48 protein-coding genes and 3 tRNA genes (2 of these 51 only partly in view) are annotated in these 57671 nt (G+C 72.7%); 24 read left to right on the forward strand and 27 right to left on the reverse strand.

The genetic code is table 11. The features are described 5' to 3' along the window. Positions 1-12, reverse strand: the 5' portion of a protein-coding gene (locus ACIO92_RS05890; protein WP_401238098.1) for a TetR/AcrR family transcriptional regulator. Its footprint begins 573 nt before the window's first position; 12 of the gene's 585 nt are visible here — the first part of the coding sequence; the start codon lies at positions 10-12; its stop codon lies beyond the left edge, outside the window. Positions 13-432: 420 nt separating this feature from the next. Here ACIO92_RS05890 and ACIO92_RS05895 point away from each other — a divergent pair, with 420 nt between their 5' ends. Both ACIO92_RS05895 and ACIO92_RS05900 read left to right on the forward strand, forming a co-directional pair. Beyond that, positions 433-1986, forward strand: a complete 1554-nt coding sequence (locus ACIO92_RS05895) for a ferric reductase-like transmembrane domain-containing protein (protein ID WP_402279799.1) — start codon at positions 433-435, stop codon at positions 1984-1986. A 371-nt stretch (positions 1987-2357) separates the two neighbouring features. Beyond that, positions 2358-3143 (forward strand): TSUP family transporter, encoded by a 786-nt coding sequence (locus ACIO92_RS05900; RefSeq protein ID WP_366440485.1) that lies wholly within the window; start codon positions 2358-2360, stop codon positions 3141-3143. A gap of 25 nt (positions 3144-3168) precedes the next feature. On the opposite strand, the gene ACIO92_RS05905 is transcribed toward ACIO92_RS05900, so the two are convergent. The 3 genes from ACIO92_RS05905 to ACIO92_RS05915 all read right to left on the reverse strand — a co-directional run bounded on the left by ACIO92_RS05905 (position 3169) and on the right by ACIO92_RS05915 (position 6072). After that, positions 3169-3786, reverse strand: coding sequence for a class F sortase (locus ACIO92_RS05905; protein ID WP_366440484.1), 618 nt, complete (start codon positions 3784-3786; stop codon positions 3169-3171). Positions 3787-3926: 140 nt separating this feature from the next. Then, a complete protein-coding gene (locus tag ACIO92_RS05910) occupies positions 3927-4481 on the reverse strand; it encodes a hypothetical protein (protein WP_402279797.1) in 555 nt (184 codons plus the stop codon). Positions 4482-5304: 823 nt separating this feature from the next. Next, positions 5305-6072, reverse strand: a complete 768-nt coding sequence (locus ACIO92_RS05915) for an aminotransferase class IV (protein WP_366440482.1) — start codon at positions 6070-6072, stop codon at positions 5305-5307. A 345-nt stretch (positions 6073-6417) separates the two neighbouring features. Here ACIO92_RS05915 and ACIO92_RS05920 point away from each other — a divergent pair, with 345 nt between their 5' ends. Genes ACIO92_RS05920 through ACIO92_RS05940 form a run of 5 tightly spaced genes read left to right on the forward strand, consistent with a single transcriptional unit; the run spans position 6418 to position 11562 of the window. Then, a complete protein-coding gene (locus ACIO92_RS05920) occupies positions 6418-7056 on the forward strand; it encodes an NADPH-dependent FMN reductase (protein WP_401238113.1) in 639 nt (212 codons plus the stop codon). Between the two features lie 12 nt (positions 7057-7068). Continuing rightward, positions 7069-8802 carry an ABC transporter ATP-binding protein gene (locus ACIO92_RS05925; protein WP_402055319.1) on the forward strand — a complete coding sequence of 578 codons (1734 nt, stop codon included), beginning with the start codon at positions 7069-7071 and terminating at the stop codon, positions 8800-8802. Then, positions 8799-10805 (forward strand): ABC transporter ATP-binding protein, encoded by a 2007-nt coding sequence (locus ACIO92_RS05930; RefSeq protein ID WP_402279794.1) that lies wholly within the window; start codon positions 8799-8801, stop codon positions 10803-10805. The genes ACIO92_RS05925 and ACIO92_RS05930 overlap by 4 nt, the downstream gene beginning before the upstream one ends. 41 nt (positions 10806-10846) lie before the next feature. Further along, on the forward strand, positions 10847-11173 hold the full coding sequence (cutA, locus tag ACIO92_RS05935; RefSeq protein ID WP_401238122.1) for a divalent-cation tolerance protein CutA: 327 nt from the start codon (positions 10847-10849) through the stop codon (positions 11171-11173). Next, a complete protein-coding gene (locus ACIO92_RS05940) occupies positions 11170-11562 on the forward strand; it encodes a gamma-glutamylcyclotransferase (protein WP_366440477.1) in 393 nt (130 codons plus the stop codon). The genes cutA and ACIO92_RS05940 overlap by 4 nt, the downstream gene beginning before the upstream one ends. Here ACIO92_RS05940 and ACIO92_RS05945 read toward each other — a convergent pair. Both ACIO92_RS05945 and ACIO92_RS05950 read right to left on the reverse strand, forming a co-directional pair. Then, positions 11542-12231 carry an ElyC/SanA/YdcF family protein gene (locus ACIO92_RS05945; RefSeq protein ID WP_366440476.1) on the reverse strand — a complete coding sequence of 230 codons (690 nt, stop codon included), beginning with the start codon at positions 12229-12231 and terminating at the stop codon, positions 11542-11544. The two genes, ACIO92_RS05940 and ACIO92_RS05945, sit on opposite strands and share 21 nt — an antisense overlap. A gap of 46 nt (positions 12232-12277) precedes the next feature. Beyond that, complete coding sequence (locus tag ACIO92_RS05950) at positions 12278-13000, reverse strand: aquaporin (protein ID WP_402279792.1); 723 nt, start codon at positions 12998-13000, stop codon at positions 12278-12280. 80 nt (positions 13001-13080) lie between these two features. On the opposite strand from ACIO92_RS05950, the gene ACIO92_RS05955 reads away from it, so the two are divergent. The 5 genes from ACIO92_RS05955 (at position 13081) to ACIO92_RS05975 (ending at position 19864) form a co-directional block, all read left to right on the forward strand. Beyond that, positions 13081-13767: a hypothetical protein gene (locus ACIO92_RS05955; RefSeq protein WP_401238126.1), complete on the forward strand. Its 687-nt coding sequence runs from the start codon at positions 13081-13083 to the stop codon at positions 13765-13767. 211 nt (positions 13768-13978) lie between these two features. Then, positions 13979-15397, forward strand: a complete 1419-nt coding sequence (locus ACIO92_RS05960; RefSeq protein WP_402279789.1) for a deoxyguanosinetriphosphate triphosphohydrolase — start codon at positions 13979-13981, stop codon at positions 15395-15397. Positions 15398-15561: 164 nt separating this feature from the next. Beyond that, on the forward strand, positions 15562-16824 hold the full coding sequence (locus tag ACIO92_RS05965) for an FAD-dependent oxidoreductase (RefSeq protein WP_366440472.1): 1263 nt from the start codon (positions 15562-15564) through the stop codon (positions 16822-16824). 13 nt (positions 16825-16837) lie between these two features. Then, a complete protein-coding gene (gene dnaG, locus ACIO92_RS05970) occupies positions 16838-18730 on the forward strand; it encodes a DNA primase (protein ID WP_366440471.1) in 1893 nt (630 codons plus the stop codon). 132 nt (positions 18731-18862) lie between these two features. Further along, entirely contained in the window at positions 18863-19864 is a 1002-nt protein-coding gene (locus ACIO92_RS05975) for an RNA polymerase sigma factor (RefSeq protein WP_401238198.1), read from the forward strand. Positions 19865-19958: 94 nt separating this feature from the next. Here the strand turns inward: ACIO92_RS05975 and ACIO92_RS05980 are convergent, their stop codons facing one another. From ACIO92_RS05980 to ACIO92_RS05995, 4 genes are all read right to left on the reverse strand, one after another. Then, complete coding sequence (locus tag ACIO92_RS05980) at positions 19959-21884, reverse strand: ABC transporter ATP-binding protein (protein WP_366440470.1); 1926 nt, start codon at positions 21882-21884, stop codon at positions 19959-19961. Beyond that, the gene (locus ACIO92_RS05985) at positions 21884-23617 is read right to left on the reverse strand and encodes an ABC transporter ATP-binding protein (RefSeq protein ID WP_402279787.1); all 1734 of its coding nucleotides are present in this window, start codon (positions 23615-23617) and stop codon (positions 21884-21886) included. The genes ACIO92_RS05980 and ACIO92_RS05985 overlap by 1 nt, the downstream gene beginning before the upstream one ends. Before the next feature lie 95 nt (positions 23618-23712). After that, the gene (locus ACIO92_RS05990) at positions 23713-25152 is read right to left on the reverse strand and encodes an FGGY family carbohydrate kinase (protein WP_366440468.1); all 1440 of its coding nucleotides are present in this window, start codon (positions 25150-25152) and stop codon (positions 23713-23715) included. A 29-nt stretch (positions 25153-25181) separates the two neighbouring features. After that, complete coding sequence (locus ACIO92_RS05995; RefSeq protein ID WP_366440467.1) at positions 25182-25493, reverse strand: YtxH domain-containing protein; 312 nt, start codon at positions 25491-25493, stop codon at positions 25182-25184. Positions 25494-25649: 156 nt separating this feature from the next. Here ACIO92_RS05995 and ACIO92_RS06000 point away from each other — a divergent pair. The 3 genes from ACIO92_RS06000 to ACIO92_RS06010 all read left to right on the forward strand — a co-directional run bounded on the left by ACIO92_RS06000 (position 25650) and on the right by ACIO92_RS06010 (position 26039). Next, positions 25650-25722 (forward strand) — tRNA-Asn (locus ACIO92_RS06000). 5 nt (positions 25723-25727) lie between these two features. Next, positions 25728-25800 (forward strand) — tRNA-Asn (locus tag ACIO92_RS06005). 165 nt (positions 25801-25965) lie between these two features. Further along, a tRNA-Ile gene (locus tag ACIO92_RS06010) sits at positions 25966-26039 on the forward strand. Between the two features lie 121 nt (positions 26040-26160). On the opposite strand, the gene ACIO92_RS06015 is transcribed toward ACIO92_RS06010, so the two are convergent. The 3 genes from ACIO92_RS06015 to ACIO92_RS06025 are packed head-to-tail and all read right to left on the reverse strand — an operon-like array spanning position 26161 to position 28519. Then, positions 26161-27462 carry an MAB_1171c family putative transporter gene (locus tag ACIO92_RS06015; protein ID WP_402279785.1) on the reverse strand — a complete coding sequence of 434 codons (1302 nt, stop codon included), beginning with the start codon at positions 27460-27462 and terminating at the stop codon, positions 26161-26163. After that, a complete protein-coding gene (locus tag ACIO92_RS06020; RefSeq protein WP_401240130.1) occupies positions 27456-27980 on the reverse strand; it encodes a hypothetical protein in 525 nt (174 codons plus the stop codon). Before ACIO92_RS06020 ends, ACIO92_RS06015 begins: the two co-directional genes overlap by 7 nt. A gap of 41 nt (positions 27981-28021) precedes the next feature. Beyond that, a complete protein-coding gene (locus ACIO92_RS06025; protein ID WP_401240128.1) occupies positions 28022-28519 on the reverse strand; it encodes a hypothetical protein in 498 nt (165 codons plus the stop codon). A 623-nt stretch (positions 28520-29142) separates the two neighbouring features. On the opposite strand from ACIO92_RS06025, the gene ACIO92_RS06030 reads away from it, so the two are divergent. Continuing rightward, entirely contained in the window at positions 29143-30126 is a 984-nt protein-coding gene (locus ACIO92_RS06030; RefSeq protein WP_402279782.1) for a transcriptional regulator, read from the forward strand. Here ACIO92_RS06030 and ACIO92_RS06035 read toward each other — a convergent pair. Further along, positions 30123-30848: a 4'-phosphopantetheinyl transferase gene (locus ACIO92_RS06035; RefSeq protein ID WP_401240143.1), complete on the reverse strand. Its 726-nt coding sequence runs from the start codon at positions 30846-30848 to the stop codon at positions 30123-30125. The two genes, ACIO92_RS06030 and ACIO92_RS06035, sit on opposite strands and share 4 nt — an antisense overlap. Before the next feature lie 8 nt (positions 30849-30856). Next, the gene (locus tag ACIO92_RS06040) at positions 30857-32170 is read right to left on the reverse strand and encodes a cation:proton antiporter (RefSeq protein ID WP_401240123.1); all 1314 of its coding nucleotides are present in this window, start codon (positions 32168-32170) and stop codon (positions 30857-30859) included. Positions 32171-32569: 399 nt separating this feature from the next. Between ACIO92_RS06040 and ACIO92_RS06045 the strand changes: the two genes are divergently transcribed. Further along, positions 32570-33781, forward strand: a complete 1212-nt coding sequence (locus tag ACIO92_RS06045) for a Cmx/CmrA family chloramphenicol efflux MFS transporter (RefSeq protein ID WP_401240121.1) — start codon at positions 32570-32572, stop codon at positions 33779-33781. A gap of 83 nt (positions 33782-33864) precedes the next feature. Here ACIO92_RS06045 and ACIO92_RS06050 read toward each other — a convergent pair whose 3' ends face one another. The 8 genes from ACIO92_RS06050 to ACIO92_RS06085 all read right to left on the reverse strand — a co-directional run bounded on the left by ACIO92_RS06050 (position 33865) and on the right by ACIO92_RS06085 (position 45235). Further along, entirely contained in the window at positions 33865-35043 is a 1179-nt protein-coding gene (locus tag ACIO92_RS06050) for a 3-deoxy-7-phosphoheptulonate synthase (protein WP_402279779.1), read from the reverse strand. 69 nt (positions 35044-35112) lie between these two features. Continuing rightward, on the reverse strand, positions 35113-35424 hold the full coding sequence (cmlD, locus tag ACIO92_RS06055) for a 4-amino-4-deoxychorismate mutase CmlD (RefSeq protein WP_401240117.1): 312 nt from the start codon (positions 35422-35424) through the stop codon (positions 35113-35115). Then, positions 35421-36344: a prephenate dehydrogenase dimerization domain-containing protein gene (locus ACIO92_RS06060; protein WP_401240114.1), complete on the reverse strand. Its 924-nt coding sequence runs from the start codon at positions 36342-36344 to the stop codon at positions 35421-35423. The genes cmlD and ACIO92_RS06060 overlap by 4 nt, the downstream gene beginning before the upstream one ends. Continuing rightward, positions 36341-38401, reverse strand: coding sequence for an aminodeoxychorismate synthase component I (pabB, locus tag ACIO92_RS06065; RefSeq protein WP_401240112.1), 2061 nt, complete (start codon positions 38399-38401; stop codon positions 36341-36343). The genes ACIO92_RS06060 and pabB overlap by 4 nt, the downstream gene beginning before the upstream one ends. A 197-nt stretch (positions 38402-38598) precedes the next feature. Next, a complete protein-coding gene (locus ACIO92_RS06070) occupies positions 38599-40191 on the reverse strand; it encodes an MBL fold metallo-hydrolase (RefSeq protein ID WP_401240109.1) in 1593 nt (530 codons plus the stop codon). Between the two features lie 22 nt (positions 40192-40213). After that, positions 40214-43054 carry an AMP-binding protein gene (locus ACIO92_RS06075; RefSeq protein WP_402279776.1) on the reverse strand — a complete coding sequence of 947 codons (2841 nt, stop codon included), beginning with the start codon at positions 43052-43054 and terminating at the stop codon, positions 40214-40216. After that, positions 43029-44219, reverse strand: a complete 1191-nt coding sequence (locus tag ACIO92_RS06080; RefSeq protein ID WP_401240103.1) for a hypothetical protein — start codon at positions 44217-44219, stop codon at positions 43029-43031. The genes ACIO92_RS06075 and ACIO92_RS06080 overlap by 26 nt, the downstream gene beginning before the upstream one ends. Beyond that, positions 44216-45235, reverse strand: coding sequence for a diiron oxygenase (locus tag ACIO92_RS06085; protein WP_401240100.1), 1020 nt, complete (start codon positions 45233-45235; stop codon positions 44216-44218). The genes ACIO92_RS06080 and ACIO92_RS06085 overlap by 4 nt, the downstream gene beginning before the upstream one ends. A gap of 308 nt (positions 45236-45543) precedes the next feature. Here ACIO92_RS06085 and ACIO92_RS06090 point away from each other — a divergent pair, with 308 nt between their 5' ends. The 5 genes from ACIO92_RS06090 to ACIO92_RS06110 all read left to right on the forward strand — a co-directional run bounded on the left by ACIO92_RS06090 (position 45544) and on the right by ACIO92_RS06110 (position 50904). Beyond that, entirely contained in the window at positions 45544-45849 is a 306-nt protein-coding gene (locus ACIO92_RS06090) for a hypothetical protein (protein ID WP_401240098.1), read from the forward strand. A 17-nt stretch (positions 45850-45866) separates the two neighbouring features. After that, positions 45867-46565 carry an SDR family NAD(P)-dependent oxidoreductase gene (locus tag ACIO92_RS06095; RefSeq protein WP_401240096.1) on the forward strand — a complete coding sequence of 233 codons (699 nt, stop codon included), beginning with the start codon at positions 45867-45869 and terminating at the stop codon, positions 46563-46565. After that, positions 46566-47972 carry a class I adenylate-forming enzyme family protein gene (locus ACIO92_RS06100; RefSeq protein WP_402279773.1) on the forward strand — a complete coding sequence of 469 codons (1407 nt, stop codon included), beginning with the start codon at positions 46566-46568 and terminating at the stop codon, positions 47970-47972. A 120-nt stretch (positions 47973-48092) separates the two neighbouring features. After that, complete coding sequence (gene cmlS, locus ACIO92_RS06105) at positions 48093-49808, forward strand: chloramphenicol-biosynthetic FADH2-dependent halogenase CmlS (RefSeq protein WP_401240090.1); 1716 nt, start codon at positions 48093-48095, stop codon at positions 49806-49808. A gap of 115 nt (positions 49809-49923) precedes the next feature. Continuing rightward, a complete protein-coding gene (locus tag ACIO92_RS06110; protein ID WP_401240087.1) occupies positions 49924-50904 on the forward strand; it encodes an aldo/keto reductase in 981 nt (326 codons plus the stop codon). A gap of 11 nt (positions 50905-50915) precedes the next feature. Here the strand turns inward: ACIO92_RS06110 and ACIO92_RS06115 are convergent, their stop codons facing one another. Continuing rightward, positions 50916-52970 (reverse strand): phosphocholine-specific phospholipase C, encoded by a 2055-nt coding sequence (locus tag ACIO92_RS06115; protein ID WP_402279770.1) that lies wholly within the window; start codon positions 52968-52970, stop codon positions 50916-50918. Between the two features lie 172 nt (positions 52971-53142). After that, a complete protein-coding gene (locus ACIO92_RS06120; protein WP_366440460.1) occupies positions 53143-53559 on the reverse strand; it encodes an organic hydroperoxide resistance protein in 417 nt (138 codons plus the stop codon). Between the two features lie 203 nt (positions 53560-53762). Between ACIO92_RS06120 and ACIO92_RS06125 the strand changes: the two genes are divergently transcribed. Beyond that, positions 53763-54263 carry a MarR family transcriptional regulator gene (locus tag ACIO92_RS06125; RefSeq protein WP_366440459.1) on the forward strand — a complete coding sequence of 167 codons (501 nt, stop codon included), beginning with the start codon at positions 53763-53765 and terminating at the stop codon, positions 54261-54263. Here ACIO92_RS06125 and ACIO92_RS06130 read toward each other — a convergent pair. Both ACIO92_RS06130 and ACIO92_RS06135 read right to left on the reverse strand, forming a co-directional pair. Further along, positions 54218-55882: a prenyltransferase/squalene oxidase repeat-containing protein gene (locus tag ACIO92_RS06130; RefSeq protein WP_402279767.1), complete on the reverse strand. Its 1665-nt coding sequence runs from the start codon at positions 55880-55882 to the stop codon at positions 54218-54220. The genes ACIO92_RS06125 and ACIO92_RS06130 overlap by 46 nt on opposite strands. Positions 55883-56112: 230 nt before the next feature. Beyond that, entirely contained in the window at positions 56113-56610 is a 498-nt protein-coding gene (locus ACIO92_RS06135) for an NUDIX domain-containing protein (protein WP_402279765.1), read from the reverse strand. Positions 56611-57499: 889 nt separating this feature from the next. Here ACIO92_RS06135 and ACIO92_RS06140 point away from each other — a divergent pair. Then, a protein-coding gene (locus tag ACIO92_RS06140) for a cytochrome P450 (RefSeq protein ID WP_366440456.1) crosses the window boundary here: on the forward strand, positions 57500-57671 show its start. It continues 1226 nt past the right edge of the window; only the first 172 of its 1398 coding nucleotides appear in the window; it begins with the start codon at positions 57500-57502; its stop codon lies off the right edge, out of view.

Raw genomic sequence — 57671 nt, forward strand, 5'->3', positions numbered from 1 at the left:
GGTCCTGGCCACGAGAGGACCGTACGGCTTTCTGGAACGAGCGGTCAAGCTTTTTCCGGAACGATCGGTCAAGGAACCGGCCCGGGTCGGGCCGGGCGCCCGCACCGGTCGGGCCGCCGGGCGCTCGCGGGGCGGCCGGATGTCCGCTCACGACGAACCGACGTCCGGAGAGGGACGGACGGGGGACGGAGAGGGGACGGACGGGGGACGGGGAGGAACCGGGGAATCCGGCGTCCGGCGGCCCCGTTCGGCGGCCCCGTCCGGCGGCCCCGTCCGGCCGCTGGTCCCGGCCGCCGGTCCCGGCCCCGTCCGGCGCGGCTCCGCCGCCGGGGGTTAACCCGTGGTCAGCCTCGGCTCAAGCCTGCCTTAAGGATCAGGAGGACGGGCCCGAGCAGCGGATTCGCGTCCGGAGGCGGACCTAGGGTGCCGGACGTGACCCCCGAGTCCAGCCCCCACCCCCCGTACGTGCCCCTGCCCGCCCCACCGGCCCCGCCCTCGCCCGCCGCTCCGCCCCGGCCCTCGGGCCCGCCCCGCCCTGTCGGCCGTACTCGCCCCACCGCCCCGCTCCATCCCGTCGGCCGCGTTCACCCCACCGCCCCACCCCTCCCCACTGACCGCACCCACCCCGCCCCGGGCGTCCGTGCCCCCGCCCCTCACCCCGACCCCGACGTCCCCCCGCTCCGGCTCGCCCCCGACCGGCTGCGGACCGGCATCCTCGCCGGTGCCGGGGCGGTCGCCCTGCTGTGGGGCGTCCAGGCCCGGCCGTCCGCCCGGCTCGACGTCCTCTTCGCCACCGGGGCCCACCTCACCGGCCTCCTCGCCGGATACGGCGTCCTCGTCCTGCTGCTGCTCATGGCCCGTGTCCCGGCCGTCGAGCACGGCGTCGGCGCCGACCGGCTCGCCCGCTGGCACGCCCTCGGCGGCCGGTACGTCCTCGGGCTCATCGGCGCGCACGCGCTCCTCGCCCTCTGCGGTTACGCCGCCCACACCCGTACCGACCTGATCACCGCCACCGGGCACCTCCTTTCGTACCCGGCGCTCGCCGCCGCCACCGCGGGCACCGCCCTCTTCGTCGCCGTGGGCGTCACCTCCGCGCGGGCCGTCCGCCGCCGGGTCCGGCACGAGACCTGGCGGGCCGTCCACCTCGGCGCTCTGCTCGCCGCCGCCCTCGGCTTCGTCCACCAGCTCGCCGGGCCCGACCTCGCGGGCAGCCTCCTCACCCGCTGGCTCTGGTCGATGGCCCACGGCACCGTCGCCGTCCTCCTCGTCTGGTACCGGCTCGTCGTCCCCGTCCGCGCCGCCCTCCGCCACGACCTGCGGGTCGTCGAGGTCCGCGACGAGGGGCCCGGGGTCGTCTCCGTCCTCGTCCGGGGCAGGGGAGTGGCCCGGCTCCGCGCCGAACCCGGCCAGTTCTTCCGCTGGCGGTTCCTGCGGCGCGGGCTCTGGGCCACCGCGCTGCCCTTCTCCCTCTCCGCGCCGGTCCGCGACGACACCCTGCGGATCACGGTCAAGGCGCTCGGCGACCACACCCGGCGCATCCGGCGGCTGCGCCCCGGCACCCGGGTCCTGGCCTCGGGTCCGTTCGGGGCGCTCACCGCCCACCGCCGCACCCGCCGCAAGGTCCTGCTGCTCGCCGGGGGCGTCGGCATCACCCCGCTGCGGGCCCTCTTCGAGACGCTGCCCGGCGGGCCCGGCGACGTCACCCTCCTCTACCGGGCGTCCGACGCGGCCGGGCTCGTCCTGCGCGCCGAACTGGAGGGCATCGCCCGCGAACGCCGGGCCGCGCTGCACTTCCTCCTCGGCCCCTCGGACGGCTCCTTCGACCCGCTCGCCCCGCGCGCCCTGCGCGAGCTGGTGCCCGACCTCGCCGTCCACGACGTCTACCTGTGCGGGCCGCCCGCGATGGCACGGGCCGCCACCGCCAACCTGATCCGGGCCGGAGTGCCGGCCTCCCGCATCCACAGCGAGGACTTCGACCATGCCTAGCGAGACGAGCGGGCCGGACGCCCGACGGTGTACGACGGACGCCCGGGGAACGGTGGACGTACGGGAGGCGGTGGACGTACCGGGAGCGGTGGACGCACCGGCTGCGCCGCCGTCCGGGGCGCGGGCCCGCCGGGGCAGGCACGGCGCGCCCCGGACCCCGTTCGCGGCCGTCTCCGTCGAGCGGGCCCGGCGACGGCTGGCGACCGCCCTCGTCGGCGCCGGAGCGATCACCGCGACCCTGCTCACCGCCTCCGTCAGTCCGGCCGCCCCGCCCGCCCCGGACCGGGAGCCGGGCGCCGCAAGCTCAGACGTAGCTCAACTATCCGGCGATCGATGGACGGGGCAACGACCGTCTCCCTAGGCTCACGGCCATGCCCGACATATCGCTGACCACCCTCGTCCTGCTGTGCCTCGCCGCGCTGGTGGCGGGCTGGATCGACGCCGTGGTCGGCGGCGGGGGCCTGCTCCTGCTGCCCGCCCTGCTGCTGGGCCTCCCGAACGTCCCCGCCGCGCACATCCTCGGCACCAACAAGGCCGTCTCGATCGTGGGCACCTCGGGGGCCGCCGTCACCTACGTCCGCAAGGCGCCGGTCAAGGTGTGGACGGCGGTCCGCATCGGGCTCGCCGCGCTCACGGGCTCCATGGGCGGGGCCTTCTTCGCCGCCGGGATCAGCAGTGACGTGCTGCGCCCGGTCATCATGGTGGTGCTGCTCGCGGTGGCGGCCTTCGTGGTGCTGCGGCCGTCGTTCGGGGCGAAGCCGGAGGGGGCGGACCGGGCGCCGCTGACCCGGGCGCGGATCGTGACCGCGATCGTCGTCGTGGGCGGTGGCATCGGCTTCTACGACGGACTGTTCGGGCCGGGCACCGGCACCTTCCTGGTCCTCGCGCTGACCGCGGTGCTCCACCTCGACCTGGTGACGGCCTCCGCGACCGCGAAGATCGTCAACGTCTGCACCAACGCGGGCGCGCTCGTCATGTTCGCCCACCAGGGCAGCGTGTACTGGCAGCTGGCCGCCGTCATGGCGGTCTTCAACCTGGTGGGCGGGACCGTCGGGGCGCGGATGGCCCTGAGCAGGGGCGCCGAGTTCGTGCGCGGGGTGCTGCTCGTCGTGGTCCTGTCCCTGGTCGCGAAGCTCGCCTTCGACCAGTGGGCGTGAGCCCGGACGGGACACGGGCCCGGGGTCATCTCACCCCGATGAGGTGGCCGAAGGCGACCACGTTCCCCTGGTAGCCGTTCTTCTTCGAGAAGCCCCCGCCGCAGGTGATCACCCGGATCTCGGCCCGGCCCGCCTCGTCGTACACCTTCCGGTCGGGGAAGTCCTTGTTCTCGTACACCTCGACCGCGTCGACGGTGAACACCGCCGTGCGCCCGTCCTGCCGGTCGACCTCGATCCGGTGGCCCTTGCGCAGCGCGCCGAGCGTGTAGAAGACGGCCGGCCCCTCGGCGTTGTCGACATGGCCCGCGACGATCGCCGTGCCCTTGGAGCCGGGCGTGGTGCCGTCCCGGTACCAGCCGGCCAGGTTCCGGTCCGAGGCGGGCGGCACGTCGAGCGAGCCGTTCGCCGCGAGTCCGAGCGGTGCCATCGGGGTGTCCACGTCGGTCTCGGGGATACGGAGCCGGACCGGCGGCGACGGCGGCAGCGGGTCGGCGGCGGCGTCGGTGTGCACGCTCGGACCGGCGGCGAAGGCCTGGGCCGCCGACGGCACGGGCGGGGTGACCTGCTCGGAGCCGTTCTGGACGAGCCAGAGCCCGACACAGGCGGCGACGGCCAGGCCCCAGCCCTTGCTCCTGTTGCTCACCTGGGTTCCCCCTGTCGGTTCGTGGAGGTGGCCCTGCCCCCGCCGGGCCCGTGCGACGGGCGGCGGGGGCAGGGCGGGCGGTGGTCCTCGGGAGGTGTCCGGAGCGTCACGCCCGGGGCCCGCTCCTCGGCCGCGCTCCGTCAGTGGCCCTGCGCGCCGCTCGCCCGGCGGCGCAGGAGCCAGACCCCGCCCACGGCAGTCGCGGCCAGCACCGCCGCACCTGCCGTGACCTGGGCGGTGTCGGGGCCCACGCTGCCCCCGACACCGGTCTGGACGTGCCCGCTCGGACCCCGGTGCCTGACGGTCAGCTCGCCCCGGGCCGTCCTGCCGTTGTCGCAGGCCACGCTGATGCCGTGGGTGCCGGACCTGGCGTGCTCCGGCACGTGGAACCGTCCGACCACGACTTCCTTGTGCGTGCTCGGGTTCAGCTGGAACTCGCCCGCGCCGAGCGAGTTCGCGTCACCGACGCCGTGACCGTGCTCACCGCAGGCGCGGGTGCTGACGGTGACGCTCGTACCGGGTTCGGCGGAGGACGGGTAGATCTCCAGGAACTCGGGGCGGCCGTTGTCGTGGTGATTGCTGTTGTTGCGGTCGTTCTCGTTGCCGTTGTTGGCGTACGCGACCGGGGCGGCGAACGTCCCGAGCGCGACGACCGTCAGCGCGGTACCGGTGAGCAGGCGGACAGGGGTGCGCATAGGGGAGCCTCCGGGGCGCGCGAGCGGTCATGCGGGGCGGTCCTGCCGGGAGGGACTTCCCGGCAGTGGCCTTCATAGGACCGAGATAAGAGCCGTGGCGCGCCCCCCGCCTGCTGATGGGGCATCAGGATTGGGCCGTCCGGTGCGGTGTGTCGGCTGGATTTCTGGAGTCCCCGCAGGTCGGAGCGGGTTTCGGGGCGTCAGGCGACACGCGGTGCCGAACGGGTGACCGGACTCGGAACCCTTGCGGGGCGGTACGGCTCCGGCGCCCGGCTTCCGGAGGGGCGGCGGCGGTCGTGGCGGGCCGTCGTCATCGGCCGCCCTCCACGGGCGGGGAGGACCGGGAGGTCCTGGTCCTGGCCCCGGCCTCGGTCCCGACTCCTGCCTCGGTCCCGACCCCGACCCCGACCCCGACCCCGGTCCCAGCCCCGGCCCCGGGCGCCGGCGGTTCCGTGCCGAACGCCCGGCACACTGCCGCGAGCAGTGCGTCGTAGCGGGCGGTGGTCCCCTCCCCTCCGGGCCCGGCCGGCAGCCGGGCACCGATGCCGGTGGAGATCCGCCGCACGGTCAGGGCGGCCGGACCTCCGGCACCAGCAGTTCGACGGCGCGGCCGAGGGCCGCGGCGCGCACGGCGTCCTGGCCGATGTGCCGGGCGTCCTGGTAGGGCGTGCTCATGGAGGACGACGTACCCCCGGGGCGACGCCGCCCCCCGTGCTCCGACGTCGTGGGCCCCGGCCCTCCACGGCCTCGATCGCGTCGGGCGGCCTCCGTCTCCACCACATCAGCCCGCTCCCGCCCCGCCCCCGCCCCCGCCACTGCCGCGTCAGCCCGCCACCGCCTCCGGCTCCACCGCGTCGTAGGCCGCGCGCACCCGGGCCATCAGCTCCTCGTCCACCGCGAACCCGACCCCGTCGATCGCGGTCACCGGCGCGATGACCCGGGCGTTGGTCACCAGGGCGGCCCGGTAGCCCGGCAGATCGGCCTGGGTCACCGGGCGCCGGACCGATTCCAGGGCCCCCGAGAGCAGGGTCATGGTGATTCCCTCAAGACAGGGGGCCGACGGCCAGACCAGCGAAGTCCCGTCCCAGAAGGCGATGTTGGTGATCGCCCCCTCGGAGATCTCGCCGCGCGGAGAGGTGAGCAGCGCCTCGTCGTAACCGGCCCGCAGGGCCTCCGCCCGGTGGTAGGCCTGCCCGAAGCCGCCGAGGTGCTTGATGTGCGCGGCCGGACGCCAGTAGTCCACGGCCGTCAGGCGCTGCGGCGCGCCCGGCCCGTCGGCGGCGGGCAGGGCGACGGTCACCGCGACCCGGGCGCCCCCGTACACGTACACCCGCACCGAGGCGTCCCGCCGTCCGGCCGCCGTCAGGGCGCTCGCGATCAGCTCGCGGACCCGCCCGCCGGGCAGCTCCCGGCCGAACAGTTCGCGGGTGGAGCGGTCGAGCCTGGCGAGATGCGCGCCGAGGCCCCTCACCCGCCCGTTCCGGACCTGCATCGCCGTGAAGTGACCGAAACCGTTCATGAGGGTGGCGAGCAGCGCGGGGTCGGCCGCCGGTGCGCCGTCGATCTCGATGTGTTCGGGCGGAGTCGTCATGCCCCCACGGTACGGCCGCCGCTCCCCGCGCGGCCGGGACGCCGAAGGCCGGGACCGGGACCCCCGCGGTCAGGGCGCGATCCCTCCGCCGGGGCTTGCCCCGTACCGCCGGAACCCCTGCCCCCGACGCGCGGCGACGCCCTTTCCGTACCGCCGGGACCCCCCTGCCGTCAGGCCGCCGTCCGCCCCGCCGGGGGCCCTCCCGTACCGCCGGGACCCCCCTGCCGCCGGGGCGCTCCCCGTACCGCCGAATCCCCACCGCGCCTCCACCGGAAGGCCGTTCGGGAGGGGGACGGAAAGTCGGAGCTTGACCTCAACCAAACTTGAGGTACCACCATCCTCGACATGGACATCACGAACGCCGTCACGGCATCCGTCACCCCCGCCCCCGTCACCGCCACCACCCCCGCGCCCCTCGCGCTCGCCCTCGTCGTCGCCAGCGACCGCGAAGGCCGCTTCGCCCCGGTCGTCGCCGACTGGTTCCTCTCCCGCCTCGCCGAACGCGAGGACTTCACCGTCACCGTCGTCGACCTGGTCGACCTCGACCTCCCCACCGCCCTCTCGTACAACCCCTCCCCGGCCGTCCTCGCCGAACTCGCCAAGGTCAGCCCCGTGCTGGCCGCCGCCGACGCCTTCGTCGTCGTCACCCCCGAGTACAACCACTCCTTCCCCGCCTCCCTCAAGAACCTGATCGACCGGCACTACACCGAATGGCAGGCCAAGCCCGTCGCCTTCGTCTCGTACGGCGGCATCTCCGGCGGTCTGCGGGCCGTCGAGCAGCTCCGCCAGGTCTACGCCGAGATGCACTCCGTCACCATCCGCGACACCGTCTCCTTCCCGCACGCCCACGGCCGGTTCGACGAGGACGGACGGCACAAGGACCCGGCGGGCGCCGAGGCCGCGGCCAAGGCCCTCCTCGACCAGCTCGCCTGGTGGGGACACGCCCTCAGGGACGCCAAGGCCGTCCGCCCCTACGGCGCGTGAGGGGCCGGTCCGATGCTCCTGCGGCTGCTCGTGCCCCGCCTCCGGCCCCACCGGCGGCTCCTCGTCCTCCTGGTCGTCCTCCAGCTCGTACAGACGCTGGCCTCCCTCGCCCTGCCCACCCTCAACGCGGGTGTCATCGACGAGGGGGTCCTGCGCGGGGACACCGACCGGGTCCTCAGCGGCGGCGCCGTGATGATCGCCGTCACCCTCCTGCAGGCCGTGGTCGCGGCCGCCGCCACCTTTACCGGGGCGAGGATCGCCATGGGCGTCGCCCGTGACCTGCGCTCCGAGGTCTTCCGCCGGGTCCAGGAGTTCTCCGCCCGGGAGCGGGGCCGGTTCGGCGCCGCCTCCCTCATCACCCGTACGACCAACGACGTCCAGCAGATCCAGACCTTCACCGTCATGGCCCTGACCATGCTGGTCGCCGCGCCGCTCCTCTGCGTCGGCGGGATCGGCATGGCCCTGCGCCAGGACGTGCCGCTCGCCCTGGTCCTGCTGCTCTTCGTGCCCGTGATGGCCGGGGCCGTCGGCGCGATCGTGCTGCGGATGAGGCCGCTGTTCCGGGGGATGCAGGAGCGCGTCGACGGCGCCAACCGGGTGCTGCGCGAGCAGATCACCGGCGTCCGGGTGGTCCGTGCCTTCGTCCGCGACCGGTACGAGAGGGAGCGGTTCGGCGCCGCCAACGACGAACTGCTCTCCGTCGGCCTCCGGGCCGGTCGGCTCCAGGCCCTGATGTATCCGACGGTGCTGATCGTCTGGGAGCTGACGACCGTCGCCCTGGTGTACGTCGGCGCCCACCGCATCGACTCCGGCACGTTCCAGCCGGGCGTGCTCGTCGCCTTCCTCGGCTATCTGCTCCAGACCGCGATGTCCGTGATGATGGTCCTCTTCCTCCTCATGAACATGCCCCGGGCCGAAGCGGGCGCCGAGCGCGTCCGCGAAGTGCTCGACACCCGCTCCTCGGTGGTCCCGCCGGCCGATCCGGTGCGGACCGTGGACGGCCGGGGGGAGCTGGAGGTGCGGGGCGCGGGCTTCCGGTACCCGGGCGCGCAGGAGCCGGTCCTCACGGACGTCGGCCTCGTCGCCCGGCCCGGTGAGACGACCGCGATCGTGGGCTCGACCGGCAGCGGCAAGTCGACCCTCCTCGGGCTCGTGCCCCGGCTCTTCGACGCGACCGGCGGCGAGGTGCTGGTCGACGGAGTCGACGTCCGGCGGCTCGACCCGGCGCTGATGGCGAGGACGGTCGGACTCGTCCCGCAGAAGCCGTACCTCTTCTCCGGCACGGTCGCGACCAACCTCCGTTACGGCAGGCCCGACGCGAGCGACGAGGAACTCTGGCACGCCCTGGAGGTCGCCCAGGCGGCCGGCTTCGTACGGGAGTCGGAGGACGGGCTCGACGCGCCGGTCTCCCAGGGCGGGACGAACTTCTCCGGCGGGCAGCGGCAACGCCTCGCCATCGCCCGGGTCCTCGTCGCCCGCCCCCGGCTCTACCTCTTCGACGACTCCTTCTCCGCGCTCGACCCCCGCACGGACGCCCGGCTCCGCGAGGCCCTCCGCGAGGAGACGGCGGGCGCGACCGTCGTGATCGTCGCCCAGCGGGTCTCCACCGTCCGCGAGGCCGACCGGATCGTCGTCCTCGACCGGGGCCGGAACGTCGGCACCGGCACCCACACGTCCCTGATGAGGGACAACGCCACCTACCGGGAGATCGTCCTCTCGCAGCTCACCGAGGAGGAAGCGGCATGAACCCATCCACCATGGAGAACCCGGCGACGGAGGAACCCCCCGGCCGGGACGGCACCCCCACCCACCCCACCGACCAGCAGGCCACCGACCAGCGGCCCACGGACCCTCGGCCCACCGACCCTCGGCCCACCGACCAGCAGCCCACCGACAAGACCCCCGCCACCGCCTCAGGCGCGCCCGCCCCCACCGACCGGCGGCGCGGCCCCGCCCCCGCCCCCGCCCCCGCCGCCGCCGTCCCGGAACGCTCCCTCTCCTTCCGGGCCTCCGGGCTCCGGCTCCTGCGCACCCTCGCCCCCGACCGGGCCCTCCTCCTCGCGGTCCTCGCCGCGGGCGCCACGGCCGTCCTCCTCTCCGTCCTCGGCCCGCTCCTCCTCGGCCGCGCCACCGACCTCGTCGTCTCCGGGGCCACCGGCCCCTCCGGGGTCGACTTCGCCGCCGTCGGCCGGGTCCTCGTCCTCTCCGTCCTGGTGGTCGCGGGCTCGGCCCTCTTCACCTGGATCCAGCTCCGGCTCGCCACCACCGTCGTCCAGCGGGCCGGACACCGGCTCCGCGAGCGGGCCCAGCACAAGCTGGCGAGGCTCCCCCTCACCTATCTCGACCGGCAGTCGCGCGGCGAGGTCATCTCCCGCACCACCAACGACATCGACAACGTCACCCAGACCCTCCAGCAGGCCCTCAGCCAGATGATCAGGGCCGTCCTGACCCTGTTCGGCGTCCTCGCGATGATGTTCTGGATCTCGCCGCCGCTCGCCCTCGTCGCCCTCGCCACCGTGCCCGTCTCGGTCGCCGTCGCCGCCTTCGTCGGGCGGCGCGCCCAGCCGCAGTTCGTGAAGCAGTGGGCGGTCACCGGCAAGCTCGGCAGCCATGTCGAGGAGATGATCACCGGGCACACCGAGGTCGTCGCCTTCGGCCGCCGCGACGAGGCCGTGCGCCGCTTCGACGAACTGGGCGAGGAGCTGTACCGGGCGGGCTTCCGCGCCCAGTTCGTGTCCGGCTTCATCCAGCCCGCGCTGACCCTCGTCGGCAATCTGAACTACGTCGCCATCGCCGTCGTCGGCGGACTGCGGGTGGCGAGCGGCACCCTGTCCGTCGGTGACGTGCAGGCCTTCATCCAGTACTCGTACGAGTTCAACGGCCCGATCACCCAGGTCGCCGCGATGGCCAACCTCCTCCAGTCCGGGGTGGCCTCCGCCGAGCGGGTCTTCGACCTCCTCGACGCCGAGGAGGAGAGCCCGGACCCGGCCGCACCGAGGCGGCCCGCCGCACTCCGCGGCGAGGTCTCCTTCGAGAAGGTGGCCTTCCGGTACGAGGAGGGCAGGCCGCTCATCGAGGACCTCTCGCTCACCGTCGAGCCCGGCAGCACGGTCGCGATCGTCGGCCCCACGGGGGCGGGCAAGACGACCCTGGTCAACCTGCTCCCCCGGTTCCACGAGGTGACCGGCGGCCGGATCTCCCTCGACGGCGTCGACACGGCGGCGATGACCCGGGAGGAACTGCGCTCCGGCATCGGCATGGTCCTCCAGGACACCTGGCTGTTCGGCGGGACCATCGCGGACAACATCGCGTACGGGGCACCCGGCGAGGTCTCGCGGGAACGGATCGTGGCGGCGGCCCGCGCCGCGCACGCCGACCGGTTCGTCCGCACCCTGCCCGAGGGCTACGACACCCTCCTCGACGAGGACGGCGGGGGCCTCAGCGAGGGCGAGAGGCAACTGGTCACCCTGGCCCGCGCGTTCCTCTCCGACCCGGTGATCCTGGTCCTCGACGAGGCCACCAGCTCCGTCGACACCCGGACCGAACTCCTCGTCCAGCAGGGCATGAGCGCGCTCCGCGCGGGCCGCACCAGCTTCGTCGTCGCCCACCGGCTCTCCACGGTCCGGGACGCGGACGTGATCCTGGTGATGGAGAACGGCTCGATCGCCGAGCAGGGCACCCACGAGGAACTCCTCGCGGCGCGCGGCGCCTACGCCCGCCTGCACCAGGCCCAGTTCGCGGCGGTGTGAGGGAACCGCGCGGGAAGCCGCGCGCGGGCTACGGTGAGGACGTGACCACACACGCCCTCACCGTCCTCACGACCACCGACAGCCGAGAGAAGGCCGAGGCCCTCGCCCGGGGCGCCGTCGAGGCCGGGCTCGCCGCCTGCGGCCAGGTCGTGGGACCCGTGACCTCCGTCTACCACTGGCGGCGGGCCGTCGAGACCGCCGAGGAGTGGCAGGTCCTCCTGAAGACCACGGAGCCCCGGTACGAGGCCCTGGAGGCCCATCTCCTCGCCGCCCACGACTACGACACCCCGGAGATCCTCGCCACCCCCGTCGTCCGGGCCTCCGCCGCCTACCTGGCCTGGCTCGCCGAGGAGACCAGTGCCCCGTGACCCTGCCGTTCTTCGTCTACGGGACGCTGCGTCCGGGCGCGTACAACCATGACCGGCTCCTCCTCGGGCGCACCGGGGCGGAGGAGGCGGCCCGGCTGCCGGGGGCGCTGCTGCACGACGGCCCCGGCTACCCGTACGCCGTGCCCGGCGCGGGAACCGTCGTCGGCACCCTGGTGACGGCCGGGCCGGGGGCGTACGCGGGACTGCTCGACGCGCTGGACCGCATGGAGGGCGACGCCGGGTACGAGCGGGTCGCCCGCGAGGTGCTGCGGGTCCGGGACGGCGGCGGCACGCGCGCGTGGGTCTACCTCGCGGCCCCCGGCACCCCGCTCGGGCCGCTCATCGCCTCCGGCGACTGGTTCCGGCGCTCACGGCCGGGCGGCGGGTGAGGCCAGCGCCTCGGTGACGCCCTTCTCCTCGGGCCCGAGGAAGTGCGGGTCGGGCCGCAGACCCGCGTCCAGGGCCGCCTTGCCCGCGGCGAACAGTTCCCGGGTGGTGCCGTAGTACCAGGTGTCGTCGTGGGGTTCGGGCACCCCGACCCCCAGGGCGTCGACGCCCGCCCGGCCGCAGAGCGCCACCGCCCGCTTGATGTGGAAGTCCTGGGTGACGAGCACGGCCCGGTCGACCCCGAAGACCTTCCGGGCGCGGACACAGGAGTCCCAGGTGTCGAAACCGGCGTAGTCGCTGACGATCCGGTCGTCGGGCACCCCGCGCCCGGTCAGGTAGACGCGCATCGCGCTGGGCTCGTCGTACGAGGTCCTGCTGTTGTCGCCGGTGACCAGGAGGACCCGCACCTTGCCCGTCCGGTACAGCTCGGCGGCGGTGTCGAGCCGGTGCGCGAGGTACGGGGTGGGGCGCCCCTTCCACAGTCCGGCGCCGAACACGACGCCGACGTCCCGGGCGGGCACCTCGGCGGTCGTCCGCAGCTTCCCGGCGGCGGTGGTGTGCAGCCAGGTGGCCGGGAGGAGGGCGAGGACCGAGGCCGCCATCACGGCCTGGACGGTACGGCGCCTGGCCCGGGTGGTGCGGGGGAGGAGCCGGGGGAGCCGGACCGGCATGGAGGAGCCTCCTGCTGTTCGAAGGGGTGTTCCGAAGGGTGTGCTGTCACCCGGTCCGACGTGATCCGGCCGGATTCGGTTCGCCGGACGCCCGGCTTGTTCCGTACAACACACCGGCGAGGAGCACCCCGGCCACGCCCCCGAGCAGTTGCGCGCCGACGAAGCCCGGGACCGAGGAGGGGGCTATGCCGGTGAAGGAGTCGGTGAACGCGCGGCCGACGGTGGCCGCCGGGTTGGCGTAGGAACCGGAGGAGGTGAACCAGATGGCCGCGCCGATGTATCCGGCGACCGCGACGGGGGCGAGGGAGGAGCGCCCGATGTGCCGCAGGCCCTGCACGAGGAGGACGAGTCCGGCGGTGGCGACGAACTCGCCGAGGAGCAGATGGGGCGCCGAGAGCGAGGCGGTGGACCAGGTGACGGGCCGCCGCCCGAACATCGCCTCGGCGAGCAGCGCCCCCGCGACGGCCCCGGCGAACTGGGCGGCGACATAGGCGGCGACGTCCCGGCCGCCGCCCTCGGGGCGGGTGGTCCACCACTCGGTGAGCGTCACGACGGGGTTCAGATGGGCGCCGGAGAGCGGCCCGAGGAGCGCGATGATCAGCCCGAGGCCGATCGCGGAGGCGGCGGCGTTGGCGAGCAGCCGGACGCCGAGGTCATGGCTCAGGAGGTCGGCGCGGATGCCGGAGCCGACGATGACGGCGACGAGGGCGCCGGTACCGACGAACTCGGCCAGGACGCGCCGGTGGAGCGCGGGCGGAGACATTCTCATGGCGGAAAAGGTATTCCGCTCAATGGAATCAGGGAGTAAACAGCGAGCAAGGAAATCGAACAGGATCGTACGATCCCGCCATGATCGACGACGCAGTCCACAACAACGCCGAGTGGTGCCAGGCGATGTGCGCCGCCCACGGGATCTCCGGCACCTTCGGGCCCCGGGCCTGGAGCAGTCCCCGCCGCACCCCGCTGTACTACCCCGACGCGGTGACGCTCACTCAGGACGCCACCGCCGGGGACGTCCTGGCCGGAATCGACCGCACGGCCCCCGGCGCCTCGGTCAAGGACAGCCACGCCCGGCTCGACCTCACGGCCGAGGGCTTCCGCCTCCTCTTCGAGGCCGACTGGATCCACCGCCCGGCCGGTCTCCCGCTGCCCCCGGCCGAGGGCGACTGGCGGACCGTCACCACCGCGCGGGAACTGGCCGACTGGGCGCTCGCCTGGAGCGGCGGCGACCCGGAGGAGGCGGCGCTGTTCCGCCCCGGACTCCTGGACCACCCCGCGACGACCCTCGTCGTGGGACACGGCCCCGACGGACGCCTCCTCGGCGGCGCCGTCCTCAGCGCGAGCACCGCCGTGACCGGGGTCTCCAACCTCTTCGCGGCCGACGGCACCGACCCGGCCCGGGTGTGGGCCGGGTGCCTCGCCCTCACGGACCCGGCGAAGCCGGTCGTCGGCTACGAGTCCGGCGACGACCTGCCCCCCGCCCTCGCGGCGGGCTTCGAGAGGACGGGCCCCCTGAGGGTCTGGCTGGACGGCTGAGGCGGCTGAGGCGGCTGAGACCGGGGGGCCAGGGGCCGGGGGACCGGAGGAGGGGGCGGCGTACGCGCGCGGGGTCCACCCGGCCGGGACCGGCCGTCGTACGGACCCGGCCGTCCCGCCATCCGGGTCACCCCGCCCCTGGATCCGTCGGCCCCGTGGCCACCCCCGCCGCCCGGCCCCTTCTGTCGGCCCCGCCGGTTACCTTCGGTGCATGGAAGGCAACGAGCACAGCACGGACCGCACGGACCGCACGAGCCACACGGATCACCAGGACCGCACGGGCCACGCAGACCACAAGGCCCGCACGGACCGCACCACCGGTACCGCCGCCGGGGACACCGAGGGCCGCTCCGCCACCCCCGGCTACGACACCGACGCCACCGAGCGCTGGGCCGCCGAGCCCGACAAACGGCCGGGCCGCACCGCCTTCCAGCGCGACCGCGCCCGCGTGCTGCACTCCGCCGCGCTCCGCAGGCTCGCCGGGAAGACCCAGGTCGTCACCCCCGGCACCCGGGGCCACGCCTGGGACGCCAGCCCCCGCACCCGGCTCACCCACTCCCTGGAATGCGCCCAGGTCGGCCGCGAACTGGGCGCCGCCCTCGGCTGCGACCCCGACCTCGTCGAAGCCGCCTGCCTCTCCCACGACATGGGCCACCCGCCCTTCGGGCACAACGGCGAGCAGGCGCTCAACGAGGTCGCCCGGGACTGCGGCGGCTTCGAGGGCAACGCCCAGTCGCTCCGCCTCCTCACCCGCATCGAACCCAAGCACTTCGTACGGGACGCCGACGGCGAACCGGTCGGCCTCGGACTCAACCTCACCCGGGCCACCCTCGACGCCGCCACCAAGTACCCGTGGACGCGCGGCGGACACCCCGAGGACCCCGGCTCGCCCAAGTTCGGCGTCTACGAGGACGACCTGCCGGTCTTCGCGTGGATCCGCAGCGGCGCGCCCGCCCACCGCAAGTGCTTCGAGGCCCAGGTCATGGACTGGTCCGACGACGTGGCCTACTCGGTGCACGACTTCGAGGACGGGCTGCACGCCGGGCACATCGACCCCAACCTCCTGCTCGCCGAGCCCGAGCGGGCCGACATCTGGGCCGTCGCCGTCGGCCGCTACGTACCGGCGGACACCGACCCCCAGGAGCTGGCCGAGGCCCTCGACCGGCTCATGGACCAGGAGTGGTGGCCGCACGGCTACGACGGCTCCGCCGTCGCCCAGGCACGGCTGAAGGACGCCACCAGCCAGCTCATCGGCCGCTTCTGCCTCGCCGCCGAGACCGCCACCCGCGAGGAGTACGGGACCGGGCCGCTCACCCGGTACGGCGCCGAACTGGTCGTCCCCCGCGCCGCGCGCAACGAGTGCGCCGTCCTCAAGGCGGTCGCCGACCGGTACGTCATGCAGCGCGCCGAACAGGAGGCGCTCCGCGCCGACCAGCGGATCGTCGTCGCCGAACTGGCCGAGGCCCTGGTCGCCCGCGCCCCCGACGGCCTCGAACCGCAGTTCCGGTCCCTGTTCGACGCGGCGCGCGACGACCGGGCCCGCAAGCGGGTGATCATCGACCAGATCGCCTCCCTCACCGACGCCTCCGCCCGCGCCCTCCACACCAGGCTCCGCCCGCACCACGGCTGAGCCGCGCCCCGCAGGCCAGGGCCGTTCGGCGGAACGCGCCCCCGGTCGGCCCTCTTCCGTCGCCACCCCCGGTGCGGGACGCTCACATGCGCGCCCCGGGGCGGTACGGCCCGACGCCCGCCCGGGGGCGTAGGTTGGAACCGGTCGCAAAGAGGAGGAAAGACGTGGTCGACGCAGATCAGACCTTTGTCATTGTCGGCGGGGGTCTGGCAGGGGCCAGAGCGGCGGAGACCCTGCGCGCCGAGGGGTTCAACGGCCGGGTGATCCTCATCGGCGACGAACGCGATCACCCCTACGAACGCCCGCCCCTCTCCAAGGGCTACCTCACCGGTGCCAAGGAACGCGACACGGTCTTCGTCCAGGAGGCCGCCTGGTACGCCCGCAACGACATCGAGCTGCACCTCGGGCAGCCCGTCACCGCCGTCGACCGCGAGGCCCGCACCGTACGGCTCGGTGACGGCACCGTCATCCGCTACGACAAGCTGCTCCTCGCCACCGGCTCCGAACCGCGCCGCCTCGACGTCCCCGGCACCGAGCTCGCGGGCGTCCACCACCTGCGCAGGCTCGCCCACGCGGACCGGCTCCGGCAGGTCCTCGCGGGCCTCGGCCGGGACAACGGGCACCTGGTGATCGCCGGGGCCGGCTGGATCGGCCTGGAGGTCGCCGCCGCCGCACGCGGCTACGGCGCCGAGGTCACCGTCGTCGAGTCCGACCCCACCCCGCTGCACCGGGTCCTCGGGCCCGAGCTGGGCCAGCTCTTCGCCGATCTGCACACCGACCGGGGCGTCCGCTTCCACTTCGGCGCCCGGCTCACCGAGATCGTCGGCCAGGACGGCATGGTCCTCGCCGTCCGCACCGACGACGGCGAGGAGCACCCGGCGCACGCCGTGCTCGCCGCGATCGGCGCCGCCCCCAGGACCGCCCTCGCCGAGAACGCCGGGCTCGCCCTCGTCGACCGGGCCGACGGCGGCGGCATCGCCGTCGACGAGTCGCTGCGCACCTCCGACCCCGACGTGTTCGCCGCCGGGGACGTGGCCGCCGCCCACCACCCGCTGCTCCACACCCGGCTCCGCGTCGAGCACTGGGCCAACGCCCTCAACGGCGGGCCCGTCGCCGCCCGCGCCATGCTGGGGCAGCAGGTCTCCTACGACCGCGTCCCCTACTTCTTCACCGACCAGTACGACCTGGGCATGGAGTACTCCGGCTGGGCGCCCCCCGGCTCGTACGACCAGGTCGTCGTCCGGGGCGACACCGGCAAGCGCGAGTTCATCGCCTTCTGGCTCAAGGAGGGCCGGGTCCTCGCCGGGATGAACGTGAACGTGTGGGACGTCACAGAGCCGATCCAGCGGCTCATCCGCGCCCGCACGCGCGTGGACGCCGAAGCCCTCGCCGACGCCTCCGTCCCCCTGGAGGACCTCGTCAGGTAGGTAGACTCTGTGCGTGGCAGGCAGGATCAACGATGACGACGTGAAGGCGGTACGGGACGCGGTCCCGATCGACGCCGTCGTGTCCGAGTACCTCCAGCTCCGCAACGCGGGCGGCGGGAACCTCAAAGGCCTCTGCCCCTTCCACGACGAGAAGTCGCCTTCCTTCCAGGTCAGCCCGAGCAAGGGACTGTTCCACTGCTTCGGCTGCCAGGAGGGCGGCGACACCATCGCGTTCGTGATGAAGATCGACCACCTCTCCTTCTCGGAGACGGTCGAGCGCCTCGCCGCCAAGGCGGGCATCACCCTCCGGTACGAGGAGGGCGGCTACAACCCCGGCCACCAGCGCGGCGAGCGCATCCGCCTGATCGAGGCGCACAAGGCCGCCGCCCAGTTCTACATCGACCAACTCGACTCGCCCGAGGCCGAGATCGGCCGGAAGTTCCTCGCCGAGCGCGGCTTCGACCAGGCCGCGGCCGCGCACTTCGGCGTCGGCTACTCCCCGGCCGGCTGGGACCACCTCACCCGCTTCCTGCGCGGCAAGGGCTTCACCGACAAGGAACTGATCCTCTCCGGGATCTCCCAGGACGGCCGCCGGGGCCCCATAGACCGCTTCCGGGGCCGCCTCATGTGGCCGATCAGGGACGTCGGCGGCGAGATCGTCGGCTTCGGCGCCCGCAAGCTCCGCGACGACGACAACGGCCCCAAGTACCTCAACACCCCCGAGACCCCGGTCTACAAGAAGTCCCAGGTGCTCTACGGCATCGACCTGGCGAAGAAGGACATCGCCAAGGCCAGCCGCGCCGTCGTCGTCGAGGGCTACACCGACGTCATGGCCTGCCACCTCGCCGGGGTCACCACCGCCATCGCCACCTGCGGCACCGCCTTCGGCGGCGACCACATCAAGATCCTCCGCAGGCTCCTCATGGACAACGGCTCGGCCCGCGTCATCTTCACCTTCGACGGCGACGCCGCCGGACAGAAGGCCGCCCTGCGCGCCTTCGAGGACGACCAGAAGTTCGCCGCCGAGACGTACATCGCCATCGCCCCCGACGGCATGGACCCCTGCGACCTGCGCCTCGCCAAGGGCGACGGGGCCGTCGCGGACCTCGTCCAGCCCCGCACCCCGCTCTTCGAGTTCGCCCTCCGCCAGATCGTGAAGCGGTACGACCTGGAGACCCCCGCGGGCCGCGCCGCCGCCCTCGACGAGGCCGCGCCCATCGTCGCCCGCATCAAGAACATCGGCGCCCAGCACGAGGTCGCCGTCCAGCTCGCGGGGATGCTCGGCATCCTCGACACCCAGTTCGTCGTCAAGCGGGTCGCCCAGCTCGCCCGCTGGGCCCGCGACCGGGGCGGCAAGGGCCCCGCGCGGTCCGCCCCGCAGCAGCGCGGCTACGACACCGCCGCCCCGGCCCCGGGCGCCCCGGGCCCCGCGCTCAACCTGCGCAGCCCCGCCCACCGCACCGAGCGCGAACTGCTCAAGCTCGCCCTCCAGCGACCCGAACTGGTCTCCCCGGCCTTCGACGCGTACGGCGCCGACGAGTTCACCGCCCCGCCGTACGCGGCCGTCCGCCAGTGCGTCCAGGACGCGGGCGGCGCCACCGGCGCCCCCTCCGACTACCTCGACACCGTCCGCCAGGCCGCCCCCGACGACACGGTCCGCGCCCTCGTCACCGAACTCGCCGTCGAGACGATCTTCGCGAAGACCGTCGACGAGGCCTACGCCGGGGACCAGCTCGTCACCGTCCGGCTCCGCGCCGTCGACCGCCGCATCCGGGACGTCCAGGGCACCCTGGCCCGCCTCGGCCCACAGGGCGACCCGGAACGGATCGCCGCCGTCCAGAACGAACTGTGGGTCCTCACCCAGTACGGGCAGTCCCTGCGGAACAACGGCGCCGCCGCCCTCTGACACACGTTCCGTCACGCACCGCTGGCAAAAAGTCACGCACGCCCCTCGTGGCGGCGATGTGTCGTACCCCACACTGGGTGACGGAGCCGTTCCGCCCCTCCCTGGAGGTCGCCCGCCGTGCAGACCCAGACCGTGTCGCAGGAACCGGCCGAACCCGGCGAGGACGCGGTGGAGGAAGCCGCGCCGCCGCCCCCGCGCCGCCGCGCCGACCCCGGGAGCAACGGACCCTCCTCGGACCTGTTCCGCCAGTACCTCCGCGAGATCGGACGCATCCCGCTGCTCACCGCCGAGGAGGAGGTCGACCTCGCCCGCCGGGTCGAGGCCGGCCTGTTCGCCGAGGAGAAGCTCACCGGGACCCCCGACCTCGACTCACGGCTCGCGGGCGACCTCGACCGGATCGTCGTCCTCGGCCGGATCGCCAAACGCAAGCTCATCGAGGCCAACCTGCGCCTCGTCGTCTCCGTCGCCAAACGGTACGTGGGCCGCGGCCTGACCATGCTGGACCTCGTCCAGGAAGGAAACCTCGGCCTCATCCGCGCCGTCGAGAAGTTCGACTACGCCCGGGGCTACAAGTTCTCCACCTACGCCACCTGGTGGATCCGCCAGGCGATGTCCCGCGCCCTCGCCGACCAGGCACGGACCATCCGCGTCCCCGTCCACGTCGTCGAACTCATCAACCGGGTGATCCGCGTCCAGCGCCGGATGCTCCAGGAACGCGGCTACGAGCCCACCGCCGAGGAGGTCGCCGCCCAGCTCGACCTGCCGCCCGAACGGATCGGCGAGGTGCTGCGGCTCGCCCAGGAACCCGTCTCCCTGCACGCCCCCGTCGGCGAGGAGGACGACGTGGCCCTCGGCGACCTCATCGAGGACGGCGACGCCGCCTCCCCGGTGGAGTCGGCCGCGTTCCTGCTGCTCCGCCGCCACCTGGAGGACGTCCTCTCCACCCTCGGCGAACGCGAACGGAAGGTCGTCCAGCTCCGCTACGGCCTGGACGACGGCAGGCCCCGCACCCTGGAGGAGATAGGCCGCATCTTCGGCGTCACCCGGGAACGCATCCGCCAGATCGAGTCCAAGACCCTCAGCAAACTCCGCGACCACGCCTACGCGGACCAGCTGCGCGGCTACCTGGACTGAACGGGCCGACGGCGACCGGACCGGCCGACGGCGGACACACGGCGGGGGCCGCACCGCCGCGGCGGCCCGGCCCCCCACCGTACGGAGACCGCGGTCAGTCGACCTCCGCCACTGCCTGCGCGAACTGCGCCGCGTACAGCCGGGCGTACGCCCCGCCGGACGTCAGCAGCTCCTCATGGGTGCCCTGCTCCACGATCGAGCCGTTCTCCATCACCAGGATCACGTCCGCGTCCCGGATCGTGGAGAGCCGGTGGGCGATCACGAACGAGGTCCGCCCGTGCGCGAGGCGCGCCATCGCCTTCTGGATCAGGACCTCCGTCCGGGTGTCCACCGAACTCGTCGCCTCGTCGAGCACCAGGATCACCGGATCGGACAGGAACGCCCGCGCGATGGTGATCAGCTGCTTCTCACCCGCGCTGACGCCCGAACCCTCGTCGTCGATGACCGTGTCGTACCCCTCGGGCAGGGTGCGGACGAACCGGTCGGCGTGCGCCGCCCGCGCCGCCTCCTCGATCTCCGCCCGGGTCACCTCGCGCGTCGCGCCGTACGCGATGTTCTCCGCGATGGTCCCGCCGAACAGCCAGGTGTCCTGGAGGACCATGCCGATCCCGGACCGCAGCCGCTCCCGGGTCATCCTCGCGATGTCCACCCCGTCGAGGGTGATCCGGCCGCCCGTCACCTCGTAGAACCGCATCAGCAGGTTCACCAGGGTCGTCTTGCCCGCGCCCGTCGGACCGACGATCGCGACCGTCTGGCCCGGCTCCACGCTCAGCGACAGGTCCTCGATGAGCGGCTTGTCGGCCTCGTAGCGGAAGGAGACCCCCTCCAGGGCCACCTTGCCCTTGAGGTCCACCGGGTTCTCGCTGGTCGGCGCGTCGGGCTCCTGCTCCTCGGCGTCGAGCAGCTCGAAGATCCGCTCGGCCGAGGCGACGCCCGACTGCACCAGGTTCGCCATCGAGGCGACCTGCGTCAGCGGCATCGAGAACTGGCGCGAGTACTGGATGAAGGCCTGCACGTCACCGATGGAGAGCGTGCCGCTCGCCACCCGCAGACCGCCGACCACGGCCACCAGGACGTAGTTGATGTTCGACACGAAGAACATCACCGGCTGCATCACACCGCTGTTGAACTGGGCCTTGAACCCCGCCTCGTACAGCGCCTCGTTCTGCTCGCGGAAGTCCTTCGCGGACTCCTCCTGCCGCCCGAAGACCTTCACCAGCGTGTGCCCGCTGTACATCTCCTCCACGTGCGCGTTCAGCGTGCCCGTGGACTTCCACTGCTGCACGAAGTGCGGCTGCGAACGCTTGCCGATCCTCGCCGCGACGAACACCGACACCGGCACCGTCACCAGCGCCACCAGGGCGAGCAGCGGCGAGATCCAGAACATCATCGCGAGCACGCCGACGATGGTCAGCAGCGAGTTGACCAGCTGGCCCATCGACTGCTGGAGCGTCTGCGAGATGTTGTCTATGTCGTTGGTCGCCCGCGACAGGACCTCACCGCGCCGCGCCTTGTCGAAGTACGACAGCGGAAGCCGCGACAGCTTCGCCTGGACGTCCTCCCGCATCCGGTAGACCGTCCGGTTGATCACCTTGATCGACATGCGGGTGGAGACCAGCATCAGCAGACCCGCCGCCACGTACACGCCGAGGACCACGAGCAGCACCGTGCCGACGGCCGAGAAGTCGATCCCCCGCCCCGGGACGAAGTCCACCCCGGACAGCATGTCCGCCATGCCGGAGTCGCCCGCGGCCCGCAGCCGCTCGATCGCCTCCGCCTTCGTGCCGCTCTCGAACCGTCGTCCGATCACGCCCGCGAAGACGAGGTCGGTCGCCTTGCCGAGGATCTTCGGACCGACCACCGAGGCCGCCACCGACAGCACACCGGCGATCAGCATCACCCAGAGCGCGCCGCGCTCGGGCGCCAGCTGCCGCAGCAGCCGCTTGCCCGACCCCTTGAAGTCCATCGACCGCTGGTCGGGGCCGCCACCGGCCATCATGCGTCCGCCAGGACCGGCCATCAGGCTGCCTCCGCCTCGGTGAGCTGGGAGAGCACGATCTCCCGGTACGTCTCGTTGTCCGCCATCAGCTCCCGGTGCCGCCCGGTGCCGACGACCCGGCCCTCGTCGAGGACGACGATCCGGTCGGCGTCACGGATGGTGGAGACCCGCTGGGCGACGATCACCACGGTCGAGTCGGCGGTCTCCGCGGACAGCGCGGCCCGCAGCAGGGCGTCCGTCTCGTAGTCCAGCGCCGAGAACGAGTCGTCGAACAGGTAGATCTCCGGCCGCTGCACCAGGGTCCGCGCGATGGCGAGGCGCTGGCGCTGCCCGCCGGAGACATTGGTGCCGCCCTGGGCGATCGGGGCGTCCAGACCGTGCTCCAGCTTCCGTACGAAGTCGGCAGCCTGGGCGACGCCGAGGGCGTGCCACAGTTCCTCGTCGGTGGCGTCGGGCTTGCCGTAGCGCAGGTTCGTGGCGACCGTGCCCGAGAAGAGGTAGGGCTTCTGCGGGACGAGCCCGACGGTCCTCGCCATCAGCCCGGGGTCGAGGGTGCGCACGTCGACGCCGTCGACCAGGACCTGGCCGCCGGTGGCGTCGAAGAGCCGGGGAACGAGTCCGAGGAGGGTGGACTTGCCGCTGCCGGTGGAGCCGATGATCGCGGTGGTCTCACCGGGCCGCGCGACGAGCTCGACGTCCTTGAGGACGGACTCCTCCGCGCCGGGGTAACGGAAGTCCGCGCCCCGCACCTCCAGATGGCCGCGCCGGTCGAGCGCGGTCACCGGCTCCGCCGGGGGCACCACGCTGGACTCGGTGGACAGGACCTCCTGGACGCGCTCCGCGCAGACCTCCGCGCGCGGCACCATCATGAACATGAAGGTGGCCATCATGACCGCCATCACGATCTGCATCAGATAGGCGAGGAACGCGGTCAGCGCACCGATCTGCATCCCGCCGCTGTCGATGCGGTGCGCCCCGAACCAGACGACGGCCACGCTGGAGATGTTCACGACGGTCATCACCGTCGGGAACATCAGCGCCATCAGCCGGCCGGTCGCCATCGACACATCGGTCAGTTCGGCGTTGGCGCCGCGGAACCGGTCCGCCTCGTACCCGTCCTTCACGAACGCGCGGATCACCCGGTTGCCGGTGATCTGCTCGCGCAGCACCCGGTTCACCGTGTCGAGGCGCGTCTGCATGGTCCGGAACAGCGGACGCATCCGCCGCACGATCAGCGACACGGAGATTCCGAGCACCGGCACCACCGCGAGCAGCACGCCCGACAGCGGCACGTCCTGCCCGAGCGCCATCACGACGCCGCCGACACACATGATGGGCGCGGAGACCATCAGGGTGAACGCCATCAGGACCAGCATCTGGATCTGCTGCACGTCATTGGTCGTACGGGTGATCAGCGAGGGAGCGCCGAAGTGCCCCAGCTCCCGCGCCGAGAACGACTGCACCCGGTCGAAGACCGCGCCGCGCACGTCCCGGCCCAGGGCGGAGGCGGTCCGCGCGCCGTAGTACACGGCTCCGATGTTGCAGACGACCTGGACGACGGAGACGCCGATCATCAGGGCGCCGAACCGCAGGATGTAGCCGGAGTCCCCGGAGACGACGCCGTTGTCGATGATGTCCGCGTTCAGGGTGGGGAGGTAGAGGCTCGCGCAGGTCTGCAGGAACTGCAGCAGCACGAGCAGCGCGATCGGTTTTCGATGGGGCCGAAGGTGGGTTCGGAGAAGTCTTATGAGCACGGCTCCTACTATCGCCCGCACCCCCGGAGCGTTACGACTCCGTTTCGGGGTACGGGCGTGGCCCTGGGGAAGACTTTAGGAACCTTGACGAACCTTTACGAACCGAAGGCGCCCGGGTGGATCTGGTCCCGGGTCGCCGTGTACTGCTGGCGCACCGCACGGCCGACCGCCAGCTCCTCGCCGGGTTCGAGCACCTGGGTGGCGGCGCCCTGCCAGGCCGGGGGGGCGGACGGGGACAGGGTGCCCCGGGCGACCCCGAGGGCCCAGGCGGCCTGCCGGGCGGCACCGAGCGCCGCGTAGTCGGCCGGCTGGGGGACGACGACCTGCGCCCCGAACAGGGCGGGCGCGACGGCCTGCACCGCGTGGAGCGAGGCGGCGGCGCCGAGCAGGAAGACCCGCCGCACCTCGACGCCCCGCGAGCGCAGCACGTCCATGGCGTCGGCGAGCGAGCAGAGCATCCCCTCGAACGCGGCCCGTGCCAGGTGCTCGGGCTTCATCGAGGCCCGCCGGAGGCCGCTGAGGGTGCCCGCGGTCCCGGGCAGGTCCGGGGTCCGCTCGCCCTCCAGATAGGGCAGCAGGACGAGCCCGGAGGCGCCGGGGGTGGACTTCAGGGCGAGCGCGGACAGCTCCTCCAGGGAGGCGAGGTCCAGCATCTCGGCGGTGCCGCGCAGCGCCCGTACCGCGTTGGAGGTGTGGACGACCGGCAGGTGCATCCCGGTGGCGTCGGCGAAGGAGGTGATCATGCCGCTGGGGTCGGCGAGGGCCTCGTGGTGGACGGCCATCACGGAGCCGGAGGCGCCGAGCGAGACGACCGCGTCGCCCGGTCCGAGCCCGAGCCCGAGGGCGGCGGCCATGGTCTCGCCGGTGCCCGCGGAGATGAGGAGGCCCTCGGGCGTGGTGCCGGCCGCGGCGGAGGGGCCGAGGACCTCGGGCAGCGCGGCCCGGTGCCCGAGCGCCAGCTCGACGAGGTCGGGGCGCCAGGTGCCGGTGCGGGCCGACCAGTAGCCGGTGGCGGAGGCGGCGCCCCGGTCGGTGGTGCGGCGGGCGGGCCTGCCGAGGAGCTGCCAGACCAGCCAGTCGTGCGGCTGGAGGACCATCGCGATCCGGCGGGCCTGCTCGGGTTCGGTGCGGGCGAGCCAGCGGAGCTTGGCGACGGGCTGCCCGGAGGCGGGCACGGAGCCGACGGCCTCGGCCCAGGCCTGGCGGCCGCCCAGCGAGTCGACGAGGTCGGCGGCGGCGACCTGGGCCCGCTTGTCGTTGCGCACGAGCGCGGGCCGGACGAGGCCGCCCTGCGCGTCGAGCGGTACGAGTCCGTGCTGCTGCGCGGAGACGCCGATGGCCTCCACCCCTTCGAGGAGCCCGCCGGTGGCGGCCTCCCCGAGCGAGAGCAGCCAGGTCTGCGGGTCGACGTCGACGGCCTTGGGTTCGCCCGGATGAGAGGCGTATCCCTGCCGCAGTACGGCACCCGTGTCCGTGTCACAGACGACGATGCGTGTGAACTCCGCTGAGCTGTCGAGTCCGGCGACTATCCCCATGCCCCCGATTCTGCCGCACGCGGGACGGTTCAGGTGTTGCTGGTGCCCCAGTCGTCGTCCTCGACCCTTCCGTTGCCCGCGCTCCGCTCGCGCAGGGCCTGGATGCGGACGGTCACGGAGGACGGCAGCCGGTCGCCGACCTTGTCGCCCACGACGTGCGCCGCCTTGCCCGCGGCCTGGCGGCCGGTCTGGGCGGCCGACTCGGCGGCGTTGCGCACCGCCGGGTTCTGGGTGAAGTCCCGCACGGACTTCTTCAACTGCTCGTACCGCTCGCGCCCGGCCCGCGTGCCGATCACGTAACCGAGGGCGATTCCCGCGACGAACGTCAGCTTGTACCGCACGGCCACCATCCTTCCCTGAGCTTCCCTGATGTGTCCCGGTGCCCGCGGCGATACCGATTGGCGGAGCACCCCCCTGCTTGCGCTAATGTATGTCTCGCAGCGAGCGGGCGCCCTCCCGGTTCAGCCGGACTGGGTACGATCGCTGCGACGCAGCAATCCCCTGTAGCTCAATTGGCAGAGCAGCCGGCTGTTAACCGGCAGGTTACTGGTTCGAGTCCAGTCGGGGGAGCGCGATCCCCTGTAGCTCAATTGGCAGAGCATTCGGCTGTTAACCGGAGGGTTGCTGGTTCGAGTCCAGCCGGGGGAGCGGAACGGAAGAGGACCCTTCGGGGTCCTTTTTCGCGTCTGCGGGAACCGCGGGGACCGCCCCGGGGTCTTCATGGTCAGCAGAGCCGATCTTCCGGAGCAGGAGATCGTATGAGCGGCTATGCTGCGGCAGACGGCGCGCACACTTGTACGCGCGTCAACGTCGGGGGCGGTAGCTCAGCCGGTTAGAGCAGCGGACTCATAATCCGTCGGCCGTGGGTTCGAGTCCCACCCGCCCCACAACAGAAGAAACGTCGTGACCAGCCAAGACGCTGGTCGTGACGGTATCCCGGCGCGGTGCTCGACCTGTGGACGACACGCGGAGGCCCCGTACGAATTCTTCGGTGGGTTCGATCACCGGTCAGGCGTGCGTACGGAGGGGCCGGTGGCTTTCGCTGCGGCGGCCGTCCTCGGCGGTGTCGTCCTTCCCGTCCGCTCCGGCCCTTCCGGCGGTCGTCTCCGTGCCGGGTCGGCGTCCCTGGGCGGGGAACGAGAACGCGGGTGCCGAGGCGTAGGCGCGGGCCAGTGCGACCAGGTGGGTCTTCTCGGCGGTCAGGGCCGTCGCGTGCTCCTGGCGGGTGAGGGGCGCGGGCGACTCGTTCCAGAGAAACGATTCTCCGGGGGAGTCGTACCGAGGGCGGCCCGCGAGCTTCGCCCGGCGGGCCTCCTTCATCACACAGGCGAGGGCCATCGCGTCCGCCTGGGCCGGGGGGAGTCCCAGCGGCCGGACGCGCTCGCGCGCCAGGACGGGGAGCCCGGGGGGCACGTAGTGGTCGAGCTCCAGCATCGCGTCCCGGATCTCGATGAGCTTGCGGTAGGCGAGCAGCCCGCGCGGAACCGGGGGCCAGAGGAGTTCGAGGAGCCTCGTCCCGCGCCGGGTCAGGACGACATGGGGGACGGCACCCACCAGCTCGCGCCAGAGGGGCCAGAGCCGCCACACGGTACGGGCGTCGGCCAGGGTCCTGGCGAGGACCACGGCGGTGGGCGCGAGGATGGCCGCCGCTCTCAGGAAGGCGTGCAGGTTGATCAGGAGCGGGAGGTACGGCAGCGCCCACCGCACCTCGAACAGGAGGAGCAGCCGGCCGATCCAGAAGAGCGCGGCGAGCGCGGTGCCCGCGGCGAACAGCCAGAGGGCGGTGGCCAGCGGACGGTCGTCCGTGCGCAGGGCGTACCAGCAGCAGACCACCATGCACACGGAGTCGGACACCATATGGGTGGAGATGAGCGTCAGCCAGTACGCGGAGGACGGCGTCGGCCCCCCGGCGGCGGTCACCGAGTGGGCCGTGTGCGCCGGGGCGGAGAGGTCGAGGACCGTCAGGACGATCAGGACCGCGGCGACGACGGCGCAGAGGCCGGTACGGAGCCGACGGCTCCTGCTGGGGGCCGACACGAAGAAGAGCGCGGCGCCCGCCGACACCACTCCGGTCAGGTTCCTCACCAGGTCGACCGTGTGGTCGGTGCCGAGAAGACGCGTGGCCGCTCCGGTGACGGCGGGAAGGTCGAGCGTCATCGCCAGGCCCGCCGTGGCCACGGCCAGCCACAGCCCGCGCTGGTCGGGGGAGCGCAGGGACGCCGCCGCGCGAAGGAGCGCGGCGAGGCAGAGACAGAGACAGCAGGGGTACGTGAGCCAGCCGCCGATCGCGGCCAGGTGCGCGCTCAGCACCCCGGGTCCTCCACCCCGATGGCCGCGCTCAGACTGGCGAGCGGACCCTGTGGCGCGTGCCGGTGGGGCTGGTCCGCCCCGGTGCGCAACATGCTGGCGAGCAGTTCGGCCTCGCGTTCCTGACGGGTGGAGTAGTTGGTGCGGCCCAGGATGCGGCCCACCACGCGCGGGTCGAGGTCCGGCAGGAAGGTGCTGCGCAGGGCGTCACCGCCGTCCGTCTCCTCCTCCACCCGAGGATCGTGCTCGAAGAGCATGTGGCCGAACTCGTGCAGCACGATGTGCTCCTGGTGGAGCGCGGAGGTGTGCCGCTCGTAGAAGATGTGGTCGTCCGTGGTCGTCGCGAGCCAGAGGCCGCAGGCGCCTGCCCTCGACGCGTCGAGGGGCAACGGGTGGAGATGCAGGGGGCGTCCGCGCTGTTCAGCGACGTGTTCGCGGAAGGTGGGGATGGAGAACGGCTGGGGGAGCCGGACCCGCTCGGCGATCTTCCGGCAGCGTCGGTGCAGGGTGGGGGTTCGCAACAGCTACCGCTCCTTGGCGTCGGTTTCGAAGGGGTGCCCCGTCACGTGGCCGTCGGCTCCCCGTCCGTTCCGGCGTCCGTGCCCGGTGCCTGGCGGTCGACCTCGGGGAGGTTCTGCGTCTTCCTCGTCTCGTTCACGATGGTGAGGAGGGAGTCGAGACTCGCGGGCGAGAGCCCCGAGGCCCGCATCGCCAGGCTGCGCACCTTGGCGTCCCGCAGGGCGGTGGCGAGTTCCAGCTGGGCCTTCACCCGCTGCGACACCTCCTCGTTGAGGAAGTACTCGGGGGGCACTCCGAAGAACTGGGCCAGGACGTCGAGCTGTTCGAGCGTGATGTTGCGCTTCTTGCCCGAGGCGAGTTCCCACAGGTACGTCCCGGAGATGGAGCCGCCGGTCGCGGCGCTGATCTCCCGGGCGAGACGGGCGTACCCCGGCCGCTGCTGCTCGTCGGGGTAGACGGCGCGGATCAGCTCGACGAGCCGCTGGTCGAACTTCCGCAGCAACGGACGCACTCCGTCGTGGCGTACCGGGTCCTCGCCCATGCGGCCCCTCCCCTCCCGAAGACACTGGCCATGTGTATCCCTGTTTTCCTGAGCGGACAAGGGTGATCCCGGACAGGCGCGGAGACGGACAGGGCTGTCCTCGTCAGCGGACGTGTTGACGCTCATCATCCGCTGGCTTAGCGTCACATTTCGGCTACGTTCGGCGCCGGGCGAGGCGTCGTCCCTCCCTCGAAAGGACCGCGATCGCATGGTGCAGCCGCGTGACACGCAGGACCGACGGGTGAACGGGCCAGGCGCGGGCCGCCGAAGGCCGGGCTTCCCGCCGGGTGTCGTGTCATGACGAGAACCGGCCTTTCCCGGAACGGTGGTTGACCCCTCCGCGCTCCGCGAAGGTCCGCGCCACCACCTCGCGCGCCACCGCCTCGCGCCCCGGCCCCGTACCGCGGCCTCCGTCGGCACGGCCTCGCCGCCGTGCCCGCCCCCCGCCCCCTCCCCCTTCTCCCCCCTCTCCCCCCACCCCCCATCCGTGATCCCCGCGCGCCCCGCCGCGGCGGTCCCTCCCCTCCCGCCGCCCGTGCGTCCGCACGGCGCTCCGCCCTGCTCGCGGCGGCGGTCCGTCCCACCATTTCCGTCATGGATGACGTGCATTCCTGGAGGCATTGATGTCCGCACTGTCGGATCAACGGCAGACGTCCACCTTCAATATCGACATACGCACCCTGCAGCCGGCGGACTCGCCGCGCTTCACGATCGACCAGGCACACGTACGGGCCCTCGCGGAGAGCGAGGCGGAGTTCCCGCCGATCCTGGTGCACCGGGCGACCCTGCGCGTCGTCGACGGGATGCACCGGGTGCGGGCCGCGGAGCTGCGCAACCGGCGCACCATCGGCGCGCGCTGGTTCGAGGGGGACGAGCACGCGGCCTTCCTGCTCGCCGTGGAGTCCAACACCCGGCACGGACTCCCGCTCTCGGCCGACGAGCGGAAGCAGGCCGCGTTGCGGATCATCCGGACCCACCCGCACTGGTCCGACCGCAGCATCGCCGAGAGGACCGGCTGGAACGCCACCGGGGTGGGCGCGCTGCGCCGGGGCATCGCCGACCCGGACGCGCGGCCGGACGTGCGCGTCGGCCGGGACGGCCGGGTCCGTCCGGCCACGGCGGCGGAGGGACGGCGGGTGGCCGCCGAGGTGATCGAGGCGAACCCGGCCACCTCACTGCGCGAGATCGCCCGGCGGGCCGGCATCTCCGTGGGGACGGCCCGCGACGTGCGCCACCGGCTGGCCCAGGGCCGCCCCGCGGTACCGGACAGCCGCCGGTCCGACGACCACGCGGACCCGGCCGCCACGGCGTCGACCGCTTCGGACGAGGACCGTGCCGGGCGGGCCGCCGCCCACGACCTCGCCCGCCGCATCACCCTCTTCGACGGACTCCGCAACGATCCCTCGCTGAGGCTGAGCGAGAGCGGACGGCTCGTTCTGCACCGGCTGCACACCCAGCTGCGGACGACCGAGGAATGGAAGCGCCTCGCCCCCACCATCCCCCTGCACGGAAGGGAGGCGGTGGCCGACATCCTGTCCGCCTGCGCCGACGACCTCAAGGGGATGGCCCGGGAGTTACGGTGCGTCGAGGACTCCCTGACCGGTTAACGCCTGTCGCGCGCGGGGGAGCCGCAGGCTCCCCCGGCGGCGCCCGAGCCTCCGGGGACGAGCGCCGGGGGACGGTGGGCGACAGCGGTGACGACGAGCCCGCGGCCCACCCGCCACCGCCCCCGAAGAGTGTGGAGCGCCCGCCCCTCGGGGTCGTGACCCGTCCGCAGGAGACGGGCGCGGAAGGTCCGCCGGTACGGGTCGAGGGTCAGCTCCGCCTCCCGGAAGTCGAGCCAGGACCCGGTCAGCGGGAACCACGCCTTGTACACCGCCTCCTTCGCGCTGAAGAACACCCGCTCCCAGTGGAGCGAGGGCCGGGCGTGGCGCAGCGCCTCCAGCCGGTCCCGCTCGGACGGCGAGGCGATCCGGCGGAGAAGGCCCGGCGGCAGCGGCGCGTGCGGTTCGGCGTCGATGCCCAGGGCCGTGACGTCGATCCTCCGAGACACGGCGGCGGCGCGGTAGCCGTCGCAGTGGGTCATCGAGCCCACCACGCCCTCCGGCCAGGCCGGTGCCCCCCTCTCCCCGGGAACCATCGGTCCCGCCGGACGCCCCAGGTCGGTCAGGGCCAGTCGCGCGCAGTGCCGTACGGTGGCGAACTCCCGGCGCCTGCGGTCCACCGCCCGGCTCAGCACGGCCGCTTCCTCCGGGAAGATCCAGGCGTCCGGGATGTCACCGAACTCCTCCGCGGTCAGGACCGCTTCGGGAACCAGCCCGGTCAGCAGCGTGGACATCAGCGCTTCGCCTCCGAGGGCCGTCGGCCACCGCGCCCGGAGCGCTCGGTGTGCTGGACCGCCGCCTCCCACTCCGCGGCCAGTTCCCGCAGGTCCGCGTCGACCATCTGGCGCGGGTAGGCCCAGCGCAGCAGCGGCGCGGTCATGGCGGTGGTGACGAGGGCCATGACCACCATGAGCGAGTACAGGTCCGCGTCGAGCAGCCCCGCCTGCAGCCCTACGCCGAGGATGATGAGTTCGGTGAGGCCGCGGGTGTTCATCAGGATGCCCAGCGTCGTCGCCGACCGTCCGGGCTGACCGGCGGCCCGCGCTCCGAGGTAGGCGCCCCCGAACTTGCCGACGACCGCCACCAGCAGGATCAGGCCCAGCCGGCCGATCGCGTCCCCGTCCACCGTGCTCAGGTCCACCTTCAGACCCGCCACGGTGAAGTACGCGGGCAACAGCATCCAGGTGATCGACTCGAAGCGGACGACGACCGCCGCGCGGAGCCGCTCCGTGCCCTGGCGCGGGACGATCGCCCCGGCGAGGAAAGCGCCGAAGATGAAGTGCAGCCCGAACCACTCGCTCAGGGCGCCCGACACCAGCAGCAGCACCGCCAGCACACCCAGCGGCGCGGCGTGCCGCTCGCCGTCGTCCGCCCCCCGGGGCTCCCGGGCGGCCAGGAACCTGCCGAGCAGCGGGCGCACCACCACGATCATGACCAGGGCGTACGGCACGACCAGCAGCACCTGCCAGGAACTCTGGCTCCCGGTGAAGGTCAGGACGGCCGCGAGGAGCAGCCAGGCGATCACGTCGCCCACCGCCGCGCTCGCCATCGCCAGCGCCCCGACCCTGGTCTGCTGGATGCCCCGGTCGGTGAGGATGCGGGCCAGGACCGGGAAGGCGGTGATGGACATGGCCGCGCCGATGAACAGCACGAAGGCGAGCCGGTCGCCGCTCGCGTGGTGGTTCCACAGCCAGACCGCCAGCAGGGTGCCGAGCCCGAACGAGCAGAGGATCGAGCCCACGGACACCCCCGCAGCGGCGCGCCCGGTCCCGCGCAGCAGCCTTCGGTCGAGTTCGAGGCCGACGAGGAACATGAAGAGCGCGACGCCGAGGTTGCCGAGCGTGCTGAGCATCGGCCGTACGTCCGAGGGGAAGACCAGGTCCGAGAGCGCGCCGTGGAACAGCGTCGGACCGAGCAGGATGCCGGCGAGGATCTCCCCCACGACGGCCGGCTGGCCGCACCGTCGTGCGAGGCGTCCCAGCACATGAGCGAGTGCGAGGATCGACGCCAGACCGACCATGATCATGGCTGTTTGGTGGGTGGTCATGAACGCTCCTTGTTCTGTGCGGGGTTCTGCGGAGTCACGCGGATCGTCCGACCCGGGGCGGCGGTGCCGTACGGGCTCGGGGACGGCGGAACACCGGGGCGCCGGGGGCCTCGCAAGGCGTTAGACACGGCGTTCCGGGCGTTGCTATGTTGAGAGGCATGTCGAGCCCCGAGGCAGAGAGAAGCGAGCCACCGGTGATCCGGTGGCTGATCGCGTAAACCTCCGGCGACCCTGCTCTTCCCGGCCTTCCGGTCGAGCAGCGTGTCGTGCGTCTGCCACGGATCAACCGCGTCGCGGGAACACGTCCTGAGTCATCTCCGGGACGGCTCCCACGCGACCGCATGAGCTTCTGTCCATGCGTCGCGTCTTCCTTTTCTGCGATGTAGTTGGAGCTTCTTCATGCCATTCGCCATCTACGTTCTGGGGCTGGCCGTATTCGCCCAGGGAACGTCGGAATTCATGCTGTCCGGTCTTGTGGAGGACATGGCCGCCGACTTCGGCGTCTCCCTCCAGGCCGTCGGCTCGCTGACCTCGGCCTTCGCCGTCGGCATGGTCGTCGGCGCGCCGCTGGTCGCGATGCTGAGCCTCCGGTGGCCGCGCCGCCGGGCCCTGCTCGCCTTCCTGATCACCTTCCTCCTCGCACATGTCGTGGGCGCGCTCACCCACAGCTTCGAAGTCCTCTTCGTCACAAGGGTGATCGCCGCCCTGGCCAACGCCGGTTTCCTCGCCGTCGGTCTCGCGACCGCCGCGAGCATGGTCGGACCCCAGGCCAAGGGCCGGGCGACCTCGGTGCTCCTGAGCGGAGTCACCCTCGCCTGTATCGCGGGCGTCCCCCTCGGTGCCGTACTGAGCGAGGCATGGGGCTGGCGCTCGGCCTTCTGGGGCGTCGCGATCATCTCCGCCCCCGCGGTCTTCGCGGTGCTGTGGTCCGTGCCGTCGGCGCCCGTCGATCCGGCGGCCCCCAGCGTCCGCCACGAGCTGGGCGCGCTGCGCAGGCCCCGGCTGATCGTCATCCTCGTGCTCGGGGCGCTGGTCAACGGAGCGACGTTCTGCTCGTTCACGTACCTCACTCCCGTCATCACCAACGTCACCGACCTCGGTTCCGGGTGGGTGCCCGCGGCGCTCGCGCTGTTCGGTGTCGGGTCCTTCGTCGGGGTCAACATCGGTGGCCGGCTGGCGGACACGCGTCCCGGCCAGGTACTGGCGGTCGGAGGCACGGCGCTGCTGGCGGGCTGGCTGCTCTTCGCCCTCACGGCGGCCAACCCGGTCGTGGCGCTGGTCTTCGTCTTCCTCCAGGGCGCGCTCTCGTTCTGCGTGGGCTCCACCCTGATCGCGCAGGCCCTCTACACCGCGTCCGAAGCCCCCACCCTGGGCGGCGGCTTCGCCACCGCCGCGCTGAACGTGGGCGCCGCCGTCGGGCCCGCCCTGGGCGGTCTCGCCCTGAGCACCCAGCTCGGCTACCGCTCGCCGCTGGTGGTCAGCGCCGTGCTCGTCGCCGCCGCCCTGCTCCTGGCGGGCGTCGCCCGGGTCGCCGGCCTCACCGGCGGCAAGGCCGGTACCGGTGCCGCGGAGGACCGGCCGGCCGAGCGCCCCGTGGAGGCCCGTTCCTGACCGTCGCTCCCCGTGTCCGGTCGCCCGTCCTCCCCGGAGGGCGGACGACCGGCCGGACACGACGACGCGCGGGACGTCCCGGGTCAGAGCAGGGAGAGGAAATGGGAGACCATCCCGGCCGACTGCTCGGGGTTCAGCCGCGGGTCGCACGTGGACCGGTAGTCCGTGAACCGGGGCGGCTCGTCCCGCTCCGACACGCACTCGGTGACCGGATCGGGGGTCAGTTCCAGATGGAGGCCCGCGGGCCACTGCCCGTGGGCCCGCAACACCCGGGCGAAGGACGTGATCTCGGCCCGCATCGGCTCGATGAGCCGGGTCTTGTGGCCCGCCAGCTTCAGTCCGTTGCCGTGCATGGGGTCGCAGAGCCAGACGACCGGCGCGCCGTGGCGGGCGACCGCCTCGACGACCGGCGGCAGGAGCCGGTCCACGTCCTTCGCGCCGAAGCGCACGATGAACGTCAGCCGCCCCGGAACACCCTCCGGGTTCAGCGACCGGCTCAGGGCGACCGCCTCCTCCGGCGAGGCCGTCGGCCCCAGCTTGACGCCGACCGGGTTGTGCACGGCCTGGGCGAGGGCGACGTGGGCGCCGTCCTCCCGGCGGGTCCGCTCGCCGATCCACCCGAAGTGGGCGGAACCGCTGTAGACGCCGTGCGCGCCCCTCCTCACCAGCGGCCGCTCGTAGGGCAGCAGGAGCAACTCGTGCGAGGTGTAGACCCGTTCCAGGACGGGCCGCCCCGGCCAGGAGTGCCGGATCTCGTCGAGGACGAGACGCGAGCACGTGTACGCGGTGAGCAGCCGACGGGGTTCCGGGATCCTGCCCGCCGCCTCGAACTCGGGCTCGTTCACGGCGTCGCCGCAGTAGCTGGGCATCTGGCGTCCCGAGCCCGAGTCCTCCGTCTCGAACGGCGAGGAGCGGGGCTTCCCGTACTGGCCGGCGATGCGCCCGATCGTCACCGCGGGCAGCCCGCTGCCCGCCCGCATGATCGCGGCGAGACCCTGGAGGTTGTCCACCTTCTGCCGGACTAGTTCCGGAACGGCCTCGTGGAAGCGTTCGGCGCAGTCACCGCCCTGGACGAGGAGCGCCGAGCCCCGGCCGACCAGGTCCATCCCGCTCATCAGGTCGACGGTCTCGTTCTCGGTGGTGAGCACCGGGAGCCCGGCCAGCTCCCGTTCCACTTCGCCGAGGGCGTCCGGGTCCGGCCAGTAGGGCTGTTGCGCCGCCGTCCGTCCGGTCAGGGACGCGAGCGTCATGGTCGCGTGCATCGTGATCTCCTCCGCCCCCACGGGAAGGGGCTGTCGTGGGTTTCGCGCACAGGGTCCGGCGGGACGGTCTCAGCGCCGCTCCTCGGACATCGGGCTCTCCCGGTCCATCACCAGGTCCTCGACGCGGCACATCTCCGTGATGATCGCGTCGTACAGGTTCACCAGGAACGTCTCGTCGAGGCCGTGGTCCGCCGCGTAGCGGGCGGCCCTCTCCTTGACCAGGCTGACCCTGCCGGGCTGCATCATCGGCACACCGTGCCGGGACTTGTACCGCGCGATGCGGACGCCGCAGTCGATGCGGCGGCGCAGTGTGTCCAGGAGCGTCCCGTCGAGGGTGTCCAGCTCCCCGCGCAGCCGGTGCAACTCGTCCTGCTCGGTCATCGGCCGTTCTCGCTTTCGTCGTCGGTGCGGTGGAGGACTCGGAACAGCTCCTGGCAGTGGTCCTGCTCAGCCGCCAGCTCCGGCCCCATGAAGTGCCGCAGCTCCTCGAAGACGCCGTCCAGCCCTTCGGCCGCCCCGCCGGGGCCGGGGCCGTCGCCGAGGAGAGGGCCGAGGGAGCGCAGCGCGTCGGCGAGCGCCCGCCGCGCGGGCGCCGCACCGGGGTTGGACCGCTGGATCTCCCCGTACACCTCGGGGCTGCCGCCGAGGATCCGGGCCAGCAGGGCGAGCAGGACCCGGTGCGGCGGCGGGGCCGTCGCCGTCAGCGTGCGGACGTCCACGCCCAGCCGGGTGAGGGCGAGCCCGAAGGAGAGGACCACCGCGTGCGTCAGGGCCTGGGTGGCCGCGGTCGTCCGGTCGTGCTCCTCCGCCGAGAGCCGTACGGGTCTCCCGCCGCCGTGCTCGACGAGCCGCAGCAGCGCCGACACGCCGGGCCCGTCCCGTGTGACCACCGCGGCCACGGGCCGTCCCGCCATGCCCGCCGCCGGGGCGAACATCGGGTTGAGACCGACGTGTTCGACACCGGGGGCGTGGGCGGCGAGCTCCGCGGCCATGCCCGCCCTGACGGAGAGCGTGTCCGCGAGCAACGCGCCCGGCCGCATGAGCCGGGTCACCGGGGCCACGGCCTTGAGGGCCACCGCCTCGTGGACGGCGAGCAGCACGAGGTCCGCGCGGCCGAGGGCGGCCTCCAGCTCGGGACCCGGCGCCGTGGCGTCGGCCACCAGACAGGGACCCCGCTCCTCCGGCGGCGGCACGACGTCCACGACGAGCGTCCGTCCGCCCGCCTCCCGCAGCAGACCGGTGAACATGCCGCCCACCGCTCCGCTCCCGCCGACGACGACGCTCCGCGCGAAGCCGCTCACCGCGCGCCCGCCACGGCGACGCCGTCGAGGGCGGAGACCATCGCACGGGCCTTCACCACGGTCTCGGTGAACTCCTCCTCCTGGTCGGAGAGGGACACGATCGCCCCGCCGACCCCGAACTCGGCCCGGCCCGTGGTCAGCACGATGGTGCGGATGACGATGCTCAGGTCGGCGGCGCCGCTCAGCGAGAACCAGCCGAGGGCGCCGGAGTAGACGCCCCGGGGGCCCTCCTCCAGCCTGTCGATGATCTCCATGGTGCGCTTCTTGGGCGCACCGGTCATGGAACCGCCGGGGAAGGCGGCGCGCACACAGGCGGCGGTGCTCGTGCCGGGCCGCAGCGTCCCCCGGATGGTGGACACCAACTGGTGCACGGGGGCGAAGGTCTCCACCTCGAAGAGCCGGGGCACGTGGACGGAGCCGATGGCGCAGACGCTGTTGAGGTCGTTGCGGACCAGGTCGACGATCATCAGGTTCTCGGCCCGGTCCTTCTCCCGGCCTGCCAGGTCGGCCCGGAGCCGCTCGTCCTCCTCGGCCGTGGCGCCCCGGGGGCGGGTGCCCTTGATGGGCTTGGACTCGACGCCGCCGTCCGCGCCGATCGTGAGGAACCGTTCCGGCGAGGCACTGAGCACCGAGAGTTCCGGGAATTCGAGCAGGGCGCCGTAGGGGACCGGACTGATCGCGCGCAGAGCGGAGTAGAGCGGCAGGGCCGCCGCCTCCGTCGGCGCCGTGACCATGTTGGTCAGGCAGATCTCGTAGGACTCGCCGTTGCGGATCTCCTCCAGGCACTCGTCGATGCGCTTGAGGTACGCGTCCTTGTCGTGGCGGGCCCGGGCCGAAGCGCCGAAACAGGCCGCCGCCTCGGGGGCGCCGAAGCTCATGACGGGGGTCCGGTCCGCCGGGGCGTGGACGGCCAGACCGGTGAGGGCCTCGGCCGTCTCCCGCAGCCAGGTCCCGGCTCCGTCGTCCTGCCCGCGCCGGTCGAGCGCCAGCAGGTAGCAGCAGCCGTCCTGGTGGTCGAGCGCGATCACCCGGTCCGCGAAGAGCAGCGCGGCGTCGGGATGCGGGGAGCGGTGCGCGGGTTCGCCGCTCGTCTCGGCCTTCAGCTCGTAGCCGAGGTATCCGACGTAACCCAGCTGGAAGTCGAAGGGCAGCCCGGGGACGGCGGGAACGCGCCGACGGGCGAGCTGCTCCTCCAGATAGGTGAAGAAGGGCTGCCGGACCTCTGCCGTCCGGCCGTCGGAACCGCGCACGGAGACGACGCCGTCGGTGACCTGGTAGGTGACGTACTCGGCGAGCGGGCCCCGGCCGTCGCCGAGGAAGGAGAAGCGCGACGCGCCTTCGAGGACGGCGCTGCTGTCCAGCCAGAACGACGTGTCGTCACCGGACAGGCAGGTACGGCGCACCTCCTCGGCGTCCGGCAGCACGTCGACGCGGCGCACCCGGATCTCGTACGGGGAGGCGGTCCGGTCCCGGTGCGTCCGGTGGTGGGCGAGGGCGAGGTCGCGGAAGTTGGCCATGATCTCCCGGCCGAAGTCGCTGCCGATCGACTCCGGATGGAACTGGACGCCCCACAGGGGCTTCTCGCGGTGCCGAAGCCCCATGACGACGCCGTCGTCGCTCCAGGCGAGGGGCTCCAGCTCGGCGGGGAGATCGGTGGCCGCCAGGGAGTGGTAGCGCACGGCGGTGAACGGGGAGGGGACGCCCTTGAAGACGTCTTCGCCGGTGTGGCGCACCTCGGAGGCCCGGCCGTGCATCGGCTCCGGGGCGAGGGCGACGGTTCCGCCGAAGAGCTGGGCGATGCCCTGGTGGCCGAGGCAGACGCCGAGGACGGGCAGACCGCTGTCGGCGATGGCCTGCCGGCTGATTCCGAAGTCCTTCTCCCGGTCCGGCCTGCCGGGCCCCGGCGACACGACGATCGCGTCGAAGTCCTCCAGGCGCAGCCGCGACCAGTCGTCGTCGTGGGTCACGACGACGGGGGACCGGCCGGTCGCCTCGCCGATGTACTGGAACAGGTTGTAGGTGAACGAGTCGTAGTTGTCGATCAGGAGCGTGCGCATGGTGGGGCACCTTGTCTCGAAGGGCTCGCCGAGGGGCGCGGGGACGGCGCCCGGCGGGCCGGGGGAGCAGGGAACGCCGGGGAACGGGGACGGTCGGACGTCGGGGGCCGGGGCCGGGCCGGGGCCGCAGGCATGGGCATCGGCGCGCGGGCGCGGGCGCGGGTGCGGGCGGGCCCGGGACCCGGGCCCCGGCGGGCTCAGAGGGGCAGCGTCCTGCGCAGGTGCAGTCGCTCGGCGGTCCCGCCCTTGTCCTGGACGTGCCGCACCAGGAGGTCGCTGTCCACGATGGCGGGGTGGCTCTCGTCGTAGTCGATGGCCATCACGATGCCCATCCAGGGTTCGAGGCCCATCGCGTACACGTAGACCGTGTCGGGCTCCAGCACGTCGACGATCCGCCGCGCCTGCGGGAAGTCGGAGCCGTTGAGCCGTCGGCTCTGGTCGGTCCTGCGGTCCAGCGGCTCGCCGTAGAGGGGGCCGTAGATCCAGCTGGCCGCCGCGCCGGTGCTCTCCATGCCGATGAAGACGGTGTCGACCGGACCGACCACCTCCGCCACCTTGGCGTACATCGCCGGTGAGATGTTCGTGGAGTCGGCGGCGAACAGGACCGACCGCTCCCCGAACCGCAGCAGCCAGCCCGTCTTGCTGCGGATCCGCAGGTCGCCGTGTTCCCCCAGGAACGGCAGGGCCACGACCTCGGCCGAGCCGCAGGACAGGGTCTCCAGGTCGTCGACCTCGACGACGTCGGTGAAGCCCAGCCGGCGCAGGATGCCGCCGAGCCCGGGGTCCACCAGGCTGGCGTTGGTGGACCTGGGGACCAGGACCCTGCCGACCCGGTGCCGGATCCGGATCAGGGTCTCGAACAGCATGTGGTCCTGGTGGTTGTGGGTGATGAGGAGGTGGTCGATGCGCTCCGGCAGATCGGCGAAGGTGAACCGGTTCTCCGCCCCGCCGGGATAGCCCGCGTAGCTCAGGACCGGGTCCACCAGGAAGGTCGTCCCCCGGTGGCGGGCGAACACGCAGGCGTGGCCGACGTATTCGAGGACGTCGTGATCCGGAGGAGGCGGCGGTCCCGCGGCGGAGCGCGGGTCGGGTTCGAAGTACGAGGCGAACCGGGCGGCCCGCTCGCCCTCCAGGCCGAACGACACCGCGAGATCGTCCAGTTCGGCCCCGGTCAGACCGCCGCGGAACACCCTGTCGAGCAGCGGGGAGTCCAGGGGGACGTCCACCAGCAACTGCTCCGGGCCGTACTCCAGCATCGGCGTGGTGAGGGCGAACTCGCGGGCGTCCTCCGTGACGGGGCGGAAACGCACCTGCTGCCACGAGGTGTCGTAGTACTCCGACGCGTACATGAGGGGTTCGATGAAACGGTAGTCGGCGGTGCGGTTGTCCCTGCCGTAGAACACCTCCACCCGTCCGGCGAGCGCCCGGGGCAGCTCCTGGTAGACGGGATCGAGGCACTCGCCGTTCCGGCCGGGCAGGATGTCCTCCTCCAGCCGCCGGATCGCCTCGAAGAGCTCCTCCAGCCGCGCCCGCCGGGGAGCCGTGTCCCGGTACCAGGTCTCGATGGCCTCGCGGTGCTCGTGGGCGTGGATCCAGGGGCCGCCGTGCATCCGGCGCTGCCGGACGGCCGCCGCGTGGACCTGGGGGTCGTCGAGGTAGCTCTCGACGATGCGGGTGAACCGGTTGTGGACGAAGCGGGCGAGGGTCTGGGGCGGCAGCAGGTACGACCAGCCGTACCAGCCGGCGATGACCGGCTCGACGGCGACGTCCTGACGCAAGGAGTGGCGCATGTCGGCAAGGGCTCCGTTCCCGCTAGCGCGACGACGACGTGTGGACGACGTCGTTCCCGGTCCTCGTGGCGGTCTCCGCGTCGTCCCCGGCGCGGGGCGTCCGCGCGGAGCCGAGCAGCGGGCCGAGGATGTCGTGGTCGACCTCGTGGTGGGGGGTGGGCCAGCCCGGACCGCTCAGCGCCGCCTGCATGGCGGCGAGCAGCGGTGCCGGGACCTCTCCGGCGTTCCGTACCCGCTCGAACCACTCCGCGGGCTCCAGGACGTCCGAGTCCGTGAGCCCGGTGTGGCGCAGCAGTTCGTCCAGCGCGTACGTGCGGTGGACCACGACCGCGGACCGGGCGTCCCCGCCCGGGGCCGTGTCCAGACCCCTGAGCAGGGTCCCGGCCAGGACGCCGACGTCGCAGACCGGTACGTGGCCGCTGAGCCGGGGCATCGCGCGGATCCGGCGCGCGGTCTCGATCAGGGCGGTGAACCAGTCGTCCTTGAGGTGGTCGTGGTCCTCGGGCCGGTGCCCGTAGACCAGGCCGGGCCGGTAGTGGGAGACCGCGCACCCCAGGGCGGTCAGGGTGTCGACGTACTCCTCGCTGATCAGCTTCGACCGCGAGTAGGGGTCGCCCACGGAGGTGAGGGTCCCGGCCGACAGGGGGAGGAAGTCCGTCCCGGCCGAAGCGGCCGAGAGGAAGGCGAAGGAGCGGGCCCCCAGCGCCGCGGCGGCCCGGACGACCAGCGCCGTGTTGTGCACGCTGCCGCTCATCTGGCTGTCGAGCGGCAGCAGGTGGTTGACGTGGTAGCCGCAGTGCACCACCGCGTCGAGGACGGGGCCGCGCCGCCGGTCCACCCACCGGGCCAGGTCCTCGTAGGTGATGCCCCGCACCCCGGCGTAGTCGGCCGTCTCCCGCCCGAACCGGGTGCGGTGCCCGGCGAGGACCCGGTCGGGGGCGCCGGTGCTGACGACCAGGACGGGGCGGCCGGCGGAGAGCAGCCGGTCGAGGACGTGCCCCCCGATGAAACCGGACGCGCCGGTGAGGAGCACGATCCGGCCGCCGTCCCCGGCCCACGGCGCGGGCTCGTGCCGGGTGTCGTGCAGGAGCTCCGGCAACTCGGCCCGCAGGGAGTCGCGTTCGGACATCACCCGGCGCAGCAGCGTCTCGACGGCGGACTCCGCCGGGGCGGTGGCCTCGCCGCGCAGGTGGCGCAGGAAGGCGGCCGGGGCGAAGTCGTAGTCCATCGCGGCGAACGCGGCCTCGACGGCCTCCTCGCCGTACGTCTCGGAGAGCTTGACCTGGATCTGGATCATGGCCAGGGAACTGCCGCCCGCGTCGAAGATCGAGGTGTCCGGGCCGATCTCCTGGCCCAGGACGGCGGTCACGACGTCGAGCACCCGGCGCAGTTCGGCCGGGTCCCCGTCAGGGGCGGCCACGGGGGACGCGAGCCGTTCCCGCAGGGCCCGGCGGTCCGGCTTGCCGCCGGAGGTCAGCGGGAGCACGTCGACCAGCACGACCCGGTCGGGCACTTCCCAGACGGGGACCAGGCCCCTGATCCGGCCCATCAGCGACTCCTCGGTGACCTCGCCGCCCACGGCCGTGACCAGCAGGATCGTGTCGCCCTGCCGGACCAGCGTCACCTCCCGGTCCAGACGGCGGGCGAGCGTGGACTCGACGTGGGCGAGGTTCACCCGGTGTCCGAGGCGCTTGACCTGCTCGTCCGTCCGTCCGACGTACACGAGGTGGCCGTCGTCGGCGAGGACCACGACGTCCCCGGTGGCGTAGGCGGGGGAACCGTCCACCGTTTCGAACACCTTGTTCTCGGCCGGGCTCCCGCCCGCGTAGCCCAGCGCCACCCCGTCGCCCACGACGACGAGTTCACCGGTGCCCGTCGTGCGGAGGGCGCCCGTGTCGGGATCGCGCACCAGGGCGCGGAAGCCGTCGACGGGAGTGCCGATGCTCGGGGTGAACTCGGTCAGTTCGGCCAGGGAGAAGCAGACGGTGGCCTCCGTCGGGCCGTACGCGTTGAACACCCGGCTGTACCGGGCCGCCTTGTGGTACTCGTTCTCGCCGAGGGCCTCGCCGCAGAACTCCACCTTCCGGATGCGCCGACGGGCCTCCTCGTCGAGCCGCGCGTAGACGGACGGCGACAGCATGGCCAGGTCGCAGCCGTGGGCGGTGAGGTGCCGTGAGACGGACCCCAGCCACGAGGCCTGGTCCCGGACCGGGACGACGAGCGTCGCCCCGGCGTACAGGGTGCCGAGGATCTCGCTGATGGAGGCGTCGAACGACAGCGAGGCGAACTGCAGGACCTCGTCGTCCGGCGTGATGTCGAGCAGCCGCCGCAGGGAGCGGCACAGGTTGAGCAGGCCGCCGTGCCCGACGTCGACGAGCTTGGGGTTCCCCGTCGAGCCCGAGGTGAAGATGGAGTACGCGACGCGGGAGCGGCCCTCTCCGGCGGGTCCGGCCGGGTCGTCCCCCGGCACGGGGCCGGTGGGCCAGCCCACGTCACCGGCGTGCAGGGCGGGGACACCGGCCTTCTCGGCCCGCACCAGCGCCTCGCGGTCGAAGCAGACGAGGAGCGCCGCGTCCGAGACCCGGGCGAACTCCTCGAACCGGTCGGCTGGCAGCCCGGGGTTCATCGGCGTGTGGACGGCGTGGCTGCGCATCACGGCGAGGGCCCAGACGACGGCTTCCGCGGTGTGTTCCCCGGCGACCAGGACACGGCGGCCCGCGGGGCACTCGCGGTCGATCCGGTCGGCGAGCGCGCGCGTGACCCGGTCGAGTTCCTCGTACGTCCAGCTCCGCCCGGCGGTCCGCAGCGCGGTCCGTCCGCGATGGCGCAGGAAGAGGTCAGTCAGCAGATCCGGCAGTTTCACCACGTGCTCCCATTCGCTGCTCGAGTCGGTCGAGGATGTCGGCCGCGGTCTCCGGGGCGAGGAAGCCGCGCTTGTACTGCATACGCAACAGGGGCGGGCCCGGCCACGACCGGTCGGCGAGGAACTTGAGGTCCTCGAAGACGCGCGCGCTGCGGACCGGGACCCAGCGCCACAGCTCCGGTTCCGGACGCATGAACGTGGTGTCGGACACGACGATCCGGGGCATCCGGCCACGGGTGAACGCCTCGGCGAAGGTGCCGAGGTCGGACATGGTGAACCGGCCGAGGGACTCCTGTGCCCGCCGGGTCTCCGCGAAGTGCTCCGGGGTGTACGCCGAGGCGGGCCCGGCCGGTACGACGAGCGGTTTGATCTCGACGTAGTAGCCGCCCTTGGTCGCGAACTCCCAGCGGGAGAAGGGGTACTGCAGGACCATTCCGCCGCCGAGGGTGGGCAGCAGGGCGGCGGTGACGGCGCTGAGCAGTTCGTCGAAGGTGACGCCCTCGCGGAGCGGGAGCCACTCCTCCACCGACGCGGAGATCGTCGGGATGCCCTTGCGGCCCGGTGTGGGCAGCTCGCCGAGGGCCCGGGTGACCTCCGCGGGGTCGGCCGCGGGCAGGGCGGCGTACTGTTCCGTGCTCCGCTCGTGGTGACGGTAGCGGGAGCCCGTCCGGCCCTGGGGGGTCTGGCCGCGCAGATACGCCCTGATGCGCTGGAGCAGGTCCACCACGTCGATCAGGTCGACGATCAGATGACTGAACTTCACGAAGACGACGTGCTCGCCGTTCACATGCGGCCAGTACGCGAGGTGCACCGCCTCGTCGAGCGCCAGGGGACGGCTGTTGTGGTGGGCGGTGACCAGGTCCGCCAGGGCGTCGGGGGCGCCCTCGACCGGTCCGGGCCCCGGTTCGAGGGTGACGGCCACGTCCTTCTCCGCCACCTCGACCACGTGCGACAGCGCCCGGGTGAGACCGAGCCGGGCGACGAACTCCCGCCAGCCCGCGGCGTCCGCGATCCGCCCGGGGTCCACGGTTCCGGTGAAGGCCGTGCACGGGTTCACGTCGCAGTCCATGCCGAGGTCGGCGAGGAACCCGTAGATGTCGCGGACGGCGACCGCGCCGGGGCGCAGAGCCGCTCGGGCCGCGGTCGCGGGGGTGCCGGAGGTCATGGGGCCACCGTCGTTCCCCAGCCGAACTCGACCTCGTCGAGGACGTCCATCTCCGTCAGGAGGGTGTGGATCCCCGAGTGGTCCTGCACGAGATGGGTGCCGCCCTGGGCCTCGCGCACCTCGGCGGCGGCCTTCTCCCAGCCGGGGACGCCCTCGAACGCGGCGATCGTCTCCCAGGTGGCGAAGTCGGGTGCGACGAAAGCCTCCAGACCGGCCACGACCTTCTCCAGGAGGAAGCGGCGGCGGTCGGCCGGGAGGGCCTCGTACACCTGCTTCATCATCTCCCCGGAGATGGAGGCGTGGCAGTACTCGTCGCGGTTGTGCAGCTTCACCGTGGTGGAGTTGACGACCTGGATCCGCTGGTCGTCGGCGAGCAGGCCGAGGTAGGCGTTGATGGAGATCTCGGCGACCGTCGCGAAGCCCAGCGTGGTGAGGCTCCGCTGCCACGGTTCCTCGCAGCGGTCCAGGTGCTCCTGGTGGATCAGGGTGATGTGGGAGTCCGGCAGCACGCGGTCGGAGAAGTCGCTCCGGCGCATCCGGCGGGTCACCGCGCTGCCGTTGATGTGCATGAGCGTGTGGTACTGCTCGTCCACCATGGCCTGCGCGACGGCGAGTTCCAGCTGCTGGCCGCCGAGACCGGGGTACGCGCCGCCGATGACCAGCTCGAACGCCGGGTTGGCGATCCGCTGCTCGATCAGCACCGTGTTCCGGTTGTAGGCCACCCAGCCCCAGCTCAGCAGACGCGACCGGGCCTCGTCGGAGAGGCGCTCCCAGACCGGGTGGGCCCGGAAGGGGACCATGTCGTCCCGGAAGTCCGGGCGCGCGGGGTCGAACAGGGCGTAGACGTCGGGTTCCTCGCGCTTCACGGCCGCCCGCCGGTGCCAGTTTCCGACGAGCCGGTCGATGACCGCGTTCTCGGCGGGATCGTCCGGGTCGAAGGCCGGCAGCCCGCCGACCCGGACGTGCCCTTCGTCGTGCCCGGCCGCGCCGGATTTCTCGTCCGTGTGGTCACGCATGGCCCATCCCTTCCATCTCTTCCCTTTGCGGGCTCGGCCCTTTTCGGGTCCGGCGTCGGTGAAGTCTGTGGACATCCACCGCCACCCGCAAGGGTGTGCAGGCCGTCGCGGTGTGCAACTGAATGAGCGGGACAGTTGAACACCCTTCGGGGCGCGGGGGATTCGCAGGACTCCCCGCGATCCGTCCGGCCTGAACGGCCTTGCGCGAGCCAGGGGCCTATGACATAAAAATCCAGGCGCCGGGTCGGAGTGTCGGCCGGCTGCCGACCGGATCGGTTCTTACTTCAACGCTGGGCGGAGGTCTGAAAGTGACGGATCGAATCCAGAAGGTCGTCGTGGCGGCGCTCGACGAGATCAATCTGACACGTGAGGAGAAGATTCCCACCGATCATGTGCTCGACTTGTGTCTGTACGGTGATTCCGGTGTCTTCGAGTCGATGTACCTGGTGGCCTTCCTCTCGCTGGTGGAGGAGAACATCGAGGACGAGTTCGGCGCGGACGTCTCGCTCACGTCGGAGAAGGCCGTGTCCCGCCGGGTGAGCCCGTTCAGCAGCGTCCGCAGGTTGATCGGCTTCGTCGAGGAGGAGCTCGAACTCGCCGGCGTACGCGGTTAGCGCAGGTCATCACTCTGATGATCCTCATGATCACTGGTACCAGGACCGGCATCGGCAAGGCCCTCGCGGAGCACTTCCTGGAGGCGGGCCACGAGGTCGTCGGGTGCAGCAGGAGACCCGCGACCATCGAGCACCCCCGCTACCGGCACCACGAGGTGGACCTCGCGGACCCCGGCCGCACGAGGGAGATGTTCCGGCGGGTGCGCCAGGAGCAGGGGAAGCTCGACGGGCTGATCAACAACGCCGGAACGTCGTCGATGAACCATTTCATGACGATGCCCGAAGAGGCTTCCCGGAAGATTTTCGACATCAATTTCTTCGCGGTCCTCAACTGCTGCAGAGAGGCCGTAAAACTGTTACGGAAATCGACGGAACAGAGTTCCGCGATCCTGAACGTCTCCACGGTCGCCGTTCCCTGGGCCCTCGAAGGGCAACTCGCCTATTCGGCCAGCAAAAGCGCGGTCGAGCAGCTCGTGCGGGTGATGAGCAAGGAGTTGTCCGCGTTCGGGATCAGGGTGAACGGAATAGGGCTTCCGCCCGTCCACACCGTCCTCACGAGAACGGTTCCCCGGTCCAAGATCGATGTGCTGATCGAGCGCCAGGCGATATCCCGGCAGTGCACGACGGCCGACATCGTGGGGCCGGTGGAGTTCCTGATCGGCCGGCAGTCGGAGTTCATCACCGGCGAGACGCTCTACCTTGGGGGTGTGCACTGAATGCGTGAGGAACTGGTGCGGAGGTTCGAGGACTTCGGCACACGGACGGCGCTGTACGACCACGGGACCGCCGTCACGTACGCGCAACTCCTGAAGCGGATCCGCGACATCCGGGAACGGCTGGCGCTGCACGGGGTGAGGCCCCGGGAGACCGTCGTCGTCCACGGCGACTACTCACTGGACTCCGTGGCGACCCTGTTCGCGCTCCACCTGGGCAGGAACGTCGTCGTGCCGGTGGTGACGCTCACCGGCACGACCCTCGACACCCTCGTCGAGCACTGCCGCCCGGGGCACCTGGTCAGGACGACCGCGAACGGCGTCGAGATCCAGGACCTCGCGGAACCGGGCGCCGCCACCGGCCCGGACACCGCCGAAGGGCCCGCCGCCGTGCACGGCAGGCTCGGCGACCCGCAAGCGGCGGGACTCGTCCTGCTCAGCAGCGGCAGCACCGGCGCGCCGAAGGTCATCCTCCACAACCTGGACGTCCTCGTCGACCAGAAGCTGGAGAAACGCCCTCGCCGCCGGGAGAACGCCCTCAACATCCTCATGGTGCTGATGTTCGACCACATCGGGGGCATCAACTCGCTGCTCAGCACCCTCCTCGTCGGCGGCACCGCGGTCCTTCCCCGGCAGCGCACCCCGGACGAGATCTGCGCCCTGATCGAGCGCCACCGGATCCTCGTCCTCCCCACGAGCCCGACCTACCTCAACCTGATGATGGTCGGCGGCTACCACCGCACGTACGACCTCAGCAGCCTGCGACTGATCACGTACGGCACCGAGCCGATGTCCGACGAACTGCTCCGGCGGGTCCACCGGACCTTCCCCGGGGTACGGCTCCTCCAGACCTTCGGGACCAGCGAGACCGGCATCGCCACCACGACCAGCGAATCGTCCAGCAGCACGTACTTCAAGATATCCGGAGCCGGTGTGGAACACCGGGTCGTCGACGGCGAACTCCAGCTCAGGAGCCGGACGCAGTTCCTCGGCTATCTGAACTACGACGACGACTCGCTGACCGAGGACCGCTGGTTCAGGACCGGTGACCTGGTCGAGGAGGCGGCCGACGGCTACCTCCGGATCAAGGGACGCGCCAAGGAGATCATCAACGTCGGCGGGGAGAAGCTCCTCCCGCTCGAACTCGAGTCGGTCCTCATGGGCAGCCCCCTCGTGGAGGACTGCGTCGTGTACGGCAGCCCGAACGCGATCACCGGCCAGTCCGTCTGCGTGGACGTCAAACCCCGGGGCCCGCTGACCCGTGCGGAGCTCCGCAGGCACGTGACGGAGTTCCTCTCCGGCCGGGTCGAACCGTTCAAGATGCCCACGAAGATCAACGTGGTCGACACGATCGAGATGTCGGACCGCATGAAGAAGCTGCGGTCCCGGCCGAGTGCCGACGGGGAGTGAACACCCTCCCCCCGCCCGCACCCGCGCGCCGGTCCCGTCCGGCCGCGCCCCGTTCCAACCGGCTCCGTGCCGCCCCGGCCCGGAGTCCCGTCAGCCCGTCCCCGTCCCAAGGAGTACGTGATGGCACGATCGAAGGTGGCGATCATCGGTGGAGGGCCGGCCGGCAGTGTCGCGGGCCTCACCCTGCACAAGCTCGGCCACGACGTCACGATCTACGAGCGGTCCGCCTTCCCCCGGTACCGCATCGGTGAGTCCCTGCTGCCCGGCACGATGTCGATCCTCAACCGGCTCGGTCTCCAGGAGCAGATCGACGCGCAGAACTACGTCAAGAAGCCCTCGGCGACCTTCCTCTGGGGCCAGGACCAGGCCCCCTGGACCTTCTCCTTCGCCGCTCCCAAGGTCACGCCCTGGGTCTTCGACCACGCCGTCCAGGTCAACCGGGGCCAGTTCGACAAGCTCCTCCTCGACGAGGCCCGCAGCCGCGGTGTGACCGTGCACGAGGAGACCCCGGTCACCGACGTGGACCTGTCCGACCCGGACCGGGTGGTCCTGACGGTGCGGCAGGGCGGCGAGAGCGTCGTCGTCGAGAGCGACTTCGTCATCGACGCGGGCGGCTCCGGAGGTCCTCTCGCCCGCAAGCTCGGCGTGCGCCAGTACGACGAGTTCTACCGGAACTTCGCGGTCTGGTCGTACTTCAAGCTGAAGGACCCCTTCGAGGGGGACCTGAAGGGCACCACGTACTCGATCACCTTCGAGGACGGCTGGGTCTGGATGATCCCGCTCAAGGGCGACCTGTACAGCGTCGGACTCGTCGTGGACCGTTCGAAGGCCGCCGAGGTGCGCGAACAGGGCGCCGACACCTTCTACTCGGCCACTCTCGCGAAGTGCGCCAAGGCCATGAAGATCCTCGACGGCGCGGAGCAGGTCGACGAGGTGCGGATCGTCCAGGACTGGTCCTACGACACCGAGGTGTTCTCCGCCGACCGCTTCTTCCTCTGCGGTGACGCGGCCTGCTTCACCGACCCGCTGTTCTCGCAGGGCGTGCACCTGGCCTCGCAGTCGGCCGTCTCCGCCGCCGCCGCCATCGACCGCATCACCCACCACGGGGACGAGCGGGACGCGGTGCACGCCTGGTACAACCGCACCTACCGCGAGGCGTACGAGCAGTACCACCAGTTCCTCGCCTCCTTCTACACCTTCGCCTCCTTCACCGAGCCCGACTCGGAGTTCTGGCGCAAGCGCCGCATCACCGAGTCCGACGACGACCGGCTGACCCGCAGGACGTGGTTCGAGAGCCTGGTGGGCAACGGCCCCGAGGACTCCGGCGGCACCGTGACGTCCTTCCGGGACCGGGCGTCCACGATGATCTCCATCGGCCGCCACCAGCGCCCCGGACTCAGCGACGAGTTCAGCGAGAGCGAGCTGAACCCGGCCCGGGTCCGCTGGATCAGCGACCTCACCAAGCAGCTGAACAGCATCAGCCGCTTCCGGTGGACCGGCGGCAAGGCCGTGCTCAAGCCGCACTACCGGGTCGAGCCGCTCGGCTTCCGGCTGGAGCAGCGGGAGGTCCTGGCCAACGGGGACGGGACCGACATGGCCCAGTACCCGATGGACGAGGACGCCCGGCAGGTCTTCCAGGACCTCGCCGAGGAGGAGTTCGGCTACAAGACCCTCGTCAAGCGCCTCGGCGCCGTCGGCAGGCAGGAGCTGAGCACCCAGATCGTCGTCCGGCTGATGGAGTCGGGTCTCCTCACCGGATACGACGAGCGGGGCGACCGGGTCCTCGTCCAGGGCCGGCTCCACTTCGGCGGCGTCGGCGTCGAGTACGAGGTCTGACCGCTCCCCGCCGCCGCCGGGCGGCACCGCCCCCCTCCGTACCGGCCCCCTCCGGCCGGAGGGGGCGGTGCCCCCGGCGGTCCCACCCACCCTCGCGCCCCAAGGAGGCGGCCCGGTGAAGCACACGAGCATGGGGGGCCTGAAGGTCTCCAGGATCGGCCTGGGGACCATGGGCATGTCCTTCGGCTACACGGGATCCGGCACCGACGACGCGGCATCCGTCCGCGCGCTGCACAGAGCCCTCGACCTCGGGGTGACCTTCCTCGACACCGCCGAGATCTACGGTCCCTACACCAACGAACTGCTCGTCGGCCGGGCGGTCCGCGGCCGACGCGACCAGGTGGTGCTCGCCACGAAGTTCGGTCTGGTCTCCCACGCGGGCGGCGGCCCGGGGCGGCTGGACAGCGGTGCGGCGAACGTCCGGGTGGCCGTGGAGGGTTCGCTGCGGCGGCTCGGGACCGACCACCTCGACCTCTGCTACCAGCACCGCGTCGATCCCGCCGTCCCGATCGAGGAGACGGTCGGCGCCCTCGCCGACCTCGTCGCCGAGGGCAAGATCCGCCACATCGGTCTCTCGGAGGCCGGGCCCGCCACGATCCGCCGCGCGCACGCCGTCCACCCGGTCGCCGCGGTCCAGTCCGAGTACTCCCTGTGGACCAGGGACCCGGAGGAGGCCGTGCTGCCGGTCCTGAGGGAACTGGGCATCGGGTTCGTGGCGTACTCGCCGCTCGGCCACGGCTTCCTCACCGGCGCGGTCCGCTCGGCCGGGCGTTTCGACGCCTCGGACCTCCGGGCGGACAATCCGCGCTTCACCGCGGAGAACCTCCCCCGGAACCTGCGCATCGCCGACGAGATCGGGGCCGTCGCCGCCCTGGCCGGTGCCACCCCGGCGCAGGTGGCCCTTGCCTGGCTGCTCGCCCGGGGCGAGGACGTCGTGCCGATCCCCGGCAGCCGCAGGGCCGCCCGCGTCGAGGAGAACACGGCGGCCACCGGGGTCCGGCTGGACCCCGGGCTGCTCGCCCGGCTCGACGCCCTCCCGCCCGCCGAGGGCGGGCACCACACGGAGGAGCAGATGCTGATGATGGACCGCTCGTAGGGCCCGGCGCCTCAGTACGTGAGGATCCCCGGGTCCGTCGTGCCCGGGGCGCCCGTCTCCACGTGGCCCGCGAGGCGGCGGAGGTAGTCCGGGGACGCCGGGGACGTGACGGTCACGTCGTACCAGCGGGACGAGGAGGTCAGCGGGACGGTGTGGGTGACCGTCCCGCCCTGGGGGACCCGCACGGTCCACTGGGTGTTCGCGTAGGTGTGGGTGACGGTCACGGTCGTGGCCGGGCCGGTGTGGGTGAAGGTCAGTCCGAGGTCGCCGGTGGTGGCGTCGTGGCGGGCGGTGACCTCGGGGACCGCGGTCTTCCCGGGGGAGCGGAAGCGGCGGAGGAAGCCGTTGGGGCCGTGGACGGTGAGGTCGGTGAGGCCCTTGGAGTACGTGGTGTTCCAGGTGTCCGTGATCGTCCGGCCCGCCTCCGTCGTGTACGTCCAGGGGGCGTCCGTGCGGTTCGCCGAGGTCACGTGGAACTGCGCGCCCGCCGAGGGGCCGCCGGAGAAGGTGAGGCGGTAGGTGCCCGCCGTGGTGTCGGCGGCGCCGTCGGCGTACGGCGCGTACTTCAGGGGGCGGGTCCGCTTGGCGCCGCGCTCCTGGCGGGGCATGGTCCCGGTCGCGGGTGCGGTGGCGAGGAAGTCGGGGTGCCGGTTCCGGTCCGGCGGGTAGTACCCGGCGGTCGGCGGCAGCGCGGCGGCCGAGGTCTCGGTGCGCGAGAAGTCGAAGGCCGAGGTCAGATCACCGCAGACGGTCCGCCGCCAGGGCGAGATCTGGGGCTCGCGGACCCCGAAGCGCTGCTCGACGAAGCGGATGACCGAGGTGTGGTCGAAGGTCTCGGAGCAGGTGTAGCCGCCGGTGGACCAGGGGGACACGACGATCATCGGGACGCGCGGGCCGAGGCCGTACGGTCCGGCGGTGTGGCCGGTCCTCCCGGGGAAGTGGTCGAGCCCGGTGGCCACGGTGGACAGGCCCTGGGCGGCGGAGCCGGGGACGTACGGCGGGACGACGTGGTCGAAGAAGCCGTCGTTCTCGTCGTACGTGAGGAAGAGGGCGGTACGGGCCCACACGTCCGGGTCGGAGGTGAGCGCGTCCAGGACCTGCGCGATGTACCAGGCGCCGTAGTTCGAGGGCCAGTTGGCGTGCTCGGAGAAGGCCTCCGGGGCGGCCATCCAGGAGACCCGGGGCAGCTTTCCGCCCTGGACGTCGGCCCGCAGCCGGTCGAAGAGACCCTCGCCCGCCTTGGCGTTCGTGCCGGTGCGGGCCTTCTCGTACAGCGGGTCGCCGGGCCGGGCGTTGCGGTAACTGTTGAAGTGGAGCAGCGAGTTGTCGCCGTAGTTGCCCCGGTGGGCGTCGTCGATCCAGCCCCAGGAACCGGCCGCGTTCAGGCCGTCGCCGATGTCCTGGTAGACCTTCCAGGAGATCCCGGCGGCCTCCAGGCGCTCGGGGTACGTCTTCCAGCCGTAGCCCGCCTCGGCGTTGTCGAGGACCGGGCCGCCGCCCGTGCCGTCGTTGCCGGTGTGGCCGCTCCACAGGTAGTAGCGGTTCGGGTCGGTCGAGCCGATGAACGAGCAGTGGTATGCGTCGCAGATCGTGAACGCGTCCGCGAGGGCGTAGTGGAAGGGGATGTCCTCACGGGTGAGGTACGCCATCGTCGCCGGGGTCTTGGCGGGTATCCACTGGTCGTAGCGGCCCTTGTTGAAGGCCTTCTGGCCGCCCGCCCAGTCGTGGTTGAGCCCCTGGAGGAACTCCATGCCGAGGCGGTCGCTCGGAGGACGGAAGGGGAGGGTGACCTTCTTGCCGTCGGACTGGTGCCAGACCGGGTTCCCGCTCGGCAGGGTGACCGGCCGGGGGTCGCCGAAGCCGCGCACGCCCTTCAGCGCGCCGAAGTAGTGGTCGAAGGACCGGTTCTCCTGCATCAGGACGACGATGTGCTCGACGTCCTGGATCGTGCCGGTGGAGCCCTGCGCCGGGATCGCGGCGGCCCGCGCGATGCTCTCCGACAGAAGAGCGAAAGCGGCTGTTCCGCCCATGAGCCGAAGGAAGCGGCGGCGGTCGGGCTCGGCCATGGGGGACTCCTCCGGAAGGGGTACGGGCACGGGGCGCGCGTGCGGCGGCCGGGCGCCTGCCCGGCGAGCGCCCCAAGGACAGCGCCCCCGGACCACTGCCCGGCGGCCGTCCCGTGACCGCCCGCGGTACGGCGCGCGAACCCTTCGTGCCCGTACCCCTTCCGGGGGAGGGCTACTCGACGACGAGCTCGACCGCGATGTTGCCCCGGGTCGCCTTCGAGTAGGGGCAGAAGGCGTGGGTCTTCTCCAGGAGGGCGCGGCCCGCCTCGCCCTGGAGGTGCTCGGGGAACTCGGCGCGCATCACGACGGAGAGGCCGAATCCGCCGTCGGCGGGGTCCTTGCCGATCGTGACCTCCGCGGTGACCGAGGCGTCGGTGACGTCGATCTTCTCCTGGCGGGCGATCAGCTGCATGGCGCTGGCGAAGCAGGCCGCGTATCCGGCGGCGAAGAGCTGCTCGGGGTTGGTGCCCCGGCCGTCGCCACCGAGCGCCCGGGGGTGGGCGAGGGCGAGGTCGATGTGACCGTCGGAGCTGACGGCGCGGCCCTCGCGGCCGTTGGCGGTGGCGACGGCGGTGTAGATGGCGTCCATGGTTCTCGTCCTGTCCTCGGGAGGTCCGGAAGGTTCGGAAGGTTCGGAAGGTTCGGGAGGTGGTGACCCTCTGGTGCGGTGGCCCGCCCGCGCGGTGACCTCCGCGGCGGCGGCCCTCTGTCGTGCCCGCCCTCTATTGATAGCGCACTATTAAGTTGTGCACAACTCAATCGCGCGTGAAGGGTCTCGCGTATCCTGAGGGCATGGAGACGCCCGCCACGGTCCCGGACGAGGACTTCCTCCGGCTCGACCACCAGATCTGCTTCTCGCTGCACGCGGCCACCCGCGCCTTCAACGGCGTCTACCGCGACGCCCTCAAGGACCTCGGGCTCACCTACCCCCAGTACCTCGTCATGCTGGTGCTCTGGGAGCACGGCGAACTGCCCGTGAAGGGCATCGGCGAACGCCTCCGCCTCGACTCCGGCACCCTGTCACCGCTGCTCAAGCGGCTGGAGGCGGCCGGACACGTCGAGCGCCGCCGCAGCCCCGAGGACGAGCGGTCCGTCACCGTGCGTCCCACCGCCGAGGGTGCCGCCCTCAGGGAGCGGGCCCTCGGCGTCCCCCGCCGCATCGCGGCGGCCACCGGTCTGCGCCTCGAAGAGGTCCGTGACCTGCGCGACCGCCTCGACACCCTGACCGCTCGGCTCGACCGGCTCGATCACCCCGCCCCGGACGGACCCGCCTCCTGTGCCTCGGACGGCTGACCGGACCGCCGCCGCGCGCCCGCCGATGCGACGGACGCGCGCGCGTGGTTCAGCCCGAGCAGCACGCAGACGTCCGTGAGCAGCGGCACGTGATACGCCAGGGGCCTCGGACCGGCCTGGTCGGGACGTGAGAGGAACCCCCCGTCGGGGAGCTGCCGGTCCAGGAGATGGCGCACCGCCCGTTCCGTCGCACCCACCGCCGACGGCAGCGCGGGCGTCCTCGCGACCCCGATCAGCGCGTACGCGGTGCTGATCGGATCGCTCGGGTCGCTCGGCACGTGCCCCCAGCCGCCGTCGGCGTTCTGGGTGTCCACCAGCCGCGCCACCGCCCGCGTCCGGGCCCGCGCGACCCCGGCGAGCGCCGGGTGGCCCGGCGCGGCGGCGAGGAAGGAGTCGTACGCGAGGACCGCGCGGAACAGGGCGTTGCTCTCGTTGAGGCTCCAGCTCCGCTCGAAGGGCCCGGCCGCCTCCTGGCGGTCCGCGACGAACCGGACCGCGTCCGCCACCACCCGCCGGTACGCGGGTTCGGGGGCCAGCGCGTTCACCGCCGCCGCCGTCATCGCCACCTCCGACGCGGTCCCCGGCTCGAAGGTGGGGAAGCCGCCGTCCCCGCCGCGCCGCGCCAGCAGGTACCGCTCGCCCGCCAGCACCTCCGCACCGCACCGCTCCGGGGCCGTCGCCCGCAGGAACTCCACGCAGTACGAGGTGTCGTCCACGTCGCTCTGGACGACGCCCCGCTCGAACCCCCAGCCCCCGTCACGATTCTGATGATCCGTCAATGCGGAAGCGAGGGCCCGGAGGGTGGGCGCGGGCGCTCCCGCCCCGGCCAGGGCGAGCCCGCCGGTCGCCGTCGCGAAGACGTCCATGCCGGTGATGAACGGCAGCCCGCCGTCCGCGCGCAGCTCCCTCCGCAGGTCCCGCGCCCGAGCCCGTACCGCCGTCGCGTACCGGGACCGGTGCCGCAGCGCGAGCAGCGCGAGCATCCGGGCGAGATGATTGCCGTACGGGGGAGGGCCCGGCAGCGCGGAGGGGGCGAGCGCCCGCCAGTCCTCCTCGGTGACGAGCCGGAGCGAACCGGTGCCGAAGGCGTGCAGGACCTTCAGCGCGGCCATCTCCGTGATCAGCCAGTGCTGCTGGCCGCGCGCCTCGAAGGCCGAACCGGGGGAGGGGACTTCGGGGAAGGGGTGGGCGCCCAGCTCGGCCAGGACGATCTGGAACATCAGACGCTTGCGCCCGGCCGTGAAGTGGTCGAAACCGCCGAGCAGCCGGGTCAGCGCGGCCGGCCCGTCCACGTACTCGCCCATCGCCGCACGGGCCGCCGCCTCCTGCAAGGGGTCCGGCGCGCCCTCGTCCAGAGCGGTCTTGAGCCGCCGGGCCAGGCGCTCCTGGGCGTCCGGGTCGGTCCCGGTCACGGTGAGCAGCCGCAGCGCGAGCGCCGATTCCAGGAGGCGGCTGTCACAGGGGGCGTGGAGCAGCCCGTCGGCTCCCGCCGCCGCCATCAGGCGTCCGGCGAGCCGGGCCCGCGCGCGGTCGAGGCGGCCGTCCGCGACCACCGTCCCCGACCGGGTCCCGGGGACGGCGAGGGATGCCCCCGCCAAGGGCGGCGCGCAGTGCGTCATGTGCGGGTGTCCTTCATGTGCGGGTGTTCTTCGTGGGGGGTGGTGCTTGGGGTGGGCGGGGTGCGAGGGGGTGGGGCGGGGTCGCTGGGTGCGGGGATGCGGCTGGTGCGGTGTGGCCGGTGTGCGGTGTGCGGTGTGCGGTGTGGCCGGTGGCCGGTGGCCGGTGGCCGGTCTGCGGTGTGGCCGGTGTGGTCCGTGGGTGTCTCGCCCGTACGGGGTGAGGGGCCGGGTCAGAGGGGGAAGAGGCGTCTCACCGCGTCCGCACCGGCCGGGACCAGGGGCGTGTAGCCGCCCGTGGCGATCGTGAGCGGGGCGACGAAACCGCACCAGGCGACCTCCTCGGGGGCGGGGCTGGGCGGCCGGTCGGCCACCCAGCGGTGGACCGTCAGGAAGCAGGCGCCGTGCGGGTCGTCCACGCGCACCCGGTACGCCTCGGTGAGACCGTCCACCGGCTCCCAGCCCAGCTCCTCCCGCAACTCCCGCAGGGCCGCCGCCCGGTATCCCTCGCCGGCCCGCACCGCCCCGCCGACCAGCACGTCGTAGTGGTCGGGGTAGGCCTCGGCCGTGGGCATCCGGCGGTAGAGGAGGACCCGGCCCGCGTGGTCGGTGCAGACGGTGGCCGCGTACCGGCGGAGCAGTCCGGGCGGCTGGGCGGTCCTGCGGCCCTGGGCGACGACCCGGTCCCCGGGGTCCACGTAGTCGATCCACTCGTGGGCGTGCGCGTTCACGTCCGCGCACGCACGCGCGGGTACGACGGGCCGACCGGACGCGGGCCGGTGCCGGACGCCGGGCCGCCCGCCGGGCCGCCCGTCCCGGCGGTGGACCGTTCCGGGAGCGACCCGGGCGGCGACCCCCTCTCGCGCGTGGTGAATCGGGCGACCGGGCAGGTGCGCGGTCCCGGCGCCCCGTGCGTCCGGCGGGGCTTCGGGGCCGGTGCCGCGTCCCGTCCGCCCCGGCCGGATCCGGTGGGCCGGTCCTGGGCGCGGGCCGACTGCGACAGCGGACGGGCCGGAGGGCCTCCGGAGGCCCCCGGGGCCATCACGACACCGCCGCCGAGGAAACCGGGAGACGTGTCGGCGGACACGGTGCCTGGCGGGCGACCGGAGCCGCCTCCGCGGGTCCCGCCGTACCCGAGGACGGACAGGGCGCGCCGGGTGCCGCCGGGCGCACCGCGCGACCTGCCGCCGTCGCCACCGCCCCGCGTGGTGCCGGACCCGGCGCCGCGCGTCCCCCCGGACCTGTGGCCGGACGTGCTGTCGGGCGTGCGACCGGACCTGCTGTCGGGCGTGCGGCCGTGCCCACGACCGGACCCGGCGCCGCGCGTCCCCCCGGACCTGCGGCCGGACCTGCCGTCGCGCGGCCCGCCGGACATCGGGAGCAGGGTTCCGCCGGACCCGCCGTCGCCACCGCCCCGCGCACCGCCGCACGGGGTGTCGGACACGCCCCCGTGGCCAGGGCCCCGCGCGCCACCGGCCGGGCCCGTCGGCGTGCCCCCCGACACCCCGTCCGTCACACTTCGCAATCGCATGATGACGTATCGTAGTGCCCTGTGCGATCTTCAGATTCCTCCCGGGGCTTCGGCGCCCCGGTGTCCGCAGGGGAAGCCGGGGCCGCCCGGTGAGCCCCAAGAGGCTTGAGGGGAAAGGGTGTTCGCGGCCCGAAGGGTCCCTCGCCCCCGGTGCCTGGCCGCTCCTCGGCCACCTCCCGTACCTCGTCACCCGCCCCCTGGACTTCCTCGGCTCGCTCCCCGCGCACGGGGACGTCGTCCGGGTCCGCATGGGCCCCCGCA

The organism is Streptomyces sp. NPDC087215 (assembly GCF_044744885.1).
Classification (GTDB): domain Bacteria; phylum Actinomycetota; class Actinomycetes; order Streptomycetales; family Streptomycetaceae; genus Streptomyces.

Excerpts from the sequence above, each read along its gene's own strand:
- ACIO92_RS05900 (WP_366440485.1), top strand. The coding sequence starts at position 2,358 with ATGCCCGACATATCGCTGACCACCCTCGTCCTGCTGTGCCTCGCCGCG.
- ACIO92_RS05910 (WP_402279797.1), bottom strand. The coding sequence starts at position 4,481 with ATGCGCACCCCTGTCCGCCTGCTCACCGGTACCGCGCTGACGGTCGTC.
- ACIO92_RS05915 (WP_366440482.1), bottom strand. The coding sequence starts at position 6,072 with ATGACGACTCCGCCCGAACACATCGAGATCGACGGCGCACCGGCGGCC.
- ACIO92_RS05920 (WP_401238113.1), top strand. The coding sequence starts at position 6,418 with ATGGACATCACGAACGCCGTCACGGCATCCGTCACCCCCGCCCCCGTC.
- ACIO92_RS05925 (WP_402055319.1), top strand. The coding sequence starts at position 7,069 with ATGCTCCTGCGGCTGCTCGTGCCCCGCCTCCGGCCCCACCGGCGGCTC.
- ACIO92_RS05930 (WP_402279794.1), top strand. The coding sequence starts at position 8,799 with ATGAACCCATCCACCATGGAGAACCCGGCGACGGAGGAACCCCCCGGC.
- ACIO92_RS05945 (WP_366440476.1), bottom strand. The coding sequence starts at position 12,231 with ATGCCGGTCCGGCTCCCCCGGCTCCTCCCCCGCACCACCCGGGCCAGG.
- ACIO92_RS05950 (WP_402279792.1), bottom strand. The coding sequence starts at position 13,000 with ATGAGAATGTCTCCGCCCGCGCTCCACCGGCGCGTCCTGGCCGAGTTC.
- ACIO92_RS05955 (WP_401238126.1), top strand. The coding sequence starts at position 13,081 with ATGATCGACGACGCAGTCCACAACAACGCCGAGTGGTGCCAGGCGATG.
- ACIO92_RS05960 (WP_402279789.1), top strand. The coding sequence starts at position 13,979 with ATGGAAGGCAACGAGCACAGCACGGACCGCACGGACCGCACGAGCCAC.
- ACIO92_RS05980 (WP_366440470.1), bottom strand. The coding sequence starts at position 21,884 with ATGGCCGGTCCTGGCGGACGCATGATGGCCGGTGGCGGCCCCGACCAG.
- ACIO92_RS05990 (WP_366440468.1), bottom strand. The coding sequence starts at position 25,152 with ATGGGGATAGTCGCCGGACTCGACAGCTCAGCGGAGTTCACACGCATC.
- ACIO92_RS06025 (WP_401240128.1), bottom strand. The coding sequence starts at position 28,519 with ATGGGCGAGGACCCGGTACGCCACGACGGAGTGCGTCCGTTGCTGCGG.
- ACIO92_RS06030 (WP_402279782.1), top strand. The coding sequence starts at position 29,143 with ATGTCCGCACTGTCGGATCAACGGCAGACGTCCACCTTCAATATCGAC.
- ACIO92_RS06040 (WP_401240123.1), bottom strand. The coding sequence starts at position 32,170 with ATGACCACCCACCAAACAGCCATGATCATGGTCGGTCTGGCGTCGATC.
- ACIO92_RS06045 (WP_401240121.1), top strand. The coding sequence starts at position 32,570 with ATGCCATTCGCCATCTACGTTCTGGGGCTGGCCGTATTCGCCCAGGGA.
- ACIO92_RS06050 (WP_402279779.1), bottom strand. The coding sequence starts at position 35,043 with ATGCACGCGACCATGACGCTCGCGTCCCTGACCGGACGGACGGCGGCG.
- cmlD (WP_401240117.1), bottom strand. The coding sequence starts at position 35,424 with ATGACCGAGCAGGACGAGTTGCACCGGCTGCGCGGGGAGCTGGACACC.
- pabB (WP_401240112.1), bottom strand. The coding sequence starts at position 38,401 with ATGCGCACGCTCCTGATCGACAACTACGACTCGTTCACCTACAACCTG.
- ACIO92_RS06070 (WP_401240109.1), bottom strand. The coding sequence starts at position 40,191 with ATGCGCCACTCCTTGCGTCAGGACGTCGCCGTCGAGCCGGTCATCGCC.
- ACIO92_RS06080 (WP_401240103.1), bottom strand. The coding sequence starts at position 44,219 with ATGACCTCCGGCACCCCCGCGACCGCGGCCCGAGCGGCTCTGCGCCCC.
- ACIO92_RS06085 (WP_401240100.1), bottom strand. The coding sequence starts at position 45,235 with ATGCGTGACCACACGGACGAGAAATCCGGCGCGGCCGGGCACGACGAA.
- ACIO92_RS06095 (WP_401240096.1), top strand. The coding sequence starts at position 45,867 with ATGATCCTCATGATCACTGGTACCAGGACCGGCATCGGCAAGGCCCTC.
- ACIO92_RS06100 (WP_402279773.1), top strand. The coding sequence starts at position 46,566 with ATGCGTGAGGAACTGGTGCGGAGGTTCGAGGACTTCGGCACACGGACG.
- cmlS (WP_401240090.1), top strand. The coding sequence starts at position 48,093 with ATGGCACGATCGAAGGTGGCGATCATCGGTGGAGGGCCGGCCGGCAGT.
- ACIO92_RS06115 (WP_402279770.1), bottom strand. The coding sequence starts at position 52,970 with ATGGCCGAGCCCGACCGCCGCCGCTTCCTTCGGCTCATGGGCGGAACA.
- ACIO92_RS06120 (WP_366440460.1), bottom strand. The coding sequence starts at position 53,559 with ATGGACGCCATCTACACCGCCGTCGCCACCGCCAACGGCCGCGAGGGC.
- ACIO92_RS06125 (WP_366440459.1), top strand. The coding sequence starts at position 53,763 with ATGGAGACGCCCGCCACGGTCCCGGACGAGGACTTCCTCCGGCTCGAC.
- ACIO92_RS06130 (WP_402279767.1), bottom strand. The coding sequence starts at position 55,882 with ATGACGCACTGCGCGCCGCCCTTGGCGGGGGCATCCCTCGCCGTCCCC.